This window comes from Rhizobium sp. BK456 (assembly GCF_014194045.1).
Lineage (GTDB): Bacteria > Pseudomonadota > Alphaproteobacteria > Rhizobiales > Rhizobiaceae > Rhizobium > Rhizobium redzepovicii.
Genome location: NZ_JACIAO010000001.1, coordinates 1,108,277 through 1,161,835 on the forward strand (window position 1 = coordinate 1,108,277; position 53,559 = coordinate 1,161,835).

60 protein-coding genes and 3 pseudogenes (2 of these 63 only partly in view) are annotated in these 53,559 nt (G+C 62.3%); 41 read left to right on the forward strand and 22 right to left on the reverse strand.

Features of this window, described 5'->3' with window-relative positions:
- The 3 genes in view from FHX03_RS05770 to FHX03_RS05780 are tightly spaced (each overlapping or abutting the next) and all read right to left on the reverse strand, a layout consistent with a single transcriptional unit that may run on beyond the window.
- On the reverse strand, positions 1 to 73 hold the start of the coding sequence (locus FHX03_RS05770; protein WP_183852862.1) for a YraN family protein. It extends 296 nt beyond the left edge of the window; only the first 73 of its 369 coding nucleotides appear in the window; the start codon lies at positions 71 to 73; the stop codon falls past the left edge of the window.
- Positions 63 to 980: a 16S rRNA (cytidine(1402)-2'-O)-methyltransferase gene (gene rsmI, locus FHX03_RS05775; RefSeq protein ID WP_183852864.1), complete on the reverse strand. Its 918-nt coding sequence runs from the start codon at positions 978 to 980 to the stop codon at positions 63 to 65. Before rsmI ends, FHX03_RS05770 begins: the two co-directional genes overlap by 11 nt.
- Positions 977 to 1,135: a hypothetical protein gene (locus tag FHX03_RS05780; protein WP_165503874.1), complete on the reverse strand. Its 159-nt coding sequence runs from the start codon at positions 1,133 to 1,135 to the stop codon at positions 977 to 979. Before FHX03_RS05780 ends, rsmI begins: the two co-directional genes overlap by 4 nt.
- A 93-nt stretch (positions 1,136 to 1,228) precedes the next feature.
- Between FHX03_RS05780 and dnaN the strand changes: the two genes are divergently transcribed.
- The 8 genes from dnaN (at position 1,229) to FHX03_RS05820 (ending at position 7,196) form a co-directional block, all read left to right on the forward strand.
- Complete coding sequence (gene dnaN / locus FHX03_RS05785; RefSeq protein WP_064835993.1) at positions 1,229 to 2,347, forward strand: DNA polymerase III subunit beta; 1,119 nt, start codon at positions 1,229 to 1,231, stop codon at positions 2,345 to 2,347.
- A 78-nt stretch (positions 2,348 to 2,425) separates the two neighbouring features.
- The gene (locus FHX03_RS05790; protein WP_183852865.1) at positions 2,426 to 3,337 is read left to right on the forward strand and encodes a DUF72 domain-containing protein; all 912 of its coding nucleotides are present in this window, start codon (positions 2,426 to 2,428) and stop codon (positions 3,335 to 3,337) included.
- A 95-nt stretch (positions 3,338 to 3,432) separates the two neighbouring features.
- Entirely contained in the window at positions 3,433 to 4,032 is a 600-nt protein-coding gene (gene pmtA / locus FHX03_RS05795; RefSeq protein WP_097624596.1) for a phospholipid N-methyltransferase PmtA, read from the forward strand.
- Complete coding sequence (locus tag FHX03_RS05800; RefSeq protein ID WP_183852867.1) at positions 4,032 to 4,613, forward strand: histidine phosphatase family protein; 582 nt, start codon at positions 4,032 to 4,034, stop codon at positions 4,611 to 4,613. The genes pmtA and FHX03_RS05800 overlap by 1 nt, the downstream gene beginning before the upstream one ends.
- Positions 4,614 to 4,619: 6 nt before the next feature.
- Positions 4,620 to 5,327 carry an orotidine-5'-phosphate decarboxylase gene (gene pyrF, locus FHX03_RS05805; RefSeq protein ID WP_097624594.1) on the forward strand — a complete coding sequence of 236 codons (708 nt, stop codon included), beginning with the start codon at positions 4,620 to 4,622 and terminating at the stop codon, positions 5,325 to 5,327.
- Positions 5,328 to 5,350: 23 nt separating this feature from the next.
- Entirely contained in the window at positions 5,351 to 5,638 is a 288-nt protein-coding gene (locus tag FHX03_RS05810; RefSeq protein WP_012482361.1) for a DUF1330 domain-containing protein, read from the forward strand.
- A 144-nt stretch (positions 5,639 to 5,782) separates the two neighbouring features.
- Complete coding sequence (locus FHX03_RS05815) at positions 5,783 to 6,763, forward strand: complex I NDUFA9 subunit family protein (protein WP_097624592.1); 981 nt, start codon at positions 5,783 to 5,785, stop codon at positions 6,761 to 6,763.
- A gap of 280 nt (positions 6,764 to 7,043) precedes the next feature.
- On the forward strand, positions 7,044 to 7,196 hold the full coding sequence (locus tag FHX03_RS05820) for a hypothetical protein (RefSeq protein ID WP_003570911.1): 153 nt from the start codon (positions 7,044 to 7,046) through the stop codon (positions 7,194 to 7,196).
- A gap of 243 nt (positions 7,197 to 7,439) precedes the next feature.
- On the opposite strand, the gene FHX03_RS05825 is transcribed toward FHX03_RS05820, so the two are convergent.
- The gene (locus tag FHX03_RS05825) at positions 7,440 to 8,237 is read right to left on the reverse strand and encodes an undecaprenyl-diphosphate phosphatase (RefSeq protein ID WP_097624591.1); all 798 of its coding nucleotides are present in this window, start codon (positions 8,235 to 8,237) and stop codon (positions 7,440 to 7,442) included.
- 229 nt (positions 8,238 to 8,466) lie between these two features.
- Here FHX03_RS05825 and FHX03_RS05830 point away from each other — a divergent pair, with 229 nt between their 5' ends.
- The 9 genes from FHX03_RS05830 (at position 8,467) to FHX03_RS05870 (ending at position 18,902) form a co-directional block, all read left to right on the forward strand.
- Complete coding sequence (locus FHX03_RS05830) at positions 8,467 to 9,159, forward strand: glutathione S-transferase family protein (RefSeq protein WP_049730772.1); 693 nt, start codon at positions 8,467 to 8,469, stop codon at positions 9,157 to 9,159.
- A 12-nt stretch (positions 9,160 to 9,171) separates the two neighbouring features.
- On the forward strand, positions 9,172 to 10,329 hold the full coding sequence (gene queG / locus FHX03_RS05835; RefSeq protein ID WP_183852869.1) for a tRNA epoxyqueuosine(34) reductase QueG: 1,158 nt from the start codon (positions 9,172 to 9,174) through the stop codon (positions 10,327 to 10,329).
- On the forward strand, positions 10,329 to 11,198 hold the full coding sequence (locus FHX03_RS05840; RefSeq protein WP_097624589.1) for an SDR family oxidoreductase: 870 nt from the start codon (positions 10,329 to 10,331) through the stop codon (positions 11,196 to 11,198). Before queG ends, FHX03_RS05840 begins: the two co-directional genes overlap by 1 nt.
- Before the next feature lie 407 nt (positions 11,199 to 11,605).
- Positions 11,606 to 11,968, forward strand: a complete 363-nt coding sequence (locus FHX03_RS05845; protein ID WP_097624588.1) for a septal ring lytic transglycosylase RlpA family protein — start codon at positions 11,606 to 11,608, stop codon at positions 11,966 to 11,968.
- A gap of 205 nt (positions 11,969 to 12,173) precedes the next feature.
- The gene (locus tag FHX03_RS05850; RefSeq protein WP_097624587.1) at positions 12,174 to 13,463 is read left to right on the forward strand and encodes an RsmB/NOP family class I SAM-dependent RNA methyltransferase; all 1,290 of its coding nucleotides are present in this window, start codon (positions 12,174 to 12,176) and stop codon (positions 13,461 to 13,463) included.
- Positions 13,464 to 13,644: 181 nt separating this feature from the next.
- The gene (locus tag FHX03_RS05855; protein WP_183852871.1) at positions 13,645 to 14,919 is read left to right on the forward strand and encodes an imelysin family protein; all 1,275 of its coding nucleotides are present in this window, start codon (positions 13,645 to 13,647) and stop codon (positions 14,917 to 14,919) included.
- A gap of 44 nt (positions 14,920 to 14,963) precedes the next feature.
- Positions 14,964 to 16,718, forward strand: coding sequence for a di-heme oxidoredictase family protein (locus FHX03_RS05860; RefSeq protein WP_179867087.1), 1,755 nt, complete (start codon positions 14,964 to 14,966; stop codon positions 16,716 to 16,718).
- Entirely contained in the window at positions 16,718 to 17,818 is a 1,101-nt protein-coding gene (locus FHX03_RS05865) for an imelysin family protein (protein ID WP_097624584.1), read from the forward strand. Before FHX03_RS05860 ends, FHX03_RS05865 begins: the two co-directional genes overlap by 1 nt.
- A 4-nt stretch (positions 17,819 to 17,822) precedes the next feature.
- Positions 17,823 to 18,902, forward strand: a complete 1,080-nt coding sequence (locus tag FHX03_RS05870; RefSeq protein WP_097624583.1) for a DUF1513 domain-containing protein — start codon at positions 17,823 to 17,825, stop codon at positions 18,900 to 18,902.
- Here the strand turns inward: FHX03_RS05870 and FHX03_RS05875 are convergent.
- Positions 18,899 to 19,975, reverse strand: a complete 1,077-nt coding sequence (locus tag FHX03_RS05875; protein WP_183852873.1) for a DUF2252 family protein — start codon at positions 19,973 to 19,975, stop codon at positions 18,899 to 18,901. The genes FHX03_RS05870 and FHX03_RS05875 overlap by 4 nt on opposite strands.
- Positions 19,976 to 20,207: 232 nt before the next feature.
- Between FHX03_RS05875 and FHX03_RS05880 the strand changes: the two genes are divergently transcribed.
- From FHX03_RS05880 to guaA, 3 genes are all read left to right on the forward strand, one after another.
- Positions 20,208 to 20,657, forward strand: coding sequence for a PaaI family thioesterase (locus FHX03_RS05880; protein ID WP_003544704.1), 450 nt, complete (start codon positions 20,208 to 20,210; stop codon positions 20,655 to 20,657).
- The gene (locus FHX03_RS05885; RefSeq protein ID WP_097624581.1) at positions 20,654 to 21,292 is read left to right on the forward strand and encodes a 5'-methylthioadenosine/S-adenosylhomocysteine nucleosidase; all 639 of its coding nucleotides are present in this window, start codon (positions 20,654 to 20,656) and stop codon (positions 21,290 to 21,292) included. Before FHX03_RS05880 ends, FHX03_RS05885 begins: the two co-directional genes overlap by 4 nt.
- Positions 21,293 to 21,404: 112 nt before the next feature.
- Positions 21,405 to 22,967 carry a glutamine-hydrolyzing GMP synthase gene (guaA, locus tag FHX03_RS05890; protein ID WP_183779054.1) on the forward strand — a complete coding sequence of 521 codons (1,563 nt, stop codon included), beginning with the start codon at positions 21,405 to 21,407 and terminating at the stop codon, positions 22,965 to 22,967.
- A 192-nt stretch (positions 22,968 to 23,159) separates the two neighbouring features.
- Here guaA and FHX03_RS34980 read toward each other — a convergent pair.
- Together FHX03_RS34980 and FHX03_RS05895 are read right to left on the reverse strand one after the other, a co-directional pair.
- Positions 23,160 to 23,368: pseudogene (locus FHX03_RS34980) on the reverse strand (GNAT family N-acetyltransferase); the annotation flags it as partial.
- Positions 23,369 to 23,431: 63 nt separating this feature from the next.
- Positions 23,432 to 24,133 carry a helix-turn-helix transcriptional regulator gene (locus tag FHX03_RS05895; protein WP_183852875.1) on the reverse strand — a complete coding sequence of 234 codons (702 nt, stop codon included), beginning with the start codon at positions 24,131 to 24,133 and terminating at the stop codon, positions 23,432 to 23,434.
- 97 nt (positions 24,134 to 24,230) lie between these two features.
- Here FHX03_RS05895 and FHX03_RS05900 point away from each other — a divergent pair, with 97 nt between their 5' ends.
- Positions 24,231 to 24,629 carry a VOC family protein gene (locus tag FHX03_RS05900; RefSeq protein ID WP_097624579.1) on the forward strand — a complete coding sequence of 133 codons (399 nt, stop codon included), beginning with the start codon at positions 24,231 to 24,233 and terminating at the stop codon, positions 24,627 to 24,629.
- An 89-nt stretch (positions 24,630 to 24,718) separates the two neighbouring features.
- Entirely contained in the window at positions 24,719 to 25,345 is a 627-nt protein-coding gene (locus FHX03_RS05905) for a dihydrofolate reductase family protein (RefSeq protein ID WP_183852877.1), read from the forward strand.
- Positions 25,346 to 25,370: 25 nt separating this feature from the next.
- On the opposite strand, the gene FHX03_RS05910 is transcribed toward FHX03_RS05905, so the two are convergent.
- Both FHX03_RS05910 and FHX03_RS05915 read right to left on the reverse strand, forming a co-directional pair.
- Positions 25,371 to 25,916: a YbhB/YbcL family Raf kinase inhibitor-like protein gene (locus FHX03_RS05910; protein WP_097624577.1), complete on the reverse strand. Its 546-nt coding sequence runs from the start codon at positions 25,914 to 25,916 to the stop codon at positions 25,371 to 25,373.
- A gap of 38 nt (positions 25,917 to 25,954) precedes the next feature.
- Positions 25,955 to 26,809 (reverse strand): helix-turn-helix transcriptional regulator, encoded by an 855-nt coding sequence (locus FHX03_RS05915; RefSeq protein WP_183852879.1) that lies wholly within the window; start codon positions 26,807 to 26,809, stop codon positions 25,955 to 25,957.
- A 103-nt stretch (positions 26,810 to 26,912) separates the two neighbouring features.
- Here FHX03_RS05915 and FHX03_RS05920 point away from each other — a divergent pair.
- Positions 26,913 to 27,186, forward strand: a pseudogene (locus FHX03_RS05920) (AbrB family transcriptional regulator).
- Between the two features lie 32 nt (positions 27,187 to 27,218).
- Here FHX03_RS05920 and FHX03_RS05925 read toward each other — a convergent pair.
- From FHX03_RS05925 to FHX03_RS05935, 3 genes are all read right to left on the reverse strand, one after another.
- The gene (locus FHX03_RS05925; RefSeq protein WP_183852881.1) at positions 27,219 to 28,214 is read right to left on the reverse strand and encodes a GlxA family transcriptional regulator; all 996 of its coding nucleotides are present in this window, start codon (positions 28,212 to 28,214) and stop codon (positions 27,219 to 27,221) included.
- Positions 28,211 to 28,777 carry an isochorismatase family protein gene (locus FHX03_RS05930; protein ID WP_183779042.1) on the reverse strand — a complete coding sequence of 189 codons (567 nt, stop codon included), beginning with the start codon at positions 28,775 to 28,777 and terminating at the stop codon, positions 28,211 to 28,213. Before FHX03_RS05930 ends, FHX03_RS05925 begins: the two co-directional genes overlap by 4 nt.
- Positions 28,778 to 28,897: 120 nt before the next feature.
- Positions 28,898 to 29,794, reverse strand: coding sequence for a LysR family transcriptional regulator (locus FHX03_RS05935; RefSeq protein ID WP_183852883.1), 897 nt, complete (start codon positions 29,792 to 29,794; stop codon positions 28,898 to 28,900).
- 126 nt (positions 29,795 to 29,920) lie between these two features.
- Between FHX03_RS05935 and FHX03_RS05940 the strand changes: the two genes are divergently transcribed.
- From FHX03_RS05940 to FHX03_RS05950, 3 genes are read left to right on the forward strand one after another with little or no spacing between them, the layout of a single operon-like run.
- Positions 29,921 to 30,295 carry an Atu4866 domain-containing protein gene (locus tag FHX03_RS05940; protein WP_183852884.1) on the forward strand — a complete coding sequence of 125 codons (375 nt, stop codon included), beginning with the start codon at positions 29,921 to 29,923 and terminating at the stop codon, positions 30,293 to 30,295.
- A gap of 47 nt (positions 30,296 to 30,342) precedes the next feature.
- Positions 30,343 to 31,185 (forward strand): oxidoreductase, encoded by an 843-nt coding sequence (locus FHX03_RS05945; RefSeq protein ID WP_097624570.1) that lies wholly within the window; start codon positions 30,343 to 30,345, stop codon positions 31,183 to 31,185.
- A 37-nt stretch (positions 31,186 to 31,222) separates the two neighbouring features.
- Complete coding sequence (locus FHX03_RS05950; protein ID WP_097624841.1) at positions 31,223 to 31,957, forward strand: SDR family oxidoreductase; 735 nt, start codon at positions 31,223 to 31,225, stop codon at positions 31,955 to 31,957.
- 16 nt (positions 31,958 to 31,973) lie between these two features.
- On the opposite strand, the gene FHX03_RS05955 is transcribed toward FHX03_RS05950, so the two are convergent.
- Positions 31,974 to 32,537, reverse strand: coding sequence for a methylated-DNA--[protein]-cysteine S-methyltransferase (locus tag FHX03_RS05955; RefSeq protein WP_097624569.1), 564 nt, complete (start codon positions 32,535 to 32,537; stop codon positions 31,974 to 31,976).
- A 170-nt stretch (positions 32,538 to 32,707) separates the two neighbouring features.
- Here FHX03_RS05955 and FHX03_RS05960 point away from each other — a divergent pair, with 170 nt between their 5' ends.
- The 4 genes from FHX03_RS05960 to ybaK all read left to right on the forward strand — a co-directional run bounded on the left by FHX03_RS05960 (position 32,708) and on the right by ybaK (position 34,980).
- Entirely contained in the window at positions 32,708 to 32,923 is a 216-nt protein-coding gene (locus FHX03_RS05960) for a hypothetical protein (protein WP_183852886.1), read from the forward strand.
- Positions 32,924 to 32,996: 73 nt separating this feature from the next.
- Entirely contained in the window at positions 32,997 to 34,055 is a 1,059-nt protein-coding gene (locus FHX03_RS05965; RefSeq protein ID WP_183852888.1) for a succinylglutamate desuccinylase/aspartoacylase family protein, read from the forward strand.
- 90 nt (positions 34,056 to 34,145) lie between these two features.
- A complete protein-coding gene (locus tag FHX03_RS05970) occupies positions 34,146 to 34,496 on the forward strand; it encodes an ArsC family reductase (protein WP_097624567.1) in 351 nt (116 codons plus the stop codon).
- 10 nt (positions 34,497 to 34,506) lie between these two features.
- A complete protein-coding gene (ybaK, locus tag FHX03_RS05975) occupies positions 34,507 to 34,980 on the forward strand; it encodes a Cys-tRNA(Pro) deacylase (protein WP_183852890.1) in 474 nt (157 codons plus the stop codon).
- A 2-nt stretch (positions 34,981 to 34,982) separates the two neighbouring features.
- Here ybaK and FHX03_RS05980 read toward each other — a convergent pair whose 3' ends face one another.
- Complete coding sequence (locus FHX03_RS05980) at positions 34,983 to 35,423, reverse strand: MarR family winged helix-turn-helix transcriptional regulator (RefSeq protein WP_097624839.1); 441 nt, start codon at positions 35,421 to 35,423, stop codon at positions 34,983 to 34,985.
- A gap of 79 nt (positions 35,424 to 35,502) precedes the next feature.
- Between FHX03_RS05980 and FHX03_RS05985 the strand changes: the two genes are divergently transcribed.
- Both FHX03_RS05985 and FHX03_RS05990 read left to right on the forward strand, forming a co-directional pair.
- Positions 35,503 to 36,186: a glutathione S-transferase family protein gene (locus FHX03_RS05985; protein ID WP_183852892.1), complete on the forward strand. Its 684-nt coding sequence runs from the start codon at positions 35,503 to 35,505 to the stop codon at positions 36,184 to 36,186.
- Positions 36,187 to 36,313: 127 nt separating this feature from the next.
- A complete protein-coding gene (locus FHX03_RS05990) occupies positions 36,314 to 37,567 on the forward strand; it encodes an aminopeptidase (protein WP_183852894.1) in 1,254 nt (417 codons plus the stop codon).
- Here FHX03_RS05990 and FHX03_RS05995 read toward each other — a convergent pair.
- Positions 37,515 to 38,426 carry an EamA family transporter gene (locus tag FHX03_RS05995; RefSeq protein ID WP_183852896.1) on the reverse strand — a complete coding sequence of 304 codons (912 nt, stop codon included), beginning with the start codon at positions 38,424 to 38,426 and terminating at the stop codon, positions 37,515 to 37,517. The two genes, FHX03_RS05990 and FHX03_RS05995, sit on opposite strands and share 53 nt — an antisense overlap.
- A gap of 81 nt (positions 38,427 to 38,507) precedes the next feature.
- On the opposite strand from FHX03_RS05995, the gene FHX03_RS06000 reads away from it, so the two are divergent.
- Complete coding sequence (locus FHX03_RS06000; protein WP_097624562.1) at positions 38,508 to 39,008, forward strand: MarR family winged helix-turn-helix transcriptional regulator; 501 nt, start codon at positions 38,508 to 38,510, stop codon at positions 39,006 to 39,008.
- Here FHX03_RS06000 and FHX03_RS06005 read toward each other — a convergent pair.
- Positions 39,009 to 39,598: pseudogene (locus FHX03_RS06005) on the reverse strand (NAD(P)H-dependent oxidoreductase).
- A 2-nt stretch (positions 39,599 to 39,600) separates the two neighbouring features.
- The gene (xseA, locus tag FHX03_RS06010) at positions 39,601 to 41,181 is read right to left on the reverse strand and encodes an exodeoxyribonuclease VII large subunit (RefSeq protein ID WP_183779022.1); all 1,581 of its coding nucleotides are present in this window, start codon (positions 41,179 to 41,181) and stop codon (positions 39,601 to 39,603) included.
- Between the two features lie 256 nt (positions 41,182 to 41,437).
- On the opposite strand from xseA, the gene FHX03_RS06015 reads away from it, so the two are divergent.
- Positions 41,438 to 41,683: a hypothetical protein gene (locus FHX03_RS06015; protein ID WP_003589145.1), complete on the forward strand. Its 246-nt coding sequence runs from the start codon at positions 41,438 to 41,440 to the stop codon at positions 41,681 to 41,683.
- Positions 41,684 to 41,697: 14 nt separating this feature from the next.
- Here the strand turns inward: FHX03_RS06015 and FHX03_RS06020 are convergent, their stop codons facing one another.
- Positions 41,698 to 43,536: a hypothetical protein gene (locus FHX03_RS06020; protein WP_183852898.1), complete on the reverse strand. Its 1,839-nt coding sequence runs from the start codon at positions 43,534 to 43,536 to the stop codon at positions 41,698 to 41,700.
- A 159-nt stretch (positions 43,537 to 43,695) separates the two neighbouring features.
- On the opposite strand from FHX03_RS06020, the gene FHX03_RS06025 reads away from it, so the two are divergent.
- Both FHX03_RS06025 and FHX03_RS06030 read left to right on the forward strand, forming a co-directional pair.
- Positions 43,696 to 44,703: a glycosyltransferase gene (locus tag FHX03_RS06025; RefSeq protein WP_183779018.1), complete on the forward strand. Its 1,008-nt coding sequence runs from the start codon at positions 43,696 to 43,698 to the stop codon at positions 44,701 to 44,703.
- Positions 44,700 to 45,077 (forward strand): GtrA family protein, encoded by a 378-nt coding sequence (locus FHX03_RS06030; protein WP_183779016.1) that lies wholly within the window; start codon positions 44,700 to 44,702, stop codon positions 45,075 to 45,077. Before FHX03_RS06025 ends, FHX03_RS06030 begins: the two co-directional genes overlap by 4 nt.
- On the opposite strand, the gene FHX03_RS06035 is transcribed toward FHX03_RS06030, so the two are convergent.
- A complete protein-coding gene (locus tag FHX03_RS06035) occupies positions 45,078 to 46,064 on the reverse strand; it encodes a Gfo/Idh/MocA family protein (RefSeq protein ID WP_183779014.1) in 987 nt (328 codons plus the stop codon).
- 215 nt (positions 46,065 to 46,279) lie between these two features.
- On the opposite strand from FHX03_RS06035, the gene FHX03_RS06040 reads away from it, so the two are divergent.
- Positions 46,280 to 47,227 (forward strand): aldo/keto reductase, encoded by a 948-nt coding sequence (locus FHX03_RS06040; protein ID WP_183779012.1) that lies wholly within the window; start codon positions 46,280 to 46,282, stop codon positions 47,225 to 47,227.
- Between the two features lie 18 nt (positions 47,228 to 47,245).
- The gene (locus FHX03_RS06045; RefSeq protein ID WP_183779010.1) at positions 47,246 to 47,689 is read left to right on the forward strand and encodes a GNAT family N-acetyltransferase; all 444 of its coding nucleotides are present in this window, start codon (positions 47,246 to 47,248) and stop codon (positions 47,687 to 47,689) included.
- Here the strand turns inward: FHX03_RS06045 and FHX03_RS06050 are convergent.
- On the reverse strand, positions 47,679 to 48,296 hold the full coding sequence (locus FHX03_RS06050; RefSeq protein ID WP_183852900.1) for a hypothetical protein: 618 nt from the start codon (positions 48,294 to 48,296) through the stop codon (positions 47,679 to 47,681). The genes FHX03_RS06045 and FHX03_RS06050 overlap by 11 nt on opposite strands.
- 150 nt (positions 48,297 to 48,446) lie before the next feature.
- Between FHX03_RS06050 and FHX03_RS06055 the strand changes: the two genes are divergently transcribed.
- The gene (locus FHX03_RS06055) at positions 48,447 to 48,944 is read left to right on the forward strand and encodes a ferritin-like domain-containing protein (RefSeq protein WP_054182098.1); all 498 of its coding nucleotides are present in this window, start codon (positions 48,447 to 48,449) and stop codon (positions 48,942 to 48,944) included.
- Between the two features lie 45 nt (positions 48,945 to 48,989).
- Here the strand turns inward: FHX03_RS06055 and FHX03_RS06060 are convergent, their stop codons facing one another.
- A complete protein-coding gene (locus FHX03_RS06060) occupies positions 48,990 to 49,877 on the reverse strand; it encodes a LysR family transcriptional regulator (protein ID WP_097624554.1) in 888 nt (295 codons plus the stop codon).
- A gap of 116 nt (positions 49,878 to 49,993) precedes the next feature.
- Between FHX03_RS06060 and FHX03_RS06065 the strand changes: the two genes are divergently transcribed.
- Both FHX03_RS06065 and FHX03_RS06070 read left to right on the forward strand, forming a co-directional pair.
- A complete protein-coding gene (locus FHX03_RS06065) occupies positions 49,994 to 50,986 on the forward strand; it encodes an aldo/keto reductase (protein ID WP_097624553.1) in 993 nt (330 codons plus the stop codon).
- 91 nt (positions 50,987 to 51,077) lie between these two features.
- Positions 51,078 to 51,437, forward strand: a complete 360-nt coding sequence (locus FHX03_RS06070; protein WP_097624552.1) for a nuclear transport factor 2 family protein — start codon at positions 51,078 to 51,080, stop codon at positions 51,435 to 51,437.
- A 51-nt stretch (positions 51,438 to 51,488) separates the two neighbouring features.
- On the opposite strand, the gene pheT is transcribed toward FHX03_RS06070, so the two are convergent.
- On the reverse strand, positions 51,489 to 53,559 hold the 3' portion of the coding sequence (gene pheT / locus FHX03_RS06075; RefSeq protein ID WP_183852901.1) for a phenylalanine--tRNA ligase subunit beta. The gene runs 353 nt beyond the window's last position; the window shows 2,071 of its 2,424 coding nt (coding positions 354–2,424); the start codon falls outside the window, past its right edge; the stop codon is at positions 51,489 to 51,491.

Sequence of the window (53,559 nt, forward strand, 5' to 3'; positions counted from 1 at the left end):
CGGCGACATATTCCGACATCAAGCCGCGGCGTAGCGCCTTTCTTCTCAGGGCGGTGAGGTCGCTATCGCCCATCGGCGCCCTTCAGCTCCAGCAGGCGCTGGTAGAGCACCTTGCGCGGCAGACCGGTGAGACGGGCCGCCTCGGCCGCGGCCTTGGCCGTCGACATGGTCTTCGACAGATCGGCCAGCACGGCTTCGACATCGGCCTCCGGCGTTTCCACCGGCTCCGGCGGCCCGACGACGAGGACGATCTCGCCCTTGACGTTGTCCACCTCCCGGTAGTGCGCGGCAAGCTCGCCTAACGTGCCGCGGCGGAACTCCTCATAGGTCTTGGTCAGCTCGCGGCAGACGGAGGCGGGCCGGGCGCTGCCCAGCACGTCGGCGGCTGCAAGAAGCGTGGCGCCGATGCGATGCGGCGATTCAAAGAAGATCAGCGTCGCGGGGGCCGCGGCAAGTTCGCCGAGACGGTCGCGGCGGGCCTTGTCCTTGACCGGCAGGAAGCCGGCAAACAGAAAGGCGTCGTTCGGCAGGCCGGAGCCGACAAGGGCTGCAAGCGGCGCCGATGCGCCGGGAATGGGAATGACGCGGTAACCTGCCGCAATTGCCTGCTGCGCCAGCCGATAGCCGGGATCGGAGACCAGCGGCGTGCCGGCATCGGAGACCAGCGCCACCGAGCGGCCGGCCTCCAACGCCTGGAGGAGCCGCGGGCCGGCCTCGTCGGCATTGTATTCGTGATAGGCGAAGGGTCGATTCTGGATGCCGTAGCGGTCGAGCAGCACGCGGGTGACGCGCGTATCCTCGCAGGCGAGCACATCGGCGCCGGCCAGCGTTTCCAGCGCCCGCAGCGTGATATCGCCGAGATTGCCGATCGGGGTGGCGACCAGATAGAGCGCCGGCTCCAGCGGCCGCGCCGGCACCGCCATATTGTGCAGGCGGAAGCTTCGCCGGGTGGCGGCCTGCTCTGTCGTTTCCTCATTCATGCAATTTGCTTTCGTCCCGCCGTCATCGCGCCTTTATGGGCGAGCGGCACGGCTTCGGCAAGGGTTCGGATTTCTGTGAGAATTGCTCGGGAAAACCGCAAATGCAGGCGCTTGGCCCTCCATGCCTCTTGCAATCCGATGCTGAAGTCTGCCATTTTGCCCGTCCACTCCTCCGGTCTCAGGCCGGGAAAGCATTCTTCGGGTGCTCGATGCGCCCGGACAGTCACGGTCGAAAGCGGTAGCATTCCATGCGTATTACTATTGAGCGGTCAAACCTGTTGAAATCGCTGAACCACGTGCACCGCGTGGTCGAACGTCGCAACACGATCCCGATCCTGTCCAACGTATTGCTCAAGGCCGACGGCCAGAACCTCGACATGAAGGCGACCGACCTCGACCTCGAAATAACCGAGGCGACACCGGCAAGCGTCGAGCAGGCCGGCGCCACCACCGTTCCGGCCCATCTTCTCTACGATATCGTGCGCAAGCTTCCGGACGGCTCGGAAGTGCTGCTCGCCACCAGCACCGACGGCGGCTCGATGACCGTGCAGTCCGGCCGCTCGAAATTCTCGCTGCAGTGCCTGCCCGAATCCGACTTTCCCGATCTGACCGCCGGCACCTTCACGCATTCCTTCAAGCTGAAGGCGACCGATCTGAAGATGCTGATCGACCGCACGCAGTTCGCCATCTCGACGGAAGAGACGCGGTATTATCTCAACGGCATCTTCTTCCACACGATCGAGAGCAATGGCGACCTGAAGCTCAGGGCAGTCGCCACCGACGGCCACAGGCTGGCGCGCGCCGATGTCGATGCGCCCTCCGGCTCCGAAGGCATGCCCGGCATCATCATTCCGCGCAAGACGGTCGGCGAGTTGCAGAAGCTGGTCGACAACCCGGAGGTGACGGTGACCGTCGAGGTCTCCGACGCCAAGATCCGCCTGACCATCGGCTCGATCGTCATGACCTCGAAACTGATCGACGGCACCTTCCCGGATTACCAGCGGGTCATCCCGACGGGCAACGACAAGGAAATGCGCGTCGACTGCACGACCTTCGCCCAGGCCGTCGACCGTGTTTCCACCATTTCGTCCGAGCGCGGCCGCGCCGTCAAGCTGGCGCTGTCCGAAGGGCAGCTGATGCTGACGGTCAACAATCCGGATTCCGGCAGCGCGACCGAGGAAGTCGCCGTCGGTTACGACACGGATGCGATGGAAATCGGCTTCAATGCCAAATACCTGCTCGACATCACCGCGCAGCTTTCCGGCGAGCAAGCGATCTTCCTGCTGGCCGATGCCGGCTCGCCGACGCTGATCCGCGACACGGCGGGCGACGATGCGCTCTACGTGCTGATGCCGATGCGCGTCTGACGGGAACGAAGGCCGCCCGGCTCCGTTTTTCCTCCAGTTAAGCGGAGGATTGCTCCTCCTGTGAAAACGGAGGATCCGATGATGAAAAAGGCGGGAACGGTGCGCATCGGCGTATCCGGCTGGACCTATGCGCCCTGGCGCGGCCAGTTCTATCCGAAGGACCTGCCGCAGAAGCAGGAGCTTTCTTACGCCGCCCGGCGCTTCCCGTCGATCGAGATCAACGGCACCTTCTACAGCCTGCAGCGTTCGGAAAGCTTCGGCCGCTGGCGCGACGAAACACCTGGTGATTTCGTCTTCGCGGTCAAGGGGCCGCGCTTCATCACGCATATGCTGCGGCTGCGCGAGATCGAGACGGCGCTCGCCAATTTTCTCGCCTCCGGCCTGCTGCGGCTTGGCCCCAAGCTTGGGCCGATCCTCTGGCAATTCCCGCCGAACATGGCTTTCGATCCCGATCTTTTCGAAAATTTCCTGGCGCTGCTGCCGCAGGACCGCGATGCGGCTGAAACACTTGCCAAGCGGCATGACGGGCACGTCAAAGGCCGGGCCTGGCTTCGAAGCGACGGCGATCAGCCGATCCGCCACGCGCTCGAAATCCGCCACGACAGCTTCCGCTCTGCCCCCTTCATCGAGATGCTTCGGCGACATAATGTCGCCCTCGTCTGCGCCGACACGGTGGAATGGCCATTGCTGATGGATATCACCGCCGATTTCATCTATTGCCGCCTGCATGGTTCCGAACAACTCTATGTCAGCGGCTATGAGGACGAGGCACTCGACCTATGGGCCGAACGCATCCGTGCCTGGGCAACCGGCGGAGAACCGAAAAATGCGACGCGGGTGCTGGCGCCGCTCGCAGCGTCCAGCAAGGGCCGCGACGTTTATCTCTATTTCGACAATACCGACAAGAAGCTGCGCGCGCCTGTTGACGCCGATCATCTTTGCCAAAGGCTTGCCGATCTTATGCCGCGTTCCGCCCCGAAAGCCGCATGAGCTGTTGATGCCGGTATCCTTGTTGCGAAAATCCTTGTCCCGACAGCGACAAGCGGCATATTAAGACAGTCGATCAACATGCGGATGGGTGGAGAATGCGCTTAAGGGTCAAGGTCAAGGAACAGCTCGGGAAAAGATTCGATGAGGAAATCCGTTTCTTCCGGGGGATGATGCAGGGGCCGAAGACGGTCGGCTCGATCGTGCCGACCTCCTCGATCACCGCCAGGCGCATGGCAAGCGTCATCGACATGCATTCCGGGCTACCGGTGCTTGAGCTCGGGCCCGGCACCGGCGCGATCACCAAGGCGATCCTTGGCCGCGGTGTGAAGCCGGACAATCTGGTCGCGATCGAATATTCGACGGATTTCCACCAGCATCTGCTGCGCGCCTATCCCGGTGTGCACTTCATCAACGGCGATGCCTTCGATCTCAAGACCACACTTGGCACCTTCGGCGACCAGACGTTCGATTGCGTCATCTCCTGCATTCCGCTCTTGAACTTCCCGATGGCGATGCGCGTCTCGCTGCTCGAAAGCCTGCTCGACCGCCTGCCTGCCGGCCGGCCGGTGGTGCAGATCTCCTACGGCGCGATCTCGCCGATCGCCGCCAATCCCGACCGTTACCATATTCAGCATTTCGACTTCGTCATGCGCAACATCCCGCCGGCGCAGCTCTGGATTTATAAGCGCGGCTGATGTTCGGACTCTATATCACCCATCCGCAAGTCAAGATCGATGCCAACGTGCCGGTGCCGAAATGGGGGCTTTCCGATGTCGGCGCCGCGCGTGCGCGCAAAGCGGCCGAGAGTGCCTGGGCGCGGCAATTGCGGCGGATCATCTCCAGCGACGAGACCAAGGCGATCGAGACGGCCGAAATTTTGGCGGAAGCCACCGGCGTGACGATCGAGATCGTCCACGGCATGCATGAAAACGACCGTTCGGCCACCGGCTTCCTGCCGCCTGCGCAATTCGAGGAAGCGGCCAACTGGTTCTTCGCCCATCCGGAAGAGAGCTTCAAGGGCTGGGAGCGCGCCGTCGACGCGCAAGCCCGCATCGTCGAGGCGGTGAAGACCGTTCTTGCCACGCATGATGCGACAGCCCCGATCGCCTTCGTCGGCCATGGCGGCGTCGGCACGCTGCTCAAATGCCATCTGGCCGGCAAGCCGATCGGCCGCGACCGCGACCAGCCGAGCGGCGGCGGCAATCGCTATGCTTTCGGCCTTGCGGATCTGGCCCTGACATGCGACTGGACACCCATCGAAGACTGGCGGGGGTGACTTGAAATGGACGCACGCGAGCGGCTGATCGTCGGCCTGGATGTTCCAACGATCGGCGAGGCGGAAAAACTGGTTTCCACGCTCGGCGACGACATTCTCTTCTATAAGATCGGCTATCAGCTGGTCTTTGCCGGCGGGCTGGAATTCGCCCGCGATCTTGCCGCAAGCGGCAAGAAGATCTTCCTCGACATGAAACTGCTCGACATCGACAATACCGTTGCTTCAGGCGTCGAGAACATCGCCAAGATGGGCATGTCGATGCTGACGCTGCATGCCTATCCCAAGGCGATGAAGGCGGCGGTCGAGGCGGCGGCCGGCTCCGACCTCTGCCTGCTCGGCGTCACGGTGCTGACCTCGATGGATGCCGAAGACCTTGCCGACGCCGGCTACAGCCAGGATCCGCACAGCCTGGTGCTGCGCCGAGCCGGACAAGCGCGCGCCGCTGGCATGGGCGGTATCGTCTGCTCAGCGGCTGAGGCGGCGGAGGTGCGCGAGATCGTCGGACCCGACATGGCGATCGTCACCCCCGGCATTCGTCCGACGGGCAGCGACCATGGCGACCAGAAGCGGGTGATGACGCCGTTCGACGCGCTGAAGGCGGGAGCGACACACCTCGTCGTTGCCCGGCCGATCGTCAAGGCGCCCGATCCCCGGCATGCCGCTCGCGCCGTGCTCAACGAAATGGTTGCTGCGCGCTGGCCGGCAAACCGCTGACAGACACCAAAAGGGAGAAGACCATGGCCAAGGGGTATTGGATCGCCCGCGTCGATGTTCGCGATGCAGAGCGCTATAAGGATTATGTGGCGGCGGCCAAACCCGCCTTCGAAAAATACGGCGCAAATTTCCTGGCGCGCGGCGGCGCCTTGACCGAACTGGAAGGCAAGGCGCGCGCCCGCAACGTCGTGATCGAATTCCCCTCGATGCAGCATGCCGTCGACTGCTACAATTCACCGGAATACCAGATCGCCGCCAAAATCCGCCAGGAAGTGGCGGATGCGGAAATGGTCGTCGTCGAAGGCGTCTAGAGCGCCGTGCGTCGTTTCGGACGATGCGTCAGGCGAGTTCGGATCCGCAAAAACTGACGGTGCGATGGGCCTTCCCGTCGCGCCGGGATTCGGTTAAGACGGGTGCCGATACAGCATCCTGCCCAGCCTTTCGAGGAACCTGCCATGACCCTTGCCAACCTGCCGCCGCTCGTCACCGTATTCGGAGGATCCGGCTTCGTGGGCAGGCACGTGGTTCGGGCACTCGCCAAGCGCGGCTACAATATCCGCGTCGCCGTGCGCCGTCCCGATCTCGCCGGCTTCCTGCAGCCGCTCGGCAATGTCGGCCAGATTTCCTTCGTCCAGGCGAACCTGCGCTATCGCAATTCGATCGACCGCGCCGTCGACGGTGCGGATCATGTCGTCAACTGCGTCGGCATTCTGCACGAGACCGGCCGCAACACCTTCGACGCGGTGCAGGAATTCGGCGCGCGCGCGGTCGCTGAAGCGGCGCGCGGCACAGGCGCCACGCTCGCCCATATTTCGGCGATCGGCGCCAATGCCAATTCCGAGTCCGGCTATGGCCGCACCAAGGGCCGCGCCGAAACCGCCATCTTCTCGGTCAAGCCCGATGCTGTGATCTTCCGCCCGTCGATCGTCTTCGGCCCGGAAGACAGCTTCTTCAACAAGTTTGCCGACATGGCCCGCATGTCGCCGGTCCTGCCGCTGATCGGCGGCGGCAAGACGAAATTCCAGCCCGTCTATGTCGAGGATGTCGCCGAGGCCGTCGCCCGCGCCGTCGACGGCAAGGTTGCCGGCGGCAAGGTCTATGAGCTTGGCGGGCCCGAGGTGCTGAGCTTCCGCGAATGTCTCGAGATGATGCTGAAGGTGACGAGCCGCAAGAACCCGCTGGTCTCCCTGCCCTTCGGCATTGCGTCGATGATCGGCAGCATCGCCTCGCTGATCCCCCTCATAACGCCGCCGATCACCCCGGATCAGGTTCGTATGCTGAAGCATGACAACATCGTTTCGCCGGCCGCCGAGGCGGAAGGCCGCACGCTGAAGGGCCTCGGCATTGCGCCGACCATGGCCGCATCGGTGCTCGGCTCCTATCTCGTGCATTATCGTCCGCACGGCCAGTATACCGGCACCGGCAAGGCCGCCTGAACAGTTTCGACGTTCTGGAGGACGCCGTTCGCGCACGCCGCGGACGGCGTTTTGCTTTGCCGGCTTAAGCAAAGCCGGCGCAAGTTTGAAATGTTGTTGTGCCGGCCATATCAGGCGCAGTTGCATAAAAGACGCATCGGAAATTTTGTGGAATTAACACCAAATTTAGCAGGAACGTTTATTGCTATTTGCCATTCCACTGACTACCAAACCCGCGCGTCTTCCAACGGACTCAACGCTTGGCATCGCGTGCGGCAATCACTGTGAAAGGCATTTCTCGATGGGCAAGTCAATCGCGCTCCTGTTTGCGTGTGCGGCGCTGGTTATCCTTGCAGGCTCCTTCGTTGCGTCCGGTTCGGTCGCAGCAGTGAAGGGCGGCTGCTCGCCGGCCTACGGCGTCGATCCTTGCTCGACGGCTTCGATCAGCCATTGACGAAAGGCCGGCCTCGCCGCCGGCATCTTTCATAAAGACACCTAGCGGTCGGAGCGCCTGAAGCAGGACGCTCCAAAATGAACGCCCGGTCTTGCCCGCTTCAAAACAGCAGCGAGCACCGCTTATCTTGCTATCTGAAAAATACGGCGCCCTTGGCTGGCAATCGCATGCCTGTCCATAAGCTCGACGCGGCAAATTGCATTCGCGCCGGGGAGCCGCGCGAATGCAATGCGTTGGGATGTCTCAGCCGATCAAGCCGGTTGCGGCCATGCCGAGCAGCAGGACGCCGAGAATGATGCGGTAGACGGCAAACAGCGTGAAGCGGTTGCTTCTGATATAGGCCAGCAGCCATTTGACGGCGATGAAAGCGACGATCGTGGAAACGACGAAGGCGATGCCGAGTGCCGTCCAGTCTTCGTTTGCCGCGCCGCCGTCCTTGAAGGTCTTCAGCAATTCATAGCCGCTCGCCGCATACATGGTGGGGATGCCGACGAGAAAGGCAAATTCGGTCGCTGCGGCGCGGTTGCCGGTGCCGGCCAGCATGGCGACGAAGATCGTAGCGCCGGAGCGCGAGGTTCCCGGGAAGACACCGGCGACGATCTGGGCGATGCCGACGAGGATGGCGACGAGCCAGGTGATTTCCTTATGGGGGGCTTTGCGCGCCGCGGCCCATTCGGCAAAGATCATCCAGAAACCGCCGATGATGAGCGCCCAGGCGATCGGCGTCGCGGTCTCCGGCAGTTCGAAGCCGAGCTTCTTGACGATAAGTCCGAGAATCGCAGTGATGAGAAAGGCGACGATCAGCTTGGCGGCATAGTCGCGATTCTCAGGCTCCCGCCAGCCAAGCACCAGATCCAGCAGCCGACGCCAGTAGATGATGGTGACGGCGAGGATAGCGCCGGCCTGAATGACGATATTGAACATGTCCGACCGGTGGCCGAGCCATTGCTCCGCAATGATCAGGTGGCCGGTGCTCGAGATCGGAAGAAATTCGGTGATCCCCTCGATGACACCGAGAAGCGCAGCATTGATATAATCCATACATTGTCTCCGTTTAAAGGTCGGTCGGGCCTGACCGCTTGGGTCGATCAGGCCGCCGCTTCCATTCGTTCGTTAGACCGTATCTCGCCATTGTCAGATGGCGTAAAATCCGATTCGCTTGTATTGGCGGGGCCAAGCTCCTATAGCTTCAACCAATGAGTCATGACTAGGGCGCTATAACTGAGCTGCCACACAGTCCTGTAACAGCAATCACGAAGCTCGAGTATCGATGCCCACGCTTTATCATCATCCCATGTCATCCGCATCTCGCTTCGTCCGGCTGATCCTGGCCGAATACGGCTATCAGGCGGATCTGATCGAGGAGCAGACATGGGAGAAGCGCCGGGATTTCCTGGCGCTCAACCCGGCCGGCACGCTGCCTGTTTATGTCGACGACAGCATGCGGGCGCTCTGCGGCGCGACCGTCATTTCCGAATATCTGGACGAGACGCATGGCGTGTTGAAGCGCGACCGGCGGCTGCTCGCCGAGGACCCTTTCCAGCGGGCGGAAATCCGCCGGCTGAGCGAGTGGTTCATGCAGAAGATGGAAAACGACGTGACCAAGCCGCTCGCCCGCGAGCGTGTCTACAAGTTGCAGATGACCGCCGATCAGGGCGGCGGCGCGCCGGATTCGAAGATTTTGCGCACGGCCCGCGCGAATATCCGCCAGCATATGCGCTATCTCACCTGGCTTGCCGGCTCGCGCCAATGGCTTGCGGGCGAGCGGATGAGTTATGCCGACCTTGCCGCCGCGGCCTCGATTTCGATCCTCGATTATCTCGGCGAGATCGACTGGGCTGATGCGCCCGTCGTCAAGGACTGGTACCAGCGGCTGAAATCGCGCCCCTCCTTCCGGCCGATGCTGACCGAGCGGGTGCGCGGCCTGACGCCGGTTTCGCATTATGCCGATCTGGATTTCTGACGAGGGCTCTCCATGCCCGAAGCCGATAGAGATGACAAAGAGCGCCGCCGCCGCGACAATTTGACCATGTTCGTGCGGGCGGAATCTGCCGCCAAGGGATTCGATCTCTGCCGCATCACGCGGCCCGACGCGATTCCCGAAGCCAAAGAGCGCCTCGGCCAGTTCATCGATGCCGGGCGCCATGGGACGATGGAGTGGATGGCGGAGACCCGCGACCGTCGCGGCGATCCGCGCACACTCTGGAGCGAGGTGCGGTCCGTCGTGGTCTTCGGCCTCAACTACGCCCCTAAAGAAGATCCGCGCGGCATCCTCGCCAAACCCGATAAGGCTGCGATCTCGGTCTATGCCCGCAACCGCGACTATCACGACATCATCAAGGGCCGGCTGAAGGAAATCGCCACGCGATTTGCGGCGCGGGCCGACGCCGATGTCAAAGTCTTCGTCGATACCGCCCCTGTCATGGAAAAGCCGCTGGCGGCGGCAGCCGGCCTCGGCTGGCAGGGCAAACATACCAACCTCGTCAGCCGCACGCACGGTTCCTGGCTATTTCTCGGCAGCATGTTCACCACCGCCGATCTCGCCGTCGACGCTGAAGAGACCGATCATTGCGGCTCCTGCCGCGCCTGTCTCGACGCCTGCCCGACGGCCGCCTTTCCGGGACCCTATCAGATCGATGCGCGGCGCTGCATTTCCTACCTCACCATCGAGCATAAGGGGCCGATCGATCCTGAACTGCGGTTGCCGATCGGCAATCGCATCTATGGCTGCGACGATTGTCTGGCCGCCTGTCCGTGGAACAAGTTCGCAAATGCGGCCTCCGAGATGAAGCTGAAGGCGCGGGACGATCTGCAGGAGCCATCGATCGCCTTTCTGCTGACGCTTGACGATGCCGCTTTCCGCACCTTTTTCAGCGGCTCGCCGGTGAAGCGGATCGGCCGTGACCGCTTTATCCGCAATGTGCTGATCGCCGCCGGCAATTCCGGCGAGAAGGCGCTTATCGCCCAATGTCGGCTGCTCGCCGGCGACGCCTCGCCGGTGGTGCGGGGAATGGCAGTGTGGGCGCTGTCGCGGCTGATGGCGGCTGACGAATTCTCGGCCTTTGCCGCACAAAGGGCTGGTGAGAGCGATGACGACGTATTGAACGAATGGCGGTTGGCGGGAGTGGGCTGATGCATGTGATGATTTTTGGCTGCGGTTTTTCCGGCACGGCGATCGCCAAGGCCTTTGCCGGCAACGGCGTGCGCATTTCCGGCACTACCCGCTCGGCCGACAAGATGGCGGCGTTCCGGCAATACGGCATCGAAGCCTTCCTTTTCGACGGCGAGACCGTGACCGACGACTTGCGCCGGGCGCTGGGAAGCGTCACCCACCTCGTGCAGTCGATCGCGCCCGGCAAAGGCGACCCGTTGCTTCGGTTGCTGGACGAAGACCGCGCAAGCCTGCCGTCCAGCCTCGAATGGATCGGTTATCTCTCCACCGTCGGCGTCTATGGCGATCACAAGGGCGCCTGGATCGATGAGGAAACACCCTGCGTGCCCGTATCCGGGCGCTCGAAGGAGCGGCTCGAAGCGGAAGCGGGCTGGCTGGCAATGGGTGAGGCGTGCGGTGTGCCGGCGGCGGTGCTGCGCCTTTCCGGCATTTACGGGCCGGGGCGCAATGCCTTCTGCAATTTGGACAAGGGCACGGCGCGGCGGCTGATCAAGAAGGACCAGGTGTTCAACCGTATCCGCGTCGAGGATATCGGTGCCGCGACCCGCTTCCTGTCAGAGCATGGCCTCAGCGGCATCTATAACGTCACCGACGACCGGCCCGGCCCGCCGCAGGACGTGATTGTCGAGGCGGCACGGCTGATGGGCGTCGAACCCCCGCCGGAGCAGGCGTTTGAGACCGCCGAGCTGACGCCGATGGCGCGCTCCTTCTACGGCGAGAACAAGCGGGTTTCGAATGCGAAACTCAAGGCCGCCGGCTTCGAATTCGCCTTCCCGAACTATCCGATGTCGCTTGCGCAATTGTGGCAGGACGGACGCTGGCGGGGCTAGAGCCCAAGCGTTTCATACACTCAAAATCAGCGCCCATAATGAGTAGGAAATACCTACTTTACCCATTTGTCGGGATGATTTTCGCCGTATATTATGGTTAACGGCCTTTAAATTTGCGCAAATGTGGCGGAAAATATGGCGAAGCCGGAAAAAAAATTTCGCGATTTTTGTGAGTGCCGGGATGTTAACCGCTCCACTGAAAAATTCGTTCGGATTTTAACTGATTTCACTGCGTTTTTTCCGTTTCCCCCATCACCGCCCGCTTCCGAAATTCCATCATCGCACTCACGAATATTACATATTGTAACATTCCGTGATCATGCGCGGCACTTTTTCGCCACTTTTTCACAGATTTAAGCCCCGCCGCCTGCAAGGGCGTGAGTTCAATAGTTGAGGGATACTCTGTTTTGAAGAAAATATGTCGTTCTATTATCGCTGCCGCAACTATTGCAGCCTGCTCTTTCCTGCTTCCGGCGGAGAGTTTTGCTGGAAATGGCTGCGGCGGTGCTTCATGGTACGCACTTCACTCCAAAACTGCTTCCGGAGAACGTATGAATCCCGCCGTCTTGACTGCCGCACATCGTTCGCTTGCCTTCGGCACCAAGGTCAAGGTCACCAACCGCAACAATGGCCGCACCGTCGTCGTTCGCATCAACGACCGCGGTCCGTTCATCCGCGGCCGGGTACTCGACCTGTCGCGCGCCGCGGCACAGAACATCGGCATGGTCAGCTCCGGCACGGCGAAGGTCTGCTACCAGGTGATCAGCTAAAGCTGACAGCCGGTGATCAGCCAAAGCTGATCGAGGTGGTCAGCTGGGGCCAGGCCGGCCTTGCAGCAATTGGCTGCGCCGTCACCGGCGCTTGCTCTTGCCGTCAATCGCGGTTACCACGCGGTTGAGACTTGTGAACATTCCGCCCGCGCCTGTCGTGACCATGCGGACCGATCACACGTCATGGCAATTAGGAGATTTGTGAATGCGTCTGGGCGGCCGCCTCGAAGGGGCGATTTCTGTGCTCGCGGATATCGATGCCCGCAAGCGGCCCGTTGCCGACGCGCTGAAGGACTGGGGCCTTGCGCACCGCTTCGCCGGTTCCGGCGACCGCGCCGCCATCGGCAACATCGTCTATGACGCCCTGCGCATGCGGCTTTCCCATGCCTGGCTGATGGACGACGAGAGTGCCGCCGCCATTGCCCATTCCGTCATGTTCCGCCAATGGGGTTTCACCCCCGACAGTCTCGCCGCCGAACTGGCGGACGACAAGTTCGCGCCGGCACCGCTTTCGGCCGATGCCCTCTCGGCCTTCGCAAGCCGCTCGCTCGACGATGCGCCGCCGCATATCCGCGGCGATATTCCCGAATGGGTCCAACCCTCCTTCGAACAGGCCTTCGGCGCCGGCTGGCTCTCCGAGGCGCAGGCACTCGCGACGCGCCCGACACTTGATCTGCGCGCCAACATCTTGAAGTCCTCCCGCGACAAGGCCGTCAAGGCGCTCGAACGCGCCGGTGCACATGCAGCGAAAATCGCCCGCTACGGCATCCGGATTGCCGCCGGCGAAGGCGCTTCGCGACTTCCCAACGTGACGGCCGAACTTTCGTTCCAAAAAGGCTGGTTCGAAGTTCAGGACGAGGGTTCGCAGATCGTCGCCGACCTGGTGCTCGCCCATGAGGGCGACCAGGTCCTCGACTATTGCGCCGGCGGTGGCGGCAAGACGCTCGCCATGGCCGCCGCCATGCAGAACAAGGGACAGGTTCACGCTTACGACGCCGACCGCAAGCGGCTGGCCCCGATCATCGAGCGGCTGAAGCGGGCCGGCACACGCAATGTCCAGGTGCATGACGACGCCAAGGGCCTTGCCGGGCTTGCCGGACGCTGCGACAAGGTGCTTGTCGACGCGCCCTGCACTGGCACCGGCACGTGGCGCCGCCGCCCCGATACGAAATGGCGGCTGACGGCGAAGAACCTCGACGAACGCACCGCCCAGCAGCAGGGCGCGCTGGCGCAGGCAAGCGGCTTCGTCAAGCCAGGCGGTGAGCTGATCTACGTCACCTGCTCGGTGCTGCCGCAGGAGAACGAGGAACAGGTGCGCCGCTTCACGGCCGACAATCCTGATTTCCAGATCGTCAGCGCCCTGCCCGCCTGGGATGCGCTCTTCGGCAAAGACGCCCCGCGCCCGCACTCTTCCGATGGCCTGACAGTGACGCTGACGCCGGCTTCCACAGATACGGACGGCTTCTTCTTTTGCCGCCTGCAGCGGAAGGGCTGACGCCGCGGCAAATGGCGCGGTGGTTGCCGATTTTTCCGGGCGAATGCTCCGCAAAACAAGCGCGTGTGCAGACCTCTTGCATCCTTAAATCCATTCCAAACTAGAGCATTTGACACCAGTTTGCTTTTGGGCGAAGAGACGGGGCCCGATTTAGACGGAAAACCCGTCACAGGAGAGGATAATGAAGCTCAATAAACTCCGCGCAGCCGTGCTGGCGATCGCCCCCGCAGCCCTGCTCGCCCTTCCCGCGCATGGCGAGACCGATGCCGCCGCCGTGGTGAAACACTATGCCGAAGTGGCCCATGCCAAATACGAAGACTCGCTGACAACGGCAAAGGCGCTCGATGCCGCGATCGACGCCTTCCTGAAGACGCCTGATGACGCGACGCTGAAGACCGCCCGGGACGCCTGGATCAAGGCGCGCGTTCCCTATCAGCAGACGGAAGTCTATCGCTTCGGCAATCCGATCGTCGACGACTGGGAAGGCAAGGTCAATGCGTGGCCGCTCGATGAAGGCCTGATCGACTACGTCGATCCCTCCTACGGCACCGAGAGCGACGAAAACTCTCTCTATGTCGCAAATGTCATCGCCAACAAGACGATCAAGATCGACGGCAAGGATGTCGACGCCTCCAAGCTGACGCCGGAATTCCTCTCCGGCACGCTGGCCGAGGCCGGCGGCATCGAAGCAAACGTCGCGACCGGCTACCATGCCATCGAATTCCTGCTCTGGGGCCAGGATCTGAACGGCACGGGACCCGGCGCCGGCAACCGCCCGGCGACCGATTACGACCTGAAGAATTGCACGCACGGCAATTGCGACCGCCGCGCCGAATATCTGAAATCCGCCTCCACCCTGCTGGTTTCCGACCTGCAGGAAATGACCGACAACTGGAACGCGGACGGCGCTGCGACGAAGAATGTCGAAGCTGACCCGAAGGCCGGCCTCGTCGCGATCCTGACTGGCATGGGTTCGCTTTCCTACGGCGAGCTTGCCGGCGAGCGCATGAAGCTCGGCCTGCTGCTGCACGATCCCGAGGAAGAGCATGATTGCTTCTCCGACAACACCTACAACTCGCATCTGAACGACGCGATCGGCATTGCCGCCGCCTATACCGGCAACTATACCCGCGTCGACGGCACCAAGCTCAGCGGACCGTCGCTGCATGATCTGGTGGCCGCCAAGGACAAAGCGCTCGACGCCGAGATGGAAGGCAAGCTCAACAAGACGCTCGACGCGATGAATGCCATGGCCAAGCGCGGCGAGACAGTCGAGAAGTACGACCAGATGATCGGCGAAGGCAACAAGGAAGGCAACGCCGTTGTTCAGGCCGCCATCGACGGATTGATCGACCAGACGAAATCGGTACAGCGCGTTATTGCCGCACTCGATCTCGGCACGGTTCAGCTTGAAGGTTCCGACAGCTTGGATAATCCTAACGCCGTCTTCAAATAAGCAAAGGCGGGCCGCTTCGATGACGGAGCGGCCCCGACTCTGAAATGCGATTTGTTACTTCCCTCATTCCTGTGCTCGTCACAGGAATCCAGCCACGGCGCGTCCGCGCCGTGAATGACTCGGTCAGAGGGGAGTCTTCCACGCCCAAGGACTTGGGCGCACTGGATTCCTGTGACATCCCTCGGGCAAAGCCCGAGGAAGCGAATGAGGGCGTTGCAAAGGAAGCGCGCGCCAGCACCCCGGAGCTTACCGCTCGGGCTCATCGCGTCCTCTCAAAACTCCGCCCATGCCTCCGCGTCGCAGCCTACGCCGCCCTTGCCGGAGCACCCGTGGCTTTTGCCTCCGGTTTCGATCTTCCAACCAAACGCACCGACCTTCCCGAAACCGATCTCAAACGCGTCGCCGACGTGACGCGGCCGACTAGCGATTTTTCCAAAGCTGAACAATATGAGGCGATGCAGGCGGGCGGGGCGACCTCGATCGATCCCGTCACCGAAGACAGTTTCTCGCATATTTCGGCCAACATTCCCTTCGAGGAAGAGCAGAATTTCAAGCTCGGCAATGCGCTTTTCCGTAAGCTCTGGGTTTCCTCCCCCTCCTCGACGCAGGCTTCCGATGGGCTCGGCCCTCTCTTCAACGCCCGCTCCTGCATGAGCTGTCACGTCAATGACGGCCGCGGCAAACCGCCGGAAGGGGGTCCAAGCGCCGTCTCGATGTTCCTGCGGCTTTCCCGTGCGGCCGCAACGCCGGAGGAAGAAAAGGCGATCGCAGGCGCGGATATCCTCAATTTCCCCGATCCGGTCTATGGCCATCAGCTGCAGGATCTTGCCGTTCCCGGTCTTGCCGCCGAAGGCCGGATGACGATCCGCTATGATGAGGAGACGGCAACGCTTGGCGACGGCGAAACCGTGTCTCTGCGCCGCCCGCATTATGCGGCGACCAACTTGGCCTATGGACCGCTCGATGCGGCGACGACGATCTCGGCGCGTGTCGCCCCCGCCATGATCGGCCTCGGGCTGATCGAGGCCATTCCCGAGGCAGATATCCTTGCCCATGCCGACCCCGATGATGCCGATGGCGACGGCATTTCGGGCAAGGCGGCGATCGTCCGTGATCACCGCAGCGGCGAGATCGCGCTCGGCCGCTTCGGCTGGAAGGCACAGAACGCCACGGTGCGCGACCAGAATGCCGACGCATTTGCCAATGATATCGGCATCTCGACACCCGACCACCCGGACGCGCATGGTGATTGCACCAAGGCGGAGGAGAAATGCCTCGATCTGCCGACCGGCGTGCAGAAACGGCTGGGCGCGGAAGAAGCGCCGGGCCCCATTCTCGACCTCGTGACCTTCTACTCCGAAAATCTTGCCGTTCCGGCGCGCCGCAAGGCGAGCTTTCCCGAGACGCTGAAGGGCAAACGGATTTTCTATGAAAGCGGCTGCATTTCCTGCCATGTGCCGAAATTCGTCACCCGCCGGGATTCGGCAGACAAGGCGCAGTCCTTCCAACTGATCTGGCCCTATTCCGACTTCCTTTTGCACGATATGGGCGACGGGCTTGCCGACGGGCAGCAAGTCGGTCTTGCAAGCGGACGTGAATGGCGCACGCCACCGCTATGGGGTATAGGACTGACCCGGACTGTCAGCGGACACAGCTTTTTCCTGCATGACGGCCGTGCGCGGGATCTCACCGAGGCGATCCTCTGGCACGGCGGCGAAGCAGACAAGGCCCGCAACGCTTTCTCCTCCCTGTCGAAAGACGACAGGGCGGCCCTGATTACATTCCTGGAGTCACTTTGATGCGCCTTTGGCACCCCCTGCTCTGCCTCACTCTGATCGGCCTTGCCACGTCGGCGGCTGCCCAGACCGCCGCTCCGCCGGCAGGGATGAACGAGGATGCCGTTCCCGCCGTGATGCAACGCGCGGTCGACGAGGTGATCCGCCCCGGCTATCGCAACATGCAGCAGTCCGCCGCCCGGCTGACGACGGCGATGAAGGATCTTTGCGACGGCGGCACCCAGCAGACGCTGGATAAGGCGAAGTCGGCCTTTGACGATACGATCCGCTACTGGTCGATCATCGAAATCGTCCAGACCGGACCTGTTATCCAGGACAATCTCTTCGAACACATCCTGTTCTACCCCGACCGCAAGGGCGTTGGCCTGAAGCAGGTGCAGGCGCTAATCGCCAAGGCCGACCCGAAGGATGCGACGGTCGATGCGATCGCCGGCAAGAGTGTGGCGCTGCAGGGCCTGACGGCGCTGGAATACGTGCTTTACGGCAACGGCTCGGACGATCTGATCAAGCAGAAGGGCGGCTTCCGTTGCCTTTACGGCGCCGCTGTCGCCGGCAATATCCAGCGTGAGGCCGGCGAAGTCGTCGCCGCCTGGGAAAAGCCGGACGGCGTGCAGGCGAGCTGGAAACATCCGGGTCCGCAGAGCAACGATTTCATGGACAATAAGGAAGCCGTGACAGCGCTGCTCGGCATTCTCGTCCACGGCGCCGAGAACGTCCGCGACCAGCGGCTGGAGCAATTCTACAAGGGCAAGGACACCACGCCGCGCCCGCGCATGGCGATCTACTGGCGTTCCAAGAATACCTGGAAATCAATGACCGCCAATATCGACGGCCTGCGCACGCTCTGGCAGAAGGCCGGCATGGCCGAGCTTCTGCCGCCGGACAAACAGGCAGTCGCCGCCTCGATCGACGAAGACTTCAAATCGCTGCTCGACAGCGTGCCGAAACTCAACCCCGATATAGACGCCGCCACAAGCGATGCGGAAAAGGCCAAGCTCGACACGCTTTTGGCCGAAAGCCGTGATCTGATCACTAGGATCAGCGACGAATATGGCGCCGCAATCGGCCTCTCGGCCGGCTTTTCCTTTTCAGACGGGGACTGAAGCGATGACGCGAACAACTGCTATCGACCGACGCGGTTTCGTCAAGGCCGCCGGACTCGGCTTCCTTGCGAGTTTGGCGCCGAAGTCGCTGATGGCCCTGGAGCGGGCCGATGCAGTTTATGCCTCGGGCATTCGCGCTGCCGACGGCTCCTTTGCCGTTGCCACCGTGACGGAGCGCGGCGAGATCGTCGACCAGGTCAAGCTTCCCGCCCGGGCCCACGGCATGGCGTTCAGCGCCGTCTCCGGCAGGACCGTCGCTTTCGCCCGCCGGCCCGGCACCTATGCCATGATCTTCGACCCCTGGCACAGGAGCGAGCCGATCGTCATCAGCGCCAGGGTAGACCGGCATTTCTATGGCCACGGCGCCTTTTCTCCCGACGGTCGTTTTCTCTACGCCAGCGAAAACGACTTCGACGGCAATCGCGGTATGATCGGCATCTACGACGCCGGCAACCGCTTCACCCGCATCGGCGAATACGAGACCTATGGCATCGGTCCGCACGATATGACGGTTTCCGATGACGGAGGCCTTCTGATCGTCGCCAATGGCGGCATCGAGACGCATCCGGATTTCGGCCGCACCAAACTCAATCTCGGGGAGATGCAGCCGTCGCTGGCGCTGATCGATGCGGCGACCGGGGCGCTTGTCGAAAAACATGTGCTGCCGGCGCAATGGGCGGAGCTTTCCACCCGCCACGTCGATCTCGACGACAAGGGCCGCATCTGGTTTGCCTGCCAATACGAAGGTCACCGCAAGGATTTACCGCCGCTCGTCGGCCATTTCGCCAAGGGCGAAGAGCTTTCCTTCATCGACCTGCCGGAGCAGACGACGCGCAGGCTGGCTAATTACGTTGGTGCGATTGCCGTCAACCGCAGCGAGGGCATCGTCGGCATCACCTCGCCGAAGGGCGGCGCCTCGGTGACCCTCGACGCAAGGACGGGCAAGGTCCTGGCCGAGACGATCATTCCGGACGCGGCCGGCATCGCCCCGGCCAAAAGCGGCTTTGCCGTCTCCTCCTACGACGGCGATTTCCTGTCGACCCGCAGCGACGTCGCATGGGACCAGCATATCGTGCGGATTTAGCCGCCGCGCGAATAGGCTTTCTGCTCGGCACTGACGCTTGAGGCGGCGGCCCTGGCCGCCTCATGCAGCCATTCGTTTCCCCGCGTCTTGATATCCTGGAGAATCCTCGCTGTCGCAGCCGCATCGTTGGAATGGCAATTGGCGATCTCGAAACCCATCAATTCGAGCATCGTCGGCGAAAGCAGGATGTCGGAGTGGCGGTCGATTTCGATCTTACAGCTGTTCGGCGAGAGCCGGCGCACGAGGATGCGGCCGGAAATCTGGTAATGCGGATCGACGCACCGCGCCCGCCCATTGGCGATCTCTCCCACATGGATCGCCATGTCCTGTGGTCTGTGGCGAAGCGACCAGGCGGACGGCATCAGCGCCTTGGCCTCACGCAGCACCGGCCCGCCCTGCCATTCCGCATAGGCGACGAAACGCGGCCGGCCGAGGCTGCCGGTGCCGCCGCTGCGCGGCTTCGCCACGAAAGGTCCCGAACCGGGCGGCAGTGCAGCTGCGAGCGCCTTGGCATAAGCGGATGGCGGCGGCTCGCGTCCGGGAAGCAGCATTTCATATTTCTCCCAAAACTCCCGGCGTTCGGAATTCGGCAGCATCAGCGCCTTGCGCAGCCACTTGTGATCCCGCTCGAGAATGACGGGCAGTGGATTTTCAAGGCCCCTGCGATAGCCGCTGAGGATCAACTCGCCGATCATCCGAACCGAGGGACCATCCTCGCCGCGCGCCAGGATGGCGCTTGCCGCAAGGCGAACGAGATCCAGCGCATAGGGCATCACAGCCGCATCGTCGAAATCATTGACGCCCCAGACGAGCCGGCCTTCGCCATCGCGCCAAGTGCCGAAATTCTCCAGATGCGTATCGCCGATCGCCAGCACTTCGGGCGCGCGGCCAAGCTCCGGGCAGATATCGAGGATGGTCTCGCACCAACGCCAATAGGTGGCCCGCAGGAAGACGAAGCCGCCGCTGCGCATCTTCTCGTGCTTCTCAAGAAGATCCTCCTTGACGAGATCGCCGCCGAGTTCGCCCGCCAGCCAGGTCTCGAAATTGCGGACCGATTGCGATATCGTCGTCATGCGCCGGCGCTCCGTTCTTTCGAGACATGACGCGGAGAATACGCGCTGAGCGCGAAGCTGCAATCGTCTTCGCACCGGCTTGCATCACCCGCTTGCATGGCGACGGAAAGACGAAAGGTTGCCCCGGCGACACGGCCGCAGCTTTCCATCGGCGCTGAGACCGATTTCAGCAATGTGCAGCTTGTCGAATCCGGCCCGCCATGCCACTTTCCCGGCTGCAAGAGGGGCAGACATGAGCGAGACTGACAGGGGCGATTTCCGCGCGCGAATCCGCCGCAATTTTGCGCGGCAGGCAGCGATGGAGACGATCGGCGCGGAGCTGACGCGCGTCGAGCACGGCGTCGTTGAGATCGAGCTTCCCTTCGACGTCAAACTGACACAGCAGCACGGCATCTTGCACGCAGGTATCATTTCTGCAGCGCTCGATTCAGCCTGCGGCTTTGCCGCCTACAGCGTCATCGACCCCGAAGCCTCGATCCTGACGATCGAATTCAAGGTCAATCTCATGTCGCCGGGGCGTGGCGATCGTTTCCTGTTCCGCGGGGAAATTACCAAACCCGGCTCCACCATCATCGTCGCCGACGGGCGAGGCTACGCGATCAGCGACGGGCCGGCGAAACTCATCGCCTCCATGACCGGAACGATGATGGTGATCCGCGGTAGAGAAGGGATTACGGGATGAAATTCGAGTTGAAGTCGGTCGCGGGAAAATCCATGCTGTTCGTCATGGCGGCGGAGGCCGAATACGGCCCCTTCCTGCGGTCGCGGATCGAACCCTTGATGACCGGCGTCGGCCCGGTCGAGGCGGCGGTCGCGCTGACCAAGACGCTGGCGCGGCTGGATGCCGCCGACGACCTGCCGGATCTCGTGGTTTCGCTGGGCTCGGCCGGCTCCGCCAAACTGGAGCAGACGGAAATCTATCAGGTAACCTCGGTTTCCTACCGCGACATGGACGCTTCGCCGCTCGGCTTCGAAAAGGGCCGCACGCCCTTTCTCGACCTGCCGGCAACGCTTGAGCTGCCGCTGCGCATTCCGGGCATTGCCGAAGCAAGCCTTTCGACAGGCGGCAATGTCATCTCGGGCACCGCCTATAGCGCCATCGACGCCGACATGGTCGACATGGAGACCTATGCGGTGCTGCGCGCCTGCCAGGGCTACAAGCTGCCGCTGATCGGCCTTCGCGGCATTTCCGACGGCGCGGTCGAGCTGCAGCACATCTCGGGCTGGACGGAATATCTGCACATCGTCGACCGCAAGCTCTCCTACGGCGTCGACAGCCTGTTCACGGCGCTGGAGGACGGGGTTTTCTGGTTCTGACCGCTCGAAAGCGCCGCGCGTCAGCTGCGCGGGGGACAATCGGAACAATAAAAACCCGACGCCGCCGATTTCCCGGATTGCAAGGCGAAGCGCTTTTCATTAAAGCCTCGCCATGACCCAGACAGCACATCCCGACTCCGTTCTCATCGTCGATTTCGGCAGCCAGGTGACCCAGCTCATCGCACGACGCGTGCGCGAGGCCGGCGTCTATTGCGAGATCGTTCCGTTCCAATCGGCCGAAGAGGGCTTCCAGCGCCTCCAGCCGAAAGCCGTGATCCTGTCCGGCAGCCCGGCCTCCACGGTCGACGAGGGGTCGCCGCGAGCGCCGCAGATCATCTTCGACAGCGGCCTGCCGGTCTTCGGCATCTGCTATGGCCAGCAGACGATGTGCATGCAGCTCGGCGGCAAGGTCGAGAGCGGCCATCACCGCGAATTCGGCCGCGCCTTCCTCGACGTCGACAAGGACTGCCAGCTGTTCGAGGGCCTCTGGTCCTCCGGCTCGCGCCATCAGGTGTGGATGAGCCATGGCGATCGCGTCACGGCGCTGCCTGACGGTTTCGAGGTGGTTGCCACCTCCTCCAACGCCCCCTACGCCTTCATCGCCGACGAGAAGCGCAAATATTACGGCGTGCAGTTCCACCCCGAGGTCGTGCACACACCCGACGGCGCAAAGCTGATCGGCAACTTCATTCATAACATTGCCGGCATCAAGGGCGACTGGTCGATGTCGGCCTATCGCCAGAAGGCGGTCGACGAGATCCGCAAGCAGGTGGGCGACAAGCGCGTCATCTGCGCGCTTTCGGGCGGCGTCGACAGTTCGGTCGCCGCACTCCTGATCCACGAGGCGGTCGGCGATCAGTTGACCTGCATCCTCGTCGACCACGGCCTGATGCGCAAGGACGAGGCGGCCAATGTCGTCGCCATGTTCCGCGAGCATTACAATCTGCATCTCTTGCATGTCGACGCTTCCGACCGCTTCATCGGCGAGCTCGAAGGCGTCAGCGACCCGGAAACCAAGCGCAAGATCATCGGCCGGCTGTTCATCGAAACTTTCGAGGAAGAGGCGAAGAAGCTCGGCGGCGCCGATTTCCTCGGCCAGGGTACACTCTATCCTGATGTGATCGAGAGCGTTTCCTTCACCGGCGGCCCGTCGGTGACGATCAAGTCGCACCACAATGTCGGCGGCCTGCCGGAGCGCATGAAGATGCAGCTCGTCGAGCCGCTTCGCGAACTCTTCAAGGACGAGGTGCGCGCGCTCGGCCGCGAGCTCGGCCTGCCCGACAGCTTTATCGGCCGCCACCCCTTCCCCGGCCCCGGCCTTGCCATCCGCTGCCCCGGCGGCATCAGCCGCGAGAAGCTGGAAATCCTGCGCGAAGCCGATGCGATCTATCTCGACGAAATCCGCAAGGCCGGCCTCTACGACGCCATCTGGCAAGCCTTCGCCGTGCTGCTCCCCGTCCAGACCGTCGGCGTGATGGGCGACGGACGCACCTATGAATTCGTCTGCGCACTGCGCGCTGTCACCTCCGTCGACGGCATGACCGCGGATTTCTACCACTACGACATGGAATTCCTCGGCCGCGCCGCCACGCGCATCATCAACGAGGTGCGTGGCATCAACCGCGTGGTCTATGACGTCACCTCGAAGCCGCCCGGCACGATCGAGTGGGAGTGATTTTGGCCTATCCGAACGCCGCCGATAGCGCGCCAAAACCCTTAATAACGTACTGAAAAAGCAATAAATCATCTGCCATCTATCGCCGTCTATCGCGGGGCAAGCCCCGGAATAGACGGTCGATGGCCGGCCGCCGCGCAACAAGCGTGAACTGGTGGCTCTGCTCCACAAGGCGACAGGCCTGAACGACCGTCAGAGAAGACCCTTGCCCTTGAGATCAACGGCGAAGGTGGCGAGCGGCACAAGCGTAAGCGGCTGGCTTTCCAGCGGCTGGGCCCCATAGCTGACATGCCATTGGGCTGCGCGCTCGCCCTTTGCGTCGATAATCAGCAGAACGCCGCCTGCTTCGGACGCGATCCGCAGGCAGCGAAGCGCCGCGGCGCGAGGAGCTGTCCACCTAAACTAGGCTCGGATCGCAACCGATATCTCTGTAGCGGGCCATCTGCCCCGGCGGCTCCCGGCGATCAGTGGTCGGACCGGGAGGGCTGCTCCTCGCGCCACCGCTCCCAGCGGCGACGCAAGTCGCCTTTCCTTAGGCCGTTGCTCGCCTCCAGCACTTCGATCTTAAGCATGCGATCGGTTCGGAAATGACGGAAGTCCTGCCGTAATTCGCACCACGCGACAATCAGGCACGTTGCTTCACTGTAGCCGAGGATGACCGGCCACACGATCCGCTCAGTCTCCTCCCCAGTATCGGATCGATACCGCAGGCGAAGCTTCCGATCTTCACGGATCGCATGGCGCAGTTCGTTCGTATCGACCGTGTGTGTCGGGGTGATCGTGCCAGGCTTTGCTCCAACGCTTGGCTCAGCGATGTATGGACGTAGCCTTTCGGGGATAACGGCTGCGATCTTGCTCACTACGTCCCGTGCGGCTGCGGATAACGCCTTATCGCCGCGTCCTGCGACCCATTGTACACCCAGCACGATCGCCTTGATCTCGTCGGGCGTCAGCATCAGAGGCGGCATGTCATAGGTAGGGTCGAGCAAATAACCGAAGCCGGCCTCTCCGACGATGGGGACCCCTTGGCCGATCAGGTCGGCGATATCGCGGTACACCGAGCGCCTGGACACTTCGATCTCTTCGGCGATTGCCGCGGCAGTCACCGGCCGGTTCGTCCGGCGCAGGATCTGAATGATCTGAAACAGACGATCGGCTTTTCGCATAACTGCTGACTCCTGTTGCCATAATGCTGGCAACAGGCCTGTGCGACAAGGCCTGAGCGACGTGGCGCGCGTTTGCGGTCTTCTGGAAGGAAAAGTCATGAAATTTGCCTCAACCCGGCTGATTGCCGGCAATATCAAGGCTGTGGTCGGCTTCTACGAGATGGTCACCGGACAATCGGCCGAGTGGTTGGCGCCGGTTTTCGCCGAGATCGTCACCCCTTCGGCGGCGCTCGCCATTGGCAGCATGGAAACCGTACCGCTGTTCAAAGAAGGTAGCGCCGAGGCCGGCGCCAACCGAACGGCGATCATCGAGTTCATGGTGGATGACGTCGACGCAGAATATGCACGGCTGAAGGATAGGGTCGAAGTTGTTCATGAGCCTAAACTGATGCCGTGGGGCAATCGGTCGGTGCAGTTCCGCGATCCGGAAGGCACGCTTGTCGCGTTGTTCATGCCGTTCACGGATTCGGCAAAGCAGCGCTTTGCGTCGCGATAGGCGCGGCCCTGACACTTAATATGATCGGGTAATGTCGGATCTTCCCGGTCCGGTTCGTCCTTGGGCCAAAGCCCAACGAGGAGAACGCCATGAGAGACCTGATCCTGAAAATGTCCATATCGGTCGATGGTTTCGTCAGTGATCTGGATGGCCGGAACACATGGATGTTCGGCGCCGATCAGGAGGCGAAGAATTGGAGCGTGGAATATATAGGGAAAGCCGGCCTGCACATCATGGGCAGCCGCAGCTTCCTTGCCATGGCCCCCTTCTGGCCGACGTCCACCCTGGCCTTCGCGCCACCGATGAACCAGATCCCCAAGGCCGTCTTCTCACGACAGGGGCCGGCGATCCTCGGCAAGGTGGCGGCGACGCTCGATGACATCGGCGCCAAGGCGGGAACCGGACAATCTCCAGGGCTGCAGCCCGGCGCGGAAAGCTGGGCGGAGGCACATGTGGCAGGCGGAAACCTCGCGGAAGAAATCGCGACGCTGAAAGCCGAGGAGGGCAAACCGATCATCGCCCATGGCGGCGTGAGCTTTGGCCGCAGCCTGATCGCCGAGGGACTGGTCGATCAGTTCGCCCTGCTTGTGATCCCCGTGGCGCTCGGCAAAGGCCTGCCGTTATTCTCCGAGCTCACCGCGCCGAAGCCTCTCAAGCTGATGAGCTCGAAGGCTTTTCCAGGCGGCGCGGTGGCGCAGATCTATCGGCCAGCCTGAACTGGTCGCCGGAGGTCAGCCGGCTTCAGCGGCCGTAGGTCACCTCGATGGAGGCCTTGGCGAGCGTATTTGCCCTGACATAGAAACCAACCATGGCCCCGGGCGCGGTCTCGGGAAGCGGCAGCTTGTCGACCGAGAGCGCGTAGATGGTGAACTGGTAGTGGTGCGGCGCATCGCCGGCCGGCGGGCATGCGCCGCCATATCCTGACGTAGCGAAGTCGGTGTGGCCTTCCACGGCACCCGTTGGAAGTTTTTTCTCACCGCTGGCGCCAGTGGCGATTTTCGAGACATTTGCGGGAATGTTGAAGACAGACCAGTGCCACCAGCCCGAGCCGGTCGGAGCATCCGGATCGTAAGCCATGACCGCAAAGCTCTTGGTTCCCTCGGGTGCAGCCGACCAAACGAGTTCCGGCGAGATGTTGCTGCCCGCGCAACCAAAGCTGTTGAAGACCTGCGCATCAGCCATGGACTTGCCTGAAGTCAGATCTTTCGAGGTGAGTTTCATTTCGGCCTGGGCGGCCGTGGCGCCAAAGACGGACGCGGCGAGAAGGACTGCTGTTATGAGACGCATGCTGTTTTCCTGCGGTTGATGACGCCGGAAAACTACCGTCAGCGAGTCAGTGCATCTGCCCCGCTATGCTCAACTTCTGCCCCGATCCGTTCAAAATGCTCGGAACCACTGCGCACGTGGCGCGGACTGACGCCGAACCGCTCTTTGAAACGCGCCGAAAATTGAGAGGGTGAATCGTAGCCGACCTCAAGCGCGACCTGCGCCATCGGCAGCGTCGTCGTATGAATGAGCCCCAGCGCCCGGTTCATTCTCGTATCGCTCAGGATCTCGCTGAAGCCGGTATTCTCCGCGGCCAGCCTGCGCCTCAGTGTCGCTTCGCTCATGTTGAACGAACGCGCCGCATGCGCCAATGTCCAATCAAAGGCCGGATCGCTTTCGATCATCTGCCGCAGCCGATCCTCAAGCCGAGGACTCTGGCCTTCACCCAGCACCGCACCGCAGAGCGCAAACCAGGTGACGAGTTCCATCAGCCTGGCCCTGGCAATGGCGCCAGGAAGCCTCGCCAGGTTGCCGGGCTGACAGCAATAGTCAAACAATACGGCGGCTTCTTCCGGGAAGCTCGAGGTGCTTGCCGGAAGCGGCCGCGAGGGAACGGCGATTGGCCCCATCCTCGCATAGGCATCCTCGAACAACTGTCTCGGAACGGGAAGTGCTACGGTCTGATAGTTTCGCGGCGCCTTCGGAATGTTCTCCATCGTCAATGGCTGATAGTCGGGCAGCAAGCCGTATGCGCCGGCCTCAAGGCGCAAAGGCCTGTCATCCGCCATGATGATCTTAGTTCCCGATTGCACTTGGAACAAAATGGGGCTCGTATTGACGAGACGATAAAAACAGGCTCGCCCACCCTGGCGGATCAAGGCCCTGGTCGGAACGGGAAAGACTTCGTCCAGCATAGCTTCTCCGGCAAAAGGGCGCGCGCCTCGCCCGGATCGTGATCCTTGGGTATCGCGGCCCACCTGTCTATCTTATGTTCGTCTTCCAAACGGGACCAAACCGATGGCCCGCGCTGAAAACCTCATTACCACCGTATCGACCAAAGGACAGGTCATACTTCCCAAAAGTGTGCCAACGGCGGGAATGGAAGGCGGGAACTCGTCTCATTGTCGAGAAAAACCCGGACGGTGTGCTGCAAAGGCAAGCGCCCGCCTTCGCGCTGACGCAGGCAGACGACGTGTTCAGCACGCTTCCCTTCAATGGCGAGCCGAAAACCCTGGAAGAGATGGAAGCCGGCATCCTGGCGGAAGCCCTGCGTTCCCATGATCGCGATTGATACGATCTCATCGCCCGATACCTGACAGACGATCACAGCCTTGATCGCGCCGTGCTCGGCGGGCTTTCATGCAAGCGGTTCCAGGCGCGGCGTAGCTGCCGCGCCGAGCCGAAGCCGGCGCGCATTGCGACCGCCTCCATGTCCAGCCGCGAACCGGCGAGCATCTCGCGGGCGAGCGCCACGCGCATACGATTGACGAAATCCGTGACGCTCATGCCTGTCTGTTCGTTGAACAGCCGCGAGAGGTTGCGGGGGCTGGCGCCGCTGAGGCGTGCAAGTGCTGCGACCGACCAGTCCTGAGCCGGATCGGCCACCACTGCGTCCTGCACACGATGAATGACCGGATGGATATGGTTTCGGCCTTCAAGCCAGGGTGAAAGCTGCGGGTCCGAGCCGCCGCGCCTGAGATAGACGACGAGATATCGCGCCACCGCGACAGCGCATGCGTGGCCCGCCGCTTCGGCGACGATATGCAACATGAGGTCGATGCCGGCGGTGATGCCGGCGCTCGTCAGGCGCTCTCCGTCCTCGACATAAAGCCGATTCTCCCGGACACGCGCCGTGGGCGCGAGCCTGATCAGATCTTCCATGCAGCCGTGATGAGTGGTGCAGTCGCAATCGTCGAGCATTCCCGCCTCGGCGGCGAGCAATGCGCCCGAACAGATCGAGGCCAGGCGAATTCCCGGACGAATGGCACGTCTCAGCCATTCGACGATGGCAGCATCGGCGCATTCCCGTTCGCTATGCTCGAGGCCGTTTTCCATCGGGGCGTCGGCGCTGCCGGCAATGACGACAAGCGCGCCATCCGGCAATCGCTCCGGCAGCGGAGCAACGCCGGTAACGGCAAGAGCTATCGAGCTGCCGACCGTCGACGACGGACCGATATAGGTGACGGTAAAGCGCACCCTGTTCTGTTCGAGGTTGGCCTTACGCAGCACCTCGATCGGGCCGGCCACGTCGAGCAGCAGAACGCGCGGCGGGACGACGACGAAAACCGGGATATCGAGGGGCTGCGCAGAGTCGGTCATGCGGCGAGCAGCTCCCCACGGCCTGTCAGTGCCTGTTCGACGGTCGCGATCCGCGCGAAGCGACCGGAGAGAACAAGTTCGGTTCGGTCCCGGATTTCCCTGGCGCTCCAGCTACGTCCGATAGCGTCGGTCATCGGGAATGTCAGGGTCGCTTCGCCGACATAATCGACCTGATAGCCGAGATCCGAGGCGTGACGCGTCGTGGTCTCGCAGCATTGTTCGGTGCGGATGCCGGAGACGAGGAGACGGCGGACGCCATTCTCGGTCAGCCACACGTCGAGCCCCGAACCGACGAGAGCGCTATGGCGGCTCTTCCTGAAGGTCGCCTTCGGGGCGATCCGGAGTGGGGCGAGCGTTCTGACGAGCCCGGAGCTTTCGGAGAACGGCCCGTTTCCATCGACATGAAAGATCTGAATGACAGTTATGCCGCGGGCTTCCGCGCCGTCGATCAAAGCCTGCTGGCGATCGATATAGGCGGAGGCGAGGTCTTCATCCCAATAATCACGGTGCCTGAAGGATTCCTGGGCGTCGATGACGAGAAGAACGGTATCATGATCGGACATTTTTTGCTCCTTCGAGATTGATCATGACGCCATACTCCGCGATTTGAAAGCAGAGCGAAATGCACGCCGCGGACAAAGAGCGGACAATTCACGCCAATAGCTGCTTTCAGCGGCAGGCGACTAACGCCTGGCGGACGTCCTGATATGATCGACCAAGGCCCGCAGCTTCAGCGGCTGCCGCTGGCGCCTGGGATAATAGAGATAGAAGCCCGGAAACGGCGGACAGAAATCTTCGAGCAGCGGCACGAGTTCGCCGCGTTCGACATAGGGCTGAAAGGTTTCCACCATGCCGAAGGTGATCCCGGCGCCGGCGCAGGCCATGCGGATCATCATGCCCATGTCGTTGGTCGTAACGGCGGGATCGACGGAGACCTCGAAATCGCGGCCATTTTCGGTGAATTCCCAGCGATAGGGCGCCGTATCGGGACGCGGCCGCCAGCCGATGCAGCAATGACCCTGCAGCTCGCCGGGATGGCGCGGACGGCCGCGGCGGTCGAGGTAGGCGGGGGATGCCACGGCATATTGCCTCTGCCGCTCGGAGACCGAGATTGCAATCATATCCTGCTCGATCACCTCGCCGAGCCGGACGCCCGCATCGAAGCCGGCCTCGACGATATCGAATTCGTCGTCGGTAATGGTGATATCGAGTTTGATCTCAGGGCAGGCCTCGATGAAGCCGGCCAGCAAGGTGCCAGACAGAAAACTCTCGGCGATCGACGAGACGGTGATCCTGAGCAGGCCGCTCGGGCGCGCCTGCATTTCCCGCAGCGTCTGCATCGCATCCCTGACCTGCCGCACAGACGGGCGAACTGCCTCGAAGAACACTTCGCCGGCCTCGGTCAGGCTGACGCTGCGCGTCGTGCGTTGGACGAGCGCAACGCCGAGGCGATCCTCCAGGCGCTGCAAAGCCTGGCTGACGGCGGAGCGGGTGACGCCAAGCCGCTCGGCGGCGAGGCGGAAGTTGCGCGCCTCCGCCACCGCAAGAAAGACCGAAATGCCTTCGAGATCATCGACCATTGGTTAGTATTTCTAACCATGGCATCCCGGATTGGCAACTTAATCACGTCGACCAAGGAGACTATCTTCCTCTCGAGGCCAAGCAAGGCAGTGTTCATGGACAGGCCTCTTTCGAAGAGAAGACCGATGCGAAACATTTCAGCCAGACCTGTTCTGCTTCTTTCCGCCGCAACCACCTTGACCGGCACGGCGATCGGTTGGGCAGCCGCGGATGGTCTCAACGCCGGGCAATCCGTGCGTCAACAAACAAGCGAGGACATGATGCAACAACATCCCTATGTCGGCATGTGGGTCACGGATGATGGCCGTGTGCGCCACGAACTTCTGGCTGATGGGCGCTACGACGAAGCTCGCGGCAGCCGGGAAAGCGCCTATCGAGGCCGCTACGAAGTCACCGGAAGCCACATGGAATACTGGGACGACACCGGCTTCACCGCCGACGGCGATTTTGCCGACGGCAACACACTCCATCATGGCGGCATGGTGTTTCGCCGCAAATAATACATCACTCGGGATAAGGCCGTTTCCGGCCGGAAAGGACGACAATCATGTCTTCCATCACACCCATCTGGTTCATAACGGGCGCCTCGTCCGGCCTCGGCCGGGCGCTTGCCGAAACGGTTCTCGCCCGGGGCTGGCGCGCCGCCGTTACCGCACGCAGACCCGAAGCCTTGAAAGATCTCACGGCAGCACACGGCGACCGCGCCCTTGCTCTCGCGCTCGATGTGACGGATGCCCGCTCCGTCGCCCGCGCGGTCCAGGACGCCGAAGCGCATTTCGGCGCGATCGGCGTGCTCGTCAACAATGCCGGTTACGGCTACCTCTCGGCGATCGAAGAGGGCGAAGAAACCGAAATACGCGCCCAGTTCGAGACCAATGTCTTCGGCTTGATCGCCGTTACCAAACACGTCCTGCCGGGCATGCGCTCGCGCCGTCGGGGGCATATCTTCAACGTCTCTTCGCTCGGCGGGCTCGTCGCCTTCGCCGCGACCGGCTACTACCATGCCACTAAGTTCGCGGTCGAAGCCCTGTCGGAGTCGCTTTTCCATGAGGTCAAACCGCTCGGCATCGATGTGACGATCCTCGAGCCCGGCGCCTTCCGCACGGATTGGGCCGGTCGGTCGATGGTCGAATCCAGGACTGTTATCGACGACTATGCCGAGACATCGGGCAAACGGCGCCAGGCCACCCGTTCGGTCTCCGGCAAGCAGCCAGGCGATCCGGCGCGCGCCGCAGCCGCGATCATATCGGCATTCGAGGCGGACGAGCCGCCACTGCGGCTGTTGCTCGGCGCGCCTGCCCTGAAGATCGCCCGCGAACGGCTCGATGCGCTGCGGGTAAATTTCGACGCCTGGGCAGAGACGACGCTCAGCGCCGATTTCCCCAGCTGATCGCCCAGAAAACACTCATCGAAAAATGGAGCTTGAAATGTCGAAGATCGAAGGAAAAGTCGTTGCCATCACTGGAGCCAGCAGCGGCATCGGAGAGGCTGCGGCAAGGGTGCTGGCTGCCGCAGGCGCCCATATCGTGATCGGCGCGCGCCGCACCGAGCGGTTGCAGGCGCTTGCCGGCGAAATCGAAGCCAAGGGGGGAATGGTGCGCCTGCGAAAACTTGATGTCACCGACCGTTCCGAGGTCGAGGCCTTTGCCGGTTTTGCCAGATCGGAATTCGGCCGGCTTGACGTCTTCGTCAACAATGCCGGGGTCATGCCGCTCTCGCCGTTCGACGCTCTCAAAGTCGAGGAATGGGACCGGATGGTCGACGTCAACATCAAGGGCGTTCTCTACGGCATCGCCGCAGCCCTGCCGATCATGAAGGCGCAGGGATCAGGGCAGATCGTCAACCTGTCTTCGATCGGCGGCCACAGTGTCTCGCCGACGGCCGCCGTCTATTGCGCGACGAAATTCGCAGTCCGTGCGATCTCGGACGGGCTGCGGCAGGAGACCGATCGCATCCGCGTCACCGTCATTTCTCCCGGCACGACGACCTCGGAACTGGCCGAGACGATCACCGATCCGACCGCGCGGGACGCCATGAAGGCGTTCAGAGCGGTCACGATCAGCCCGGAGGCCGTCGCCAATTCGATCCTCTACGCCATCAGCCAGCCCGATGACGTCGATGTCAGCGAGATCATCATCCGACCGACGGCGAGCCCGTATTGAGCAGCCGGCATTTCGACTAGAGGCCCAGCGACTGCTGGGCCGGCGGCGGCGGGGCAAGGCTGACGCCTTCGAGTTCCAGCATACGGGCCTTCGATGACGAACCGCCGGGAGCGGAGAAGCCGCCGATCTTGCCGCCGGCGGCCAGCACCCGGTGGCAGGGAATGATCAGCGCGACCGGGTTCTTTGCCATCGCCTGGCCGACGTCGCGGGCGGCTTCCGGCCTGGCGCCGAGCTCTTTCGCCAGCGCGCCGTAGGTGGTCGTACGACCCCAACCAACACGCCTTGCCGCTGCATAAATATCCCTGAAGAAGGCATCCTGGCCGGCCAGATCGAGTTCGACGCCTGAGAAATCCGTTTCCTCGCCCTGGAAATAGCGCTTCACCGCCGCGACCGTTTCGAGCACATTGGGCGTCGGCGCGCCGGGTTCGGCATCCGGCAGGCGGCGGCGCAGCAGGCGTTCTGTTGCTTCCGCTGACTTCGTCGGCAACTGGAAGCGGGCGATGCCGGCGTCGCGCCAGGCGATGCCGCAGAAACCGCCGGCGGTTTCGAAGATCAGATAGTGGTATGTCGTCTGGGCCATAACACAGCCTCCACGTTTTTCGATCAACACCAAAATCGTACGGGACGGCCGCTGTTTCAACCCGATTCTTGCGCCTCATGTTCTTTTTCTGTTCTTGATATCCTATCATGCCGGCGTATCTTTCATGCCGTTTGGGAACGACGAGGTGGGTCATGACGGCCGGATAGCCCATGAACAGACTTCCTTCGATTTCGACCATGGTCAGAATCGGCGCGGGCGGCCGGGTGAAAGCCGGAGTGACAGTCACGGCTTTTCTTCGCTCTCTGCCCTACCGCGATCGTCGAACGGCAAGCGGCGTCGAATTCCTGCTGATCCACAGCCTTCTCGGAAAAACCGAACATCATCGATCGCTGGCCGCTGCTCGGCTGAGGCACCGTGCCCGGTGAGACTTGCGCTTGCCGGATATCCGCGGATAAAGCTGGAAGCGCCGTTCGGATGGCAATGCGGAGCGAAGACAGCATGGACGTTTCAGAGATCATCATCCCGGGCGATACGCCTGGAACGGAGTGGCGGTTGCCGGTGCTGCGTTTTTTCGGTTGCGATCACAAGGCGCCGACGATCTATATCCAGGCGGCACTGCATGCCGGCGAGCTGCCGGGAACGGCGCTCTTGCACTTCCTCTGCGAGCGGCTGCGGCAGGCGGAAAGCGAAGGCGGAATTGCCGGCGATATCACCATCGTGCCGCAGGCCAATCCGATCGGTGCGGCGCAATCGCATTTCGGTGATTTGCAGGGCCGTTTCGATCTCGGCTCCCGCACCAATTTCAATCGGGATTTCCCGCTGATCTCCATTGCCGATCGCGCCACTCTGATTGAAGACCTCGACGATTACCCGGCTACCGACAGATTGAAGCGGCAGCTGATGCATCTGGCGCTCGGTGCCGATCTGGTCGTCGATCTGCATTGCGACGATGAATCGCTGCAATATGCCTATATCGATGAGGCCTTCTGGCCGGAAGCGGCCGATCTCGCCGCTGCGCTCGACATGGAGGCCGTGCTGCTTTCGGATGGCGAAAGCTCGGCCTTCGAGGAGGCCGTCGGCTTTGCCTGGAAATATAAGGTCCCAGGCGAGCGCCGATCCCGACTGCCGGGCCGGCTTTCGGTCACGGTCGAGCTGCGCGGTAAGCGTGATGTCGATCCGACGCTGGCGAAGAAGGACGCGGACGGGCTTTGGCGTTTCCTCGTGACGCGCGGGATCGTCAGCGGCGAGACGGCCACTACGGCATTTTCCGGTCCGGCCGTGCCGCTCGATAATGTCGAGATCCTTCGCGCGCCCGAAGGCGGCGCCGTGCTATTCCATCGCAAGATCGGCGACAGGGTTGCAGAGGGCGAGCTTCTGGCGACGATCGTCATCCGGCCGGGGCAGCCCGGCGGCAGCATCGATTTGCATGCGCCGCAGGACGGGCTGATCCTGACCCGGACGTCCGACCGGCTGGTGCGGCGGCGCGGCGATCTGATGAAGATCGTCTGCGGCAGCCCGAGCAGGGCCTCGCGCAAGGCCGGCACGCTGGAAAATTGAGCCGGCGAGTTCGGGGATAAAACGCCGCACGGCGTTTGCGCCAGCATTCGCCCATGTTATCCCGCTGCCATCACAGGGAAATGGATCGACATGACTGTTACCATCTATGGCATCAAAAATTGCGACACGATGAAGAAGGCCCGTAGCTGGCTGGAAGACCGCGGCGTCGCCTATGAATTTCACGACTACAGGGCGCTCGGCATCGACCGCGCCCATCTCGAATCCTGGATCGACCAGGCCGGCCTCGACACCGTGCTCAACCGCGCCGGCACCACTTTCCGCAAGCTGCCCGATGCCGAGCGCGGGAACCTGACCCGGGAAAAGGCGATTGCGCTGATGCTCGACCAGCCGTCGATAATCAAGCGGCCGGTGCTGGAGACGAAGGACAAATTGCTCGTCGGCTTCAAGCCGGAGATCTATGCCGACACGTTCCGGGGCTGACAGACGGCCGATGTCCAAGACCACGCGCGCGACACAGGTTCTTTCCCAGGCTGGCATCGGCTTCACCGTCCATGCCTATGACTACGATCCCGGCGCCGAGCACGTCGGGCTGCAGGCGGCCGAGGCTCTGGGTGAAGCGCCGCATCGGGTGCTGAAGACCCTGATGGCCGAGGTGGACGGCAAGCCGGTCTGCGTCGTCGTGCCGTCGGATCGCGAGGTCAGCATGAAGCGGCTCGCCAGCGCCTTTCACGGCAAGTCCGCCAATATGATGAAGCCTGCCGATGCCGAGCGGCTGACGGGCTATCATGTCGGCGGGATCAGCCCCTTCGGCCAGAAGAAGCGCGTGCCGACGGCCATCGAAGAAGCCGCTCTTGTCGAGCCGCTCGTCTACATCAATGGCGGGCAGCGCGGGCTGCAGGTGCGGCTCGATCCGAAGGATGCGTTGAAGGTCTTGAAGGCGATCGCCACGCCATTGGTCGCCTGATCTCAGAGAAAGCGGTCGAGCAGGCCGGCAAGCGTCTTGGCTTCGTTTTCGGCAAGCTTGCAGCCGATATGGGTCTCGATCGATCCTGCATAGACGGCCCACATGCACTCACGGAGCTGCCGGCCGGCCTCGGTGATGACAACCCAGCGGCCGCGGCCGTCCTCGGCGAAGACTTCGCGCCGGACGAGACCCTCTCTTTCCAGCCGGTCGACCAGGCGGGACAAGTTATACTGCGCAAGCAAAGTGCGCTCTTCGATCTCATAAGGGCGCAGCCTGCCGCCCGCGCGCGCCAGTTCCCACAAGACGTCATACCAGGCAAGCGGCGGCATGCCGGCCGCCTTCAGGTCGGCTTCGATCGCGCCGAGCAGACGCTCGCGGGCGCGCATGATGCTCGTCCAGGCACGGGTCGAGGCTTCGCTGGGTTTCGGCATCTTCTCGGACATAAATGCAATTACATCTATCTTGAATTCCGCCGCAAGCGATATTAGATGCATTTGCATAGATTGTGACCAGGAGATTTCCATGAGCAAGCTTACCCTTATCAGCCATCATCTCTGCCCCTATGTGCAGCGCGCCGCGATCGCACTTCTCGAAAAGGGCGTGCCGTTTGAGCGCATCAACATCGATCTTGCCAACAAGCCGGATTGGTTTTTGAAGATCTCGCCGCTCGGCAAGGTGCCGCTGCTGCGGATCGAGGCGGAGGACGGCAGCGAGGCCATTCTGTTCGAAAGCAGCGTCATCTGCGAATATCTGGAGGAAACGCAAGCCGGTGCTGCCCTGCATCCCGCCGATCCGCTGACCCGGGCCCGTCATCGCGGCTGGATGGAATTCGGCTCCTCGGTGCTTTCCGATCTATGGGGCTATGAAACGGCGCAGGATGAATTGCAGCTGGACGCCAAGCGCAAAGCGCTGATTGCCAAATTCGAGACGCTCGAAGGGGTGCTGGGCGACGGGCCTTATTTTGCCGACAGCAGCTTCAGCCTGGTCGATGCCGTCTTCGCGCCGGTCTTCCGCTATTTCGATCTCTTCGATACGCTCGGCGACAGCGGCATCTTCGACGGGCTCGAGCAAACACAACGCTGGCGCAAGGCACTGTCTGAACGTCCGAGCGTCCGGGCGGCTGTCGGCGCGGATTACCCGCAGCGGCTGATGGAATTCCTCGAGAAACATTCCTCGATCCTGCTCAGGCAAGCTGCCGCCGCCTGAAGCGCGCCCAAGCGGCCGGACCTCCATCCGGCCGCCGGCAATTCGGCGAGACACCGCTTCATTTTCGCCGCAAACGGGTCTAAGTCTGCCAGCCTCAAAGCATCATCGACAGAAAGCAGGGTGAGCCATGACTTTCATGCCCCAGAGCCAGAACACCATTGATCCCGTCAAGCTGGAGAAGCTTGCCGAGGTCGCCGTCAAGGTCGGGCTGCAGTTGCGCAAAGGTCAGGATCTGGTGATCACCGCGCCTGTGGTGGCGCTGCCGCTCGTTCGCCTCATCACCAAGCACGCCTATCAGGCCGGCGCGGGGCTGGTAACCGCCTTCTATTCCGACGAGGAAACGACGCTTTCGCGCTATCAATACGGCAGCGACGAGAGCTTCGACCGGGCCCCCGACTGGCTCTATGAGGGCATGGCCAAGGCCTATGCCAACGGAGCGGCGCGCCTTGCGGTCGCCGGCGACAATCCGCTGCTGCTGTCCGAGCAGGATGCCGGCAAGGTCGGCCGCGCCAATCGCGCCACATCCACCGCCTACAAGCCGGCGCTGGAAAAAATTTCGAATTTCGACATCAACTGGAACATCGTCTCCTATCCCAATCCGTCCTGGGCCAAGGTGGTCTTCCCCGACGATCCAGAGCCAATTGCGATCGCCAAGCTCGCCAAGGCGATCTTTGCCGCCTCGCGTGTCGATGTGGACGATCCGATCGCCGCCTGGGCCGAGCATAATGCCAATCTGGCCAAGCGCTCCGCCTGGCTGAACGCCGAGCGTTTCGCCTCGCTGCATTTCAGGGGACCGGGCACCGATCTGACGGTCGGCCTTGCCGACGGGCATGAATGGCATGGCGGCGCTTCCACCGCCAAGAACGGCATTACCTGCAACCCGAACATACCGACCGAGGAAGTCTTCACCACGCCGCATGCGCTACGTGTCGAAGGCCATGTTTCGAGCACCAAACCGCTGTCGCACCAGGGCACGCTGATCGACAATATCCAGGTGCGCTTCGAGGCCGGACGCATCGTCGAGGCGAAAGCGTCGCGCGGCGAGGAAGTCTTGAACAAGGTGCTCGATACAGACGAGGGCGCCCGCCGGCTCGGCGAAGTGGCGCTCGTGCCGCACTCGTCGCCGATCTCGGCCAGCGGCATCCTGTTCTACAACACGCTATTCGACGAAAATGCCTCGTGCCACATCGCGCTCGGCCAGTGCTATTCCAAGTGCTTCCTGAACGGCGCGACGCTGAGCCAGGAAGAGATCAAAGCGCAAGGCGGCAATTCCAGCCTGATCCATATCGACTGGATGATCGGGTCAAACAAGGTCGACATCGACGGTGTCAAGCCGGATGGTTCGCGGGTTCCGGTGATGCGGCAGGGCGAATGGGCCTGACCGGCATCGTGGCGCGCTGACTGAGCCAGACGCTGGCAAGCACCATGGCGAAGCCGGCGATCTGCGCCGGCGTCAGGCTCTGGCCGAGCGCCAGCCAGCCGAGCAGGGTCGCGACGACAGGGCTGAGAAAGCCGAGCGAGGCGACCGCCGAGGGCTCGATCCGGGAGAGGCCGCGAAACCAGAGCAGATAGGTGAAGGCCGCGCCGATCAGGCCGAGATAGGCGATGCCGGCAATATTTGCGATAGTCGGCGTCGGCAGCGCCGGTTCGAGGAAAAGCGCAAAAGGCACCAGCAGGATGCCGCCTGCCGTCAATTGCCAGGCGGTGAAGGTGAGGTTCGACACCGGCGGTGCCCAGCGCCGTGTCAACACCGTGCCGAAGGCCATCGAGACGGCGCCGGCAAGACCGGCGGCAACGCCCACTGGATCGAGCCCCGCCTTCGGCGTCAGCACCAGCAGCCCGACACCGGCCATGCCGGCAAGACCGGCCAGCACGGCAAGCGGCCGGATCGGTTTGCCGAGGAAAAGCCGCGATAGCGCGATGACGATCAGCGGCTGCACCGCGCCGACCGTTGCGGCAACGCCGCCCGGGAGCCTGTAAGCAGAGACGAAGAGCATCGCCCAGAAGAACGAGAAGTTCAGGGCACCGAGAATGAAGGCCCTTCCCCACCAGATGCCGAAAGGCAGCTTCCTCACCAGGAGCAGAAGCAGCAGCCCGGCTGGCAAGGCCCGGAGCATCGCCACCGTCAGCGGATATCCCGCCGGCAGGAAGGAGGTCGTGACGATATAGGTGCTGCCCCAGATGGCGGGTGCGAGCGCGGTTGCCGCAAGGTCGGCGGTGGAGCGGAGATTTGTCTTCATATCAAGAATCTCTATTTCAAGATAAACGCATCTTACGCCTTTTTATCTTGACGTCAAGATAATGGCTGTTATCGGTGGATCATGAGCAAAGACAGCAGCATGGATCACGTCGACAAGATCCTGGCGCAATGGCGACAGGAACGGCCGGACCTCGACGTCGAACCGATGGGCCTGCTCGGACGGTTGAAGCGCCTCGGCACCCATCTCGGCCGCGAAGTGGAGGCGGTGCTCTTAAAACACGGGCTTTCGACGTCCGCCTTCGACGTGCTCGCCACCCTCCGCCGCGCCGGCGCCCCCCACCGGCTTTCGCCGGGCGAGCTTCTGGAGATGACCATGGTCAGCTCCGGCACGATGACGAACCGCATCGACCAGTTGGAGAAAGCGGGCTTCGTCGAGCGCGTCGTCAATCCACAGGACCGCAGAAGCGTGTTGATCGCACTGACAGAAAAGGGGCTGGCGACAGTCGAGGCCGCTGTCGATGCGCATGTCGCCAATCAGCGCCGGCTGACACGCAACCTGACAGCCGAGGACAAGGCCGAGTTCGACCGGTTGCTCAAGAAATTCCTGTCGGATTTCGAATAGTCAGACGGCGGCAAGCGCCTTGCGGACGCGATCCAAATGCCTCTTGCGCCTCGCCTCCGTCGCGCGGTCCATGTCATGCAGGCTCAGCATGCGAAAGACGATTTTTTTGAGCAGAAGCTAGCAATGCCCCGCTTCAGCAGACGCCGAACGGGATTGCCCATATAAAAATGCACCAGCCACCAAGGCGAGCCCGTCGTCGTTAGCGCATAGAGCAATCTGATATTGGTAAGTTCAGGCACAATACGACCGCCGGCGGCGTCGTGCGTGAAGGCCACACCTGGCGCGAAGATGCGATCGAAGAATCCCTTCAGAATGGCTGGGAAATTGAACCACCACTGCGGAAACACGAGAACGAGCCCGTCGGCCGACTGCAGCCGGGCAACGATGTCGGCAACGGCCGAGGTGTCGTAGGGTATATCGAAGTAACCGCTCCGCTCCGCCTGGGACAGGCGTGGATCGAAATCCTCGGCGTAGAGATCGAGCAGATCGACGACATGACCTGAGGCTTCCAATGCTTGCCGAGCCGTGTACGCCACCGAGGCTGCGAAGCTATCCGGCAGCGGATGGGCAAGCACCAGCAGGATCCGCATCATCAGAACAGGCTTCCCTGCTTCGGCGGCTCGGCCGATTTCACGCCCCGCTTCTTGGTGCCGACAGGTGGGGCGCCACCGTCCGTCGTCATCGCGCCAACGCGGCCATCGGCGAACTCGATGGAGATACCCGTGCCGGCGGAGAGCGACGCTGCCTGCGAGACCGGCCTGTCATCCTCATCGCGAATGACGGCGTAGCCGCGTTTCAGCACATTCTTATAGGATAGCGACTGCAGCACACGATCCTGCGCTGAAAGCTCGGCGCGGGCGCGAGCCAACTGGTGGCGTATCGCCGTATCGCCGTGGCGCGAAAGATTGGCGAGAGCCTCACGGCTCCGATCGGTTTGCGTCTTAAACCGGGCCGGCAGTGTGGCGAAGACTGCCTCAGCGCGATCAATGCGGGACTTCGAGCGGTCGAGCAGGCGCTCGACGGTGCGTTCGGCCCGGGCCATGCGATCGCTCAGAAGCTGGCGCCGCTCGGCGATGCGGTTGGACAGCACATCAGGGCGCAGATGCGCGGCGACGCGCTCGAAGCCGCGGCGCTTGTTGATGGTGTTGAGTGCCAGACCGCGGCCAAGGCCGGTCGCCGCCTCGTCGAAACGGCGGCGCGGCAAAGCGAGAAGCTGATCGAGCGATGGCAATGCCCGCATCAGGGCACGAACGGACTGGCGGCGCTGATCCATCTGCCGGTTCATGCAGCCTTGCAGCCGCGCAGCAAGGGCGGCGGCCTGCGCGTCAAGTTCCGCCTTGACCGGCACGGCCATTTCGGCCGCCCCGGTCGGTGTGGGCGCTCGGACATCTGCGGCATAGTCGATCAGCGTCCAGTCGGTTTCATGGCCAACCGCCGAGATCAGCGGTATCCGGCTTTCGGCCGCAGCGCGCACGACGATTTCGTCGTTAAAACTCCAAAGATCTTCCAGGCTGCCGCCGCCGCGCGCGACAATCAGCACATCCGGGCGCGGGATGACGCCGGCCGGCTCCAGGGCGTTGAAGCCGCGGATGGCGTTCGCCACCTCCTCGCCTGATCCCTCCCCTTGCACCCTCACCGGCCAGACGAGGACATGCACGGGAAAACGATCGGAGATGCGGTGAAGAATATCGCGGATCACGGCGCCGGTCGGCGAGGTGACGACGCCGATCACGCGGGGCATGAAGGGCAGCCGCTTCTTGCGGGCGGCATCGAACAGGCCCTCGGCGGAAAGCTTGCGCTTGCGCTCCTCGATCAGCGCCATCAGCGCGCCGGCGCCGGCCGGCTCCAGCGTCTCGATGACGATCTGATATTTCGAGGAGCCAGGAAAGGTGGTTACCTTGCCGGTGGCAATGACTTCCATGCCCTCTTCCGGACGGAACTTCAGCCGCGAGAAGGTGCCCTTCCAGATGACGGCGTCGATGCGGGCGCGATCGTCCTTCAGCGCGAAATAGGCATGGCCCGAAGAATGCGGCCCGCGATAGCCTGAGATTTCGCCGCGCACGCGAACCTGGTCGAAGGCTGTTTCGACGGTGCGCTTGATCGAGCCGGAAAGCTCCGAAACCGAATATTCGGCAAGATTGGTTGGCGAATCGCTGTCGAAGAGGTTGCTCATCTCTTCTTTCTATGTCGATCGGCGGGAAACTGGAAGGTCGCAGCCGCGGCACAAGCCTGTTTCCTCGGCTGCTGAGATCGCAGCGAAATCGGGTAAATCCGTTTGGTTGCGGAACGCATAGTTAGAATGCGCGTTATAGACGAAAGGGATTGCTAACCACCGCAATACAAAGGCTTTTCGGCCGGGACGGCCGGTAAATCTTTGTTAGTTGGCGCTTCCTATGCTTCCCCTCGTTATCTCTGGGAAGGTGCTGAAAATGATTATTCTCACAGCAGCCGCATTGGGCGTCAGCGCCGGGCAAACGCGCTCGGCTGCCGCGATCGCGTTGATCGCCGCGCTCATTGGAATAACCTTCGCGGCGGCGGCGATTACGTCGCCCGGCCCGGTCTCAATCCTGGCCTTCGTCTATGCCGTTCTCGGCTTTAATGGCGGCCTCATGCTCTTCGTGGCCGGGCTCTACGCGAATGCGCGCCTTCGCCGCGCGACGCGCGTTTCCCACTAAAAGAACTGCCGGCGTCAATTCGCCGGCCGATAGCGAAAGAACTGAACGCCCACATCGGCCGCCTTCGGAAGCGGCTCCAGATAGGGCGGTATATTGCCCTTGCGGAGCTCGGCATAGAGCCCATCCGGTTTCAGCTTGGCAATCTCTCGCGTCTGCAGGTCACCGGAACAGAAGCCAAGCACCGTCACATGAGCCCCCTTCAGGAAGGCTTCCGCCTCCTGCGGCTCCGCCAGCCCGATGTGCAGTTCCGTCAGCATGCCGCCCTGATTGCGGTGATAGGGCGCGGAGAGAACCCGGTTTTGCGTGAAACGAAGGATCGGCACGCCCATTTCCGAAGGTGCGGAGACCAGGCCGGCCGGAAGCCCGGCAAGCGGCGCCAGCGCCTGCCTCGATGTGCAGGAAAGCACCTTTTCCGTCGCCTGCTTCTGTGCGCCGTTGCCCATCTGCAGCGCGATAAGTCCGCCGCCGAGTGCCCAGGCGGCCGGAACGCTTGCGAGGACAGTGACGATATAAACGAAGGCGGCGGCAACATTCTCGCTGTCGCTATTGGAAATCCGCCTGATATCGATGATCAGCAAGGCAAGTGGCAGAATGGAGATCAGGTTCGAGAAAACGGAGCCGCGCACCTGGACCAGCGCAATTGCCCAGCTGGTGATCAGCAGGAAGAGCAGGACCAGATGGATCTGCATACGATCGCGCCGAACGATGCGGAAGATGCAGACCGCGATGGCGAAAAGGCCGGCCGCATAGAAACCACCGATGGAGAAGGGATCGGTGCGTAGAAGAACAAAGGCCGACTGCGCTTCCGACACATTCCTCAGCCAGAGTTCGACCAGCATCGGATCAAGACCGGCGAGCGGATCGCTCAGGCATTGCGGCGCAATCACCATCGCCGAACCGAGAACACCGGCACCGACGAGGCCAAGCGCCGCAAAGCGCAAGGGGCGACTCAGGCGGCTTGCAAAGACCGCCGAAGACAGCAGCAGCCCGCCGCCGATCGCCGCCAGGCTGTAATAACCGAGCGAGAGATTGTCGCAGGTGACCATCGAATAGAGCCGCGGCGGCACCGTTGCGACAAAGAGAATGCTGATCGCCATTGCCAGCGCCAGCCCGAATGCCTTCGCGGCGACGGCGAATTTTTCGCCTTCCCACGCCCAGAGCAAAGCGATGGTCAGACAGACGGCCGCGACAAAAGGCGTCGTCTCGGCGCCGATGGCGATGGCGACCGCTGCCGCGATGCCGGCAACCGCATAACTCCTGCCGCGCCGCTGCGGATCCAGCAGCATCGCCACCATCGTCGCGACCAGCGCCAGCTGCGCATTGTGATGATCGATGGCTCCAGGCGCGAAACGGTTGCCGGTGTATATCGCAAGACCGGTCATGCCGAGACTGATATGCATGCCGGCGACACCGCCGATGCGCCGCCCGGCAACTGCCATGGCAAGCATGGCGGGGAGGACGAGCGAAATCGGCCAAACGGCAAGCGCCAGGGCCTCAGCCGTCTCGTTGGGCGCAAACAGACCGAAGAACCAGATCAGCGAAGCGATCGGCAGATCGATCAGCCGCGACCAGTGCATCAGCGTGCCGCCACCGAGGCCGAGGCGATATTGCATCAGATCGAACCAGCCCTGCCCGGCGAGAAAATCGCGAACCTCGATGAGACGCATTCCGTCGTCATTGTCGGGACCGACATAATCGGTCGCAATGGAAAGCTTGGCGACGAGGAGGATGGTGGCGAGAATGACGCTATAGCAGATGACGGTTGGCCACAGGCGCATCATCAACCTTCCCAACCCGCCCCTTTGGGCGGGGGTCACGGATGCGGCATTGGTGATCGGCTGCACGGCGTTCATCGTGGTTAGCGCTTCGTTTCCGGATGCCGAAGCTTAACCGCAGCCGATCAAGAAAGTGTAAAGCCGATTGCGGCAGCTGCCGATTTTGCTTTCGTCATAGGGTCTTATTAACGCCGGGTGGTTTAGGCTCGGCTCGGCTTTTGTGTAACGAGTAAAGTCATGGCCCGATCGCGTACCGATAAACTGGACATTGCCGTCCTGCTTCCCTGCTATAATGAAGCCGCGACGATCGGCCCTGTGGTGCGAGGTTTCCGCGCGACGCTGCCGGATGCGGCGATCCACGTCTACGACAACAATTCCACCGATGGCACCGCCCTGCAGGCGATGCTTGCCGGGGCGCATGTCGTGCGCGAGCGGCGGCAGGGCAAGGGCCACGTCGTGCGCCGCATGTTCGCCGACATTGACGCCGACATCTACATCATCGCCGACGGCGACGGCACCTATACGCCAGCCGATGCCGAGGAACTGGTGCGCACACTGCTGACCGAGCGGGCCGACATGGTTGTGGGGACCCGCCGCGGCGTTCATGCCGATGCCGGCCGTCAGGGCCATGCGCTCGGCAACCGGCTTTTCAACCTGCTCTACCGGACGATCTTCGGCCCCGACTTCACCGATATCTTTTCCGGCTACCGCGCTTTCTCACGCCGCTTCGTCAAGAGCTTCCCGGCGGTATCAGGCGGCTTCGAGATCGAAACCGAAATGTCCGTGCACGCCTCGCGGCTGAAGCTGCCGGTCAGCGAGCTGGAACTCGATTACGGCCGCCGGCCGGAAGGCTCGCATTCCAAGCTTTCGACCTTTCGCGACGGCGGCAGGATTCTCTGGATGTTCGCGATGCTGATGAAGGAAACCCGGCCCTTCGCCTTCTTCAGCACGATCAGCGCCACCTTCATGCTGGCGAGCGTCGGCTTCATGGCGCCGGTGCTGGCGGAATATTTCCAGACGGGTCTCGTCAGCCGCATGCCGACCTGGGTGCTGTCGATGGCGCTGATGATGATTTCCTTCATGCTGTTTACCGCCGGCGTCATCCTGGATTCGGTGGCCCGCGCCCGCGCCGAACAGCTTCGTATCCATTATATGAGCCTGGAGACGCCGAGCGCGGCCAAGGCGCCGCTCGGCGAGGCAGCGCCCGCATCGCGTGGGCGTCCTGGCAAGGCGGATGCGGCATGAGAAAGCTCGTCCGCTTCGCCATTGCCGGCGGCATCGGCTTTCTCGTCGATGCCGGCGTCCTGTCGGCGCTGCTTCATCTGACGCCGCTCGGGCCTTTCTTGGCACGGCTCGTCGCGATCGCGCTGGCAATGGCGGCAACCTGGGCTTTCAACCGGAGCTTCACCTTCGATCGCTCCGGCCGATCGCTTGCCGCCGAAGGCTTTCGCTACGGTTCGGTCGGCGTGACGGCAGCCTTGGTCAATTACGGGCTTTATTCCGCACTTCTGCTGTCGCTGCCTGCCCTTCAGCCGCTGGCGGCCATGGTGATCGCCAGCCTCGCCTCGATGATCTTCAGCTTTTTCGGTTATTCGCGCTTCGTCTTCCGCGCCGAATAATCAGACTGATTCCCAGCCGTCCTTCTCGCTGGCGCGGTAGATCGCGTCGATGACCTTCTGGTTCAATTTCGAATTTTCGAGCGTGACGAGCTCTTCCTTGCCGTCCTTCACCGCCCGGGCAAAGGCTTCGACTTCCCGCTTGTACTGGCGACTGTCCTGGAAGCGGAAGATGCGCGATTCATTGTGGCTGCGGTCGGTAAGCTCGATCTCTTCAGGCCCAAAGCGGTTGGCGTTGAACGGCGACTTGACCTCGATATAGCCGTCGGTGCCGTGAAAGACCATGACCTGGCGGTTGGCCATCTGCGTCGAGATGTAGAAGCTCAACTCGAAATCACCGAAATCGGCTTTGACGCTTGAATAGATATCCGTCCCGAATTCGGGATCGCGCTCGGTAATGGCCTGGATCCGAAGCGGCTCCTTGCCGGTGGAAAAACGCGTGCCCATGACGGGATAGACGCCGATATCCGGAAGGCCGCCGCCGCCAAGCTCTGGAATGTTGCGCATGTTGGCAGCATCGCGGTTGAAATAGGTGAAGGCGCCCTGCACATGCCGCAGCTTGCCGATCGCGCCCTCATCGATCAGCGCGCGCACCTTCTGCCAGACCGGGGAATAGGTGATCATATAGGCTTCGGTGACCACCACGCGGTTGCGGTCACGGGCGGCGATCACATCGTCGATATCGCCGGCCTTCAAGGCGAGCGGTTTTTCACAGAGCACGTGCTTGCCGGCATCGGCTGCTTTGATCGACCATTCGATATGCTGCGAGGTCGGCAGCGGGATATAGACCGCGTCGATGAGATGGGAGGCCAGCATCTCCTCATAGGAGCCGAAGGCATGCGGCACCGAAAAACGGTCGGCCATCTCCCTGGCGCGCGCGAGATCACGGCTGGCGATCGCCGTGACGACGCAGTTCTCCGCGTCCTGGATTGCAGGAACGACATTGTCGCGGCCGATCTTTGCCGTTGAAATGATACCGAAGCGCAACATGGTCCAAGCCTCCCAAACAGGTTTCCGCGAACCATATTCAGGCCTTCGCTGCGGCGCAATGGCGCGGGCTGAAATCACGGAAGTTTGCCTTCCTTCATGCCCGGATCGCGCTAGGTTCTCTCAGATCGTTAGAGAATGATGTTTCGGCATCATGCTCCGGGACGGCGTTCTGCCGTACCCGCGATTTCAATTACATCACCATTTTGGAGAGCGTCATGGAAATGCGCCGGCTTGGAAAAACAGGTCTTTCGGTCGCGCCGATCGTCATCGGCGGCAATGTCTTCGGCTGGACGGCCGACGAGAAAACATCCTTCGCCATTCTCGACGCCTTCTTCGATGCGGGACTCAACACGATCGATACAGCGGATGTCTATTCCGCCTGGGTTCCCGGCAACAAGGGCGGCGATTCCGAGGAGATCATCGGGCGCTGGCTGAAGCAGGCAAGCCTCTCCCGCGACAAGGCCGTGATCGTCACCAAGGTCGGCTCGGACATGGGACAGGGAAAGACGCTCAAGGAGAGCTATATCCTGAAAGCAGCCGAGGATTCGCTCAGCCGGCTGCAGACCGATTATATCGATCTCTATCTCTCGCATTGGCCGGACGCCGATACGCCCCACGAGGAAACGCTCGGTGCCTTTGCCAAGCTGAAGCAGCAGGGCAAGATCCGCGCCATCGGCTGCTCGAATTATGACGCGACGCTGCTGCAGGCTTCCTTCGACGCTGCCGAAAAGGCTGGCCTGCCGCGTTACGATGTGGTGCAGCCGGAATATAACCTCTATGAACGCTCGAGCTTCGAGGGGCCGCTGGCCGAGCTCTGCGTCAAAGAGGATATCGGCGTCATCACCTATTTCAGCCTCGCCGCCGGCTTCCTCACCGGCAAGTACCGCAGCAAGGCGGATACGCAAGGCCGCGCCCGCGAGGGCCGGGTTTCGACCTATCTGGATGACAAGGGCCTGCGCATTCTTGCCGCACTCGACAGGGTGTCCACTGAAACCGGCGCCAAGCCTGCGGAAATTTCGCTCGCCTGGCTTTTGCGCAAGAAGGGCGTGACGGCGCCGATCGCCAGCGCCACCAGCCTTTCGCAGCTTGAAAGCCTGGCGAAATCGGCGACACTTCAACTTTCCGATGACGCGATGGCGCTGCTCGACGAAGCCGGCCGCTGATAGAGAAGAGAAGAGACGATGACCGTGACGATCCGCGATGCCCGCCCCGAAGACGAAGCGCGTTGGCGCGAACTCTGGGCTGATTATCTCGCCTTCTACGAAGTCACGGTCGATGCCGATATTACCGACCAGACATGGCGCCGGGTTTTCGATCCGGCGTCGGCGATCCTCATGCGCGTCGCCGAGGTCGGCGGCAGGATCATGGGCTTTGCGCTCTATCTCACCCATGAGGGCACGTGGATCCGCGGCCGGGACTGCTATCTCGAAGACCTGTTCGTCGATCCCGAGGCACGCGGCAAAGGCGTTGGGCGGGCGCTGATGGACGATCTCGTCGAACTCGGCAAGGCGAAGGGCTGGTCGCGGTTCTATTGGCATACGAGCGAGCAGAACAAGACGGCCCGGGCGCTCTATGACAGCTATGTCGAGAGCGACGGGCACATTCGCTACCGAATCAGTTTTTGAGGGCGGGAAAACCCTCGTACCATTCGGAATGCTGCCCCTCCCAGTTCGCCATGCCCGGTTTGGTGAGGATGCCGCGCGGGCTGATATAACTCTGGATCACCCGTTTCGGCCGTTCGTGCCACTGGATATTGAAAGCCCAGAGCTTGGGGAAGAAGCAGAGCGAGGCGTAGGGCAAATGGTCGTGGATCCACCAGGCGAGCCGTTGCCAGTCGCTTTCGTCGCTGTAGCGGTCGAGCATCCACGGCACGACGATGCAGACCGCAGCACCCATGCAGCCGTCGAAGTCCAGCATGTCCCAAATGTGATGGGCGGCAGTGGCGGCATTGGTCGAGCAGTTCAGATTGTTGGCGTTGCCGAACCTGTTGACATCGGGCGATCGATAGCCGGAGCGGATATGCAGACGACCGAAGGTCGCTTCCAGCGGCTCCAGCAATTCCTGGCAAAGCCTCCTGCCTGCCTCGATCGCCAGATCGGGGTCCTCGGGAATGTTGGGAATTCGGTGGAAATCGGCAATTTCGGAGTGCAGGAAATCGCGGAAGAAGAAGTTCTGCGACAGCCTTATCCGGCCAAGATCCTCCAGACCCTTCATCGAACCCGGCTTTCGCATGACGTTCTCTTCCTCCCACATCTATGGCAGGAAACATCGCCCGGAGCAGATTTCCAGTCCACCCGAAATCGATCGGGAACAATTTGCGCAATCCTTGCTTCTTAATGTGTCGCCGCATTCGCGGCCTTCCCCAGAACAAGGATCGAGAAAATGGCCAAGGAAAAGACGTTGGAAGATCTCTTCTACGACACGCTGAAGGATATCTATTTTGCCGAACGGCAGATCCTGCGCGCCCTGCCGAAGATGGCGCGCGCCGCCCAGTCCGCCGAATTGAAAGCGGGTTTCCAGAAGCACTTGGAGCAAACCGAAGGCCAGGTCGAGCGCCTGCAGCAGGTTTTCGAGAAGATCGGCAAACGCGCCCAGGGCAAGACCTGCGAGGCGATCCAGGGCATTATCGCCGAGGGCGAAGAAATTATGGAGGAATTCAAGGGCACGCCAGCGCTGGATGCCGGCCTGATTTCCGCGGCCCAGGCCGTCGAGCATTATGAAATCGCCCGTTACGGCACACTGAAGACCTGGGCCGCGACGCTCGGCTTCAAGGATGTCGTCAGCCTGCTCGACCAGACGCTGCAGGAGGAAACGGCGACCGACAAGACCCTCTCGCAGCTCGCCACCACAGCAGCAAACCAGAAGGCCAAGGCTGCCTGACGGATGAGAGCGGGCGGCAAGTCTCTTACCGCCGCCCGCATTCTTCTAAACATATCTGAAGAAATCGATGAAGGCCCGCAGCGCCGGGCGCATCTGCCGCCGGGTGGGATAGTAAAGAAACGGCCCGGAATAGGGCGCGCACCAATCCGCCAGTACCCGCACGAGCCTGCCGCTCGTCAGCTCGGCATCCACCCGCATATCGAAGAGATAGGCAAGGCCGGCGCCGTTAAGCGCCGCAAGCAGGGCCAGCCGGTCCTCGCTGACAATCAGCGGCCCGTCGACCGCAACAACCAATTCCTGCCCATCCTTTTCGAATTCCCAGCGATAGATGGAGCCATTGGTAAAGCGCCGCTTGATGCATCGATGATGGACGAGGTCGCGCGGGTGTTCCGGTTTTGGATGGCGCTCGAAATATTCGGGCGATGCGGCGATGACAGTGGTCAAAGGGGGTGAGAACTTCACCGCGATCATATCGGCCTCCAAGCTCTCCTCCAGCCTTATACCGGCGTCGAACCCCTCCTTGACGATATCGGTGAAGCCGTCCTCATTGGCAATCTCCAGGGTGATATCGGGATAGAGGTTGAGAAAATCGCCGAGGCGCGGGGCGAGCAGGAGATCGGAGGCGAAACGCGGCGCAGTGATGCGCAGGTTGCCGGCCGGCTTGGCGCGCGTATCGCGGACAGCCTCCAGGGCAATATCGATCTCCTCGAGCGCCGGACGCAGCCTTTCGAGAAGCAGGCGGCCCTCCTCCGTCGGCGCGACACTGCGGGTGGTGCGCGCCAGGAGCCTGACCCCCAGGCTTTCCTCGAGGCTCGAGATCGCATGGCTGATCGCTGACGGCGCGACGAGGAGTTCCTTGGCCGCGGCGCGGAAGCTGCGATGCTCAGAGACGGCGGCGAGAACGGCGAGTTGCGAGAGCTGTGTTCTGTTCATTGATCGAAAGAATAGAACAACCCGTTAGAAGCTGCATGTATTTTCTGACTGGTGCGGCAAGGATATGGTCTGCCCGTACCGCATAGAGCGGTCCCAGCTCAGAAAAGGAGCGCAACATGAAAACCCGGAAACTCGGAAACGATCTGACCGTCTCAGCCGTCGGCCTCGGCTGCATGGGCATGAGCTTTGCCTATGGCGCCAGCGACGAAGCGGAATCGGTGAGGACGCTCAATCGCGCCGTCGAACTCGGCGTCACGTTTTTCGACACCGCCGAAGTCTATGGCCCCTTTACCAACGAGGCCCTTGTCGGAAAGGTGCTGAAACCATTCCGCGACCACCTGGTGATCGCCACCAAGTTCGGCTTCAAGATCGATACCAGCCAGCAAGGTGCTGCCGCCATCGCCGGCGTCGACAGCCGCCCCGAGCATGTGCGGGCAGTCGCCGAGGCCTCATTGAAAAGGCTGGGCATCGAGACCATCGACCTCTTCTACCAGCACCGCGTCGATCCCAACGTGCCGATTGAGGAGACGGTCGGCGTTATGGCCGAGTTGGTGAGGGAAGGCAAGGTCCGCGCCCTCGGCCTCTCCGAAGCCGGCAGCGCCACCATCCGCCGCGCCCATGCGGTCCATCCGATCGCCGCGCTGCAGAGCGAATACTCGCTTTGGACGCGCGATCCGGAGGAAGACGTGCTTGCCACCTGCCGCGAACTCGGCATCGGCTTCGTGCCCTACAGCCCGCTCGGCCGCGGTTTTCTGACAGGGGCGATAAAGACCGAAGATCTTGCCGCCGATGATTTCCGCCGGCAGGTGCCGCGCTTCCAGGCGGAGAATTTCGACGCCAACGCCGCTCTGGTCGCAACGCTCGAACAGCTTGCCGCCGAAAAGGGCGTGACCGCCGCACAGCTGGCGCTCGCCTGGGTGCTGAGCCAGGGAGACGACATCGTGCCGATCCCCGGCGCCCGCAAGCTTCACCATCTCGAACAGAACGCTGCCGCCGCCGATATCGTGCTAAGCCCGGCCGAGCTCGAGCAGCTCGGCAAGGCCATCCCGGCCGGGCAGGTGGCGGGAAAACGTTATTCGGACGCGTCGCTTGCCATGACGAACCTTTAAGCGACAAAAGCCCGGCCTGATTCAACAGGCCGGGCTTGCCTTCGCGGCCGGCGAAACTATCTAACGCCATCTCGGAGAACGGGATGAAACTATGTCGGATAGGCAGGCAGTCGAACAGACGGTTCATCTCTATGTCGAAGGCATGGCCTTCGCCAATGAGGCAGCCTTGAAAAAGGCCTTTCACCCGAAAAGCTCGATCATCGGCTATTACCAGAATGCCGTCGAATGGCTGACGCGGGACGAGTTCATCGCCGCGATCCTGGCGGAGGAGCCAGCCCCGCCCGGCACGCAGCCCTTCATGGATATACAGAGCGTCGATGTCGAGGGCGATGCGGCCAGCGTCAAGGTCACCGACGATTTCGCCGGAATGCGTTTCACCGATTATCTCTCATTGCTGAAGATCGAAGGCCGATGGACGATCGTCGGCAAGCTTTACCATCTTCATAGGTGAAAAGACCGGCCACAGCGACCGGTCGACTATTCCTATTGTTAGCCGGCAAGATCAGGATCTGAGAACACCGCCGGTGAATTTTGTCACGCTGGCGACGATCTTCTGCGTCAGCGCCTCGAAATCCTCATCCGTCAACGTGCGCTCGGCCGGCTGGATCTGAACCTCGATCGCCACCGACTTCTTGCCTTCGCCGACCGACGCGCCTTCGAAAACGTCGAAGACATTGACGCCGGTGACCAGCTTGCGGTCGGCGCCGGTCGCGGCCTTGATGACGGCGCCTGCTTCCACCGTCTTGTCGACGACGAAGGCGAAGTCGCGCTTGACCGCCTGGAAAGGCGAAAGATCGAGCGCCGGCTTGGTGCGGGTCGCCTTCTTCTTCGGCTCGGCCATGGCATCGAGATAGACCTCGAAGCCGCAGAGGGCGCCGGAGACATCAAGCGCTTCCAGCGTCAGCGGATGGAATTCACCGAAATAGCCGAGCACGACTTTCGGCCCCATCTTGATCGTGCCGGAGCGGCCGGGATGATACCATTCCGGCCCGCCCTGCTCGATCTGGATGTTGCCCATCGGCAGGCCGCAGGCTTCGATGACGGCGAGCGCATCGGCCTTGGCGTCGAAGACGTCGACCGGTTTGCCGCCGCCCTTGGCGGCGTTCGACCAGGCGCGGCCGGCGCCGACAAGCGAAGCCGTGCCGCGGCGGATGCCGCCCGCAACGCGGCGCTGACCTTCCGGCCGGTCGTTCTCATAGGTGCCGGAGACCTCGAAGATGGCGACGTCGGCATAACCCTTGTCGGCATTGCGCTGGGCTGCGGTCAGCAGGCCCGGCAGCAGCGAGGGGCGCATGTCCGACATTTCGGCGGCAATCGGGTTGGCAAGCTTGAGGGCGGGCGAACCGCCGCCGAAGAGCTTGGCCTGATCTTCCGGAATGAAGGACCAGGTGACGGCTTCGAGCATGCCGCGCGACGCAAGCGCCCGCTTGGCGAGACGCGTGCGGATCTGCAGCGTCGTCAGGATCTTGCCGTTGACGACCGCATGGCTTTCGAGCGGCGCCGGTTTGATATTGTCGACGCCGTGGATGCGCATGACCTCCTCGACGAGATCGGCCTTCCCGTCGACATCGGGACGCCAGGAAGGAACGGCAACGGAGACACGCTCGCCGGAACCGGAGACCGTGAAGCCGAGGCGGGTCAGAATGCTGTTGCTTTCCTCATCCGAGACGTCGAGCCCCGTCAGACGCTTGACCTCGGAATAAGGGAAATCGACGATCTTTGCTTCGTAACCCTGATAGCCGACGACCTCGGCTCTGGCGGCCGTGCCGCCGCAAAGCTCCAGCACCAGTTCCGTCGTGCGTTCGAGACCAGGCACCATATAGTCCGGATCGACGCCGCGCTCGAAGCGGTACCGGGCATCGGTGATGATGCCGAGGCTGCGGCCGGATTTGGCGATGTTCATCGGGTCCCAGAGGGCCGATTCGATCAGCACGTCGACGGTGTTTTCGTCGCAGCCGGAATGTTCGCCGCCCATGATGCCGCCGATCGATTCGATGCCGTCTTCATCGGCGATGACGACATTGTTCGGGCCGAGCTTGTATTCGCGCTGGTCGAGCGCCAGCACGGTCTCGCCCTCCGTGGCGCGGCGGACGGTGAGGTTGCCCTTGACCTTAGCAGCGTCGAAGACGTGCATCGGCCGGCCTTGATCGAAGGTCATGTAATTTGTGATATCGACCAGCGCATTGATCGGGCGCAGGCCAATGGCGGTCAGCCGCTGCTGCATCCAGCGCGGGCTCGGGCCATTGCTGACGCCACGCACCAGACGGAGCGAAAAGCCGGGGCAGAGTTTCGGATCGTCGAGATCGAGCGTCAGCTTGACCGGCGTTTCGCCTTCGACGGCGAAGGACGGCGCAGGCCGGTGCTTCAACGTACCGAGTCCGGAGGCGGCGAGATCGCGGGCGATGCCGTGGACCGAGGTGCAGTCCGGACGGTTCGGCGTCAGGTTGATCTCAATGACCGGGTCGTCGAGATGCGCATAGGCGGCATAACTCTTTCCGACCGGCGCATCTTCCGGCAGATCGATGATGCCGTCATGGCTGTCGGAGATCTGCAACTCCTTTTCGGAGCACATC

Coding starts and splice junctions, on each gene's coding strand:
- rsmI (WP_183852864.1), bottom strand. CDS start 980: ATGAATGAGGAAACGACAGAGCAGGCCGCCACCCGGCGAAGCTTCCGC.
- FHX03_RS05780 (WP_165503874.1), bottom strand. CDS start 1,135: ATGGCAGACTTCAGCATCGGATTGCAAGAGGCATGGAGGGCCAAGCGC.
- dnaN (WP_064835993.1), top strand. CDS start 1,229: ATGCGTATTACTATTGAGCGGTCAAACCTGTTGAAATCGCTGAACCAC.
- FHX03_RS05790 (WP_183852865.1), top strand. CDS start 2,426: ATGATGAAAAAGGCGGGAACGGTGCGCATCGGCGTATCCGGCTGGACC.
- pmtA (WP_097624596.1), top strand. CDS start 3,433: ATGCGCTTAAGGGTCAAGGTCAAGGAACAGCTCGGGAAAAGATTCGAT.
- FHX03_RS05800 (WP_183852867.1), top strand. CDS start 4,032: ATGTTCGGACTCTATATCACCCATCCGCAAGTCAAGATCGATGCCAAC.
- pyrF (WP_097624594.1), top strand. CDS start 4,620: ATGGACGCACGCGAGCGGCTGATCGTCGGCCTGGATGTTCCAACGATC.
- FHX03_RS05810 (WP_012482361.1), top strand. CDS start 5,351: ATGGCCAAGGGGTATTGGATCGCCCGCGTCGATGTTCGCGATGCAGAG.
- FHX03_RS05815 (WP_097624592.1), top strand. CDS start 5,783: ATGACCCTTGCCAACCTGCCGCCGCTCGTCACCGTATTCGGAGGATCC.
- FHX03_RS05820 (WP_003570911.1), top strand. CDS start 7,044: ATGGGCAAGTCAATCGCGCTCCTGTTTGCGTGTGCGGCGCTGGTTATC.
- FHX03_RS05825 (WP_097624591.1), bottom strand. CDS start 8,237: ATGGATTATATCAATGCTGCGCTTCTCGGTGTCATCGAGGGGATCACC.
- FHX03_RS05830 (WP_049730772.1), top strand. CDS start 8,467: ATGCCCACGCTTTATCATCATCCCATGTCATCCGCATCTCGCTTCGTC.
- queG (WP_183852869.1), top strand. CDS start 9,172: ATGCCCGAAGCCGATAGAGATGACAAAGAGCGCCGCCGCCGCGACAAT.
- FHX03_RS05840 (WP_097624589.1), top strand. CDS start 10,329: ATGCATGTGATGATTTTTGGCTGCGGTTTTTCCGGCACGGCGATCGCC.
- FHX03_RS05850 (WP_097624587.1), top strand. CDS start 12,174: ATGCGTCTGGGCGGCCGCCTCGAAGGGGCGATTTCTGTGCTCGCGGAT.
- FHX03_RS05855 (WP_183852871.1), top strand. CDS start 13,645: ATGAAGCTCAATAAACTCCGCGCAGCCGTGCTGGCGATCGCCCCCGCA.
- FHX03_RS05860 (WP_179867087.1), top strand. CDS start 14,964: ATGCGATTTGTTACTTCCCTCATTCCTGTGCTCGTCACAGGAATCCAG.
- FHX03_RS05865 (WP_097624584.1), top strand. CDS start 16,718: ATGCGCCTTTGGCACCCCCTGCTCTGCCTCACTCTGATCGGCCTTGCC.
- FHX03_RS05870 (WP_097624583.1), top strand. CDS start 17,823: ATGACGCGAACAACTGCTATCGACCGACGCGGTTTCGTCAAGGCCGCC.
- FHX03_RS05875 (WP_183852873.1), bottom strand. CDS start 19,975: ATGACGACGATATCGCAATCGGTCCGCAATTTCGAGACCTGGCTGGCG.
- FHX03_RS05880 (WP_003544704.1), top strand. CDS start 20,208: ATGAGCGAGACTGACAGGGGCGATTTCCGCGCGCGAATCCGCCGCAAT.
- FHX03_RS05885 (WP_097624581.1), top strand. CDS start 20,654: ATGAAATTCGAGTTGAAGTCGGTCGCGGGAAAATCCATGCTGTTCGTC.
- guaA (WP_183779054.1), top strand. CDS start 21,405: ATGACCCAGACAGCACATCCCGACTCCGTTCTCATCGTCGATTTCGGC.
- FHX03_RS05895 (WP_183852875.1), bottom strand. CDS start 24,133: ATGCGAAAAGCCGATCGTCTGTTTCAGATCATTCAGATCCTGCGCCGG.
- FHX03_RS05900 (WP_097624579.1), top strand. CDS start 24,231: ATGAAATTTGCCTCAACCCGGCTGATTGCCGGCAATATCAAGGCTGTG.
- FHX03_RS05905 (WP_183852877.1), top strand. CDS start 24,719: ATGAGAGACCTGATCCTGAAAATGTCCATATCGGTCGATGGTTTCGTC.
- FHX03_RS05910 (WP_097624577.1), bottom strand. CDS start 25,916: ATGCGTCTCATAACAGCAGTCCTTCTCGCCGCGTCCGTCTTTGGCGCC.
- FHX03_RS05915 (WP_183852879.1), bottom strand. CDS start 26,809: ATGCTGGACGAAGTCTTTCCCGTTCCGACCAGGGCCTTGATCCGCCAG.
- FHX03_RS05925 (WP_183852881.1), bottom strand. CDS start 28,214: ATGACCGACTCTGCGCAGCCCCTCGATATCCCGGTTTTCGTCGTCGTC.
- FHX03_RS05930 (WP_183779042.1), bottom strand. CDS start 28,777: ATGTCCGATCATGATACCGTTCTTCTCGTCATCGACGCCCAGGAATCC.
- FHX03_RS05935 (WP_183852883.1), bottom strand. CDS start 29,794: ATGGTCGATGATCTCGAAGGCATTTCGGTCTTTCTTGCGGTGGCGGAG.
- FHX03_RS05940 (WP_183852884.1), top strand. CDS start 29,921: ATGCGAAACATTTCAGCCAGACCTGTTCTGCTTCTTTCCGCCGCAACC.
- FHX03_RS05945 (WP_097624570.1), top strand. CDS start 30,343: ATGTCTTCCATCACACCCATCTGGTTCATAACGGGCGCCTCGTCCGGC.
- FHX03_RS05950 (WP_097624841.1), top strand. CDS start 31,223: ATGTCGAAGATCGAAGGAAAAGTCGTTGCCATCACTGGAGCCAGCAGC.
- FHX03_RS05955 (WP_097624569.1), bottom strand. CDS start 32,537: ATGGCCCAGACGACATACCACTATCTGATCTTCGAAACCGCCGGCGGT.
- FHX03_RS05960 (WP_183852886.1), top strand. CDS start 32,708: ATGAACAGACTTCCTTCGATTTCGACCATGGTCAGAATCGGCGCGGGC.
- FHX03_RS05965 (WP_183852888.1), top strand. CDS start 32,997: ATGGACGTTTCAGAGATCATCATCCCGGGCGATACGCCTGGAACGGAG.
- FHX03_RS05970 (WP_097624567.1), top strand. CDS start 34,146: ATGACTGTTACCATCTATGGCATCAAAAATTGCGACACGATGAAGAAG.
- ybaK (WP_183852890.1), top strand. CDS start 34,507: ATGTCCAAGACCACGCGCGCGACACAGGTTCTTTCCCAGGCTGGCATC.
- FHX03_RS05980 (WP_097624839.1), bottom strand. CDS start 35,423: ATGTCCGAGAAGATGCCGAAACCCAGCGAAGCCTCGACCCGTGCCTGG.
- FHX03_RS05985 (WP_183852892.1), top strand. CDS start 35,503: ATGAGCAAGCTTACCCTTATCAGCCATCATCTCTGCCCCTATGTGCAG.
- FHX03_RS05990 (WP_183852894.1), top strand. CDS start 36,314: ATGACTTTCATGCCCCAGAGCCAGAACACCATTGATCCCGTCAAGCTG.
- FHX03_RS05995 (WP_183852896.1), bottom strand. CDS start 38,426: ATGAAGACAAATCTCCGCTCCACCGCCGACCTTGCGGCAACCGCGCTC.
- FHX03_RS06000 (WP_097624562.1), top strand. CDS start 38,508: ATGAGCAAAGACAGCAGCATGGATCACGTCGACAAGATCCTGGCGCAA.
- xseA (WP_183779022.1), bottom strand. CDS start 41,181: ATGAGCAACCTCTTCGACAGCGATTCGCCAACCAATCTTGCCGAATAT.
- FHX03_RS06015 (WP_003589145.1), top strand. CDS start 41,438: ATGATTATTCTCACAGCAGCCGCATTGGGCGTCAGCGCCGGGCAAACG.
- FHX03_RS06020 (WP_183852898.1), bottom strand. CDS start 43,536: ATGAACGCCGTGCAGCCGATCACCAATGCCGCATCCGTGACCCCCGCC.
- FHX03_RS06025 (WP_183779018.1), top strand. CDS start 43,696: ATGGCCCGATCGCGTACCGATAAACTGGACATTGCCGTCCTGCTTCCC.
- FHX03_RS06030 (WP_183779016.1), top strand. CDS start 44,700: ATGAGAAAGCTCGTCCGCTTCGCCATTGCCGGCGGCATCGGCTTTCTC.
- FHX03_RS06035 (WP_183779014.1), bottom strand. CDS start 46,064: ATGTTGCGCTTCGGTATCATTTCAACGGCAAAGATCGGCCGCGACAAT.
- FHX03_RS06040 (WP_183779012.1), top strand. CDS start 46,280: ATGGAAATGCGCCGGCTTGGAAAAACAGGTCTTTCGGTCGCGCCGATC.
- FHX03_RS06045 (WP_183779010.1), top strand. CDS start 47,246: ATGACCGTGACGATCCGCGATGCCCGCCCCGAAGACGAAGCGCGTTGG.
- FHX03_RS06050 (WP_183852900.1), bottom strand. CDS start 48,296: ATGCGAAAGCCGGGTTCGATGAAGGGTCTGGAGGATCTTGGCCGGATA.
- FHX03_RS06055 (WP_054182098.1), top strand. CDS start 48,447: ATGGCCAAGGAAAAGACGTTGGAAGATCTCTTCTACGACACGCTGAAG.
- FHX03_RS06060 (WP_097624554.1), bottom strand. CDS start 49,877: ATGAACAGAACACAGCTCTCGCAACTCGCCGTTCTCGCCGCCGTCTCT.
- FHX03_RS06065 (WP_097624553.1), top strand. CDS start 49,994: ATGAAAACCCGGAAACTCGGAAACGATCTGACCGTCTCAGCCGTCGGC.
- FHX03_RS06070 (WP_097624552.1), top strand. CDS start 51,078: ATGTCGGATAGGCAGGCAGTCGAACAGACGGTTCATCTCTATGTCGAA.